54 protein-coding genes and 1 tRNA gene (1 of these 55 cut by a window edge) are annotated in these 56,416 nt (G+C 61.9%); 29 read left to right on the forward strand and 26 right to left on the reverse strand.

Annotated features, from left to right (window positions below; translation table 11 throughout):
- The first annotated feature begins 27 nt into the window (after window positions 1-27).
- A complete protein-coding gene (locus FJ973_RS30780; RefSeq protein WP_181170879.1) occupies window positions 28-192 on the forward strand; it encodes a hypothetical protein in 165 nt (54 codons plus the stop codon).
- An 8-nt stretch (window positions 193-200) separates the two neighbouring features.
- Here the strand turns inward: FJ973_RS30780 and FJ973_RS06555 are convergent, their stop codons facing one another.
- From FJ973_RS06555 to FJ973_RS06565, 4 genes are all read right to left on the reverse strand, one after another.
- Window positions 201-413, reverse strand: a complete 213-nt coding sequence (locus tag FJ973_RS06555) for a hypothetical protein (RefSeq protein ID WP_140555319.1) — start codon at window positions 411-413, stop codon at window positions 201-203.
- Window positions 414-988: 575 nt separating this feature from the next.
- Window positions 989-1,153, reverse strand: a complete 165-nt coding sequence (locus tag FJ973_RS30785) for a hypothetical protein (protein WP_181170880.1) — start codon at window positions 1,151-1,153, stop codon at window positions 989-991.
- A gap of 1,149 nt (window positions 1,154-2,302) precedes the next feature.
- A complete protein-coding gene (locus FJ973_RS06560; protein ID WP_140555321.1) occupies window positions 2,303-2,551 on the reverse strand; it encodes a conjugal transfer protein TraD in 249 nt (82 codons plus the stop codon).
- Between the two features lies 1 nt (window position 2,552).
- Window positions 2,553-2,879 carry a conjugal transfer protein TraD gene (locus FJ973_RS06565; protein ID WP_140555322.1) on the reverse strand — a complete coding sequence of 109 codons (327 nt, stop codon included), beginning with the start codon at window positions 2,877-2,879 and terminating at the stop codon, window positions 2,553-2,555.
- Between the two features lie 172 nt (window positions 2,880-3,051).
- Here FJ973_RS06565 and traA point away from each other — a divergent pair, with 172 nt between their 5' ends.
- From traA to FJ973_RS06590, 5 genes are all read left to right on the forward strand, one after another.
- A complete protein-coding gene (gene traA, locus FJ973_RS06570; protein ID WP_140555324.1) occupies window positions 3,052-6,099 on the forward strand; it encodes a Ti-type conjugative transfer relaxase TraA in 3,048 nt (1,015 codons plus the stop codon).
- 129 nt (window positions 6,100-6,228) lie between these two features.
- Window positions 6,229-6,444 carry an AlpA family phage regulatory protein gene (locus FJ973_RS06575; protein ID WP_140555326.1) on the forward strand — a complete coding sequence of 72 codons (216 nt, stop codon included), beginning with the start codon at window positions 6,229-6,231 and terminating at the stop codon, window positions 6,442-6,444.
- Between the two features lie 208 nt (window positions 6,445-6,652).
- Complete coding sequence (locus tag FJ973_RS06580) at window positions 6,653-8,581, forward strand: ATP-binding protein (protein WP_140555327.1); 1,929 nt, start codon at window positions 6,653-6,655, stop codon at window positions 8,579-8,581.
- Window positions 8,582-8,593: 12 nt separating this feature from the next.
- The gene (locus FJ973_RS06585) at window positions 8,594-10,303 is read left to right on the forward strand and encodes an ATP-binding protein (RefSeq protein ID WP_140555329.1); all 1,710 of its coding nucleotides are present in this window, start codon (window positions 8,594-8,596) and stop codon (window positions 10,301-10,303) included.
- Complete coding sequence (locus tag FJ973_RS06590; protein WP_246675831.1) at window positions 10,303-11,712, forward strand: UvrD-helicase domain-containing protein; 1,410 nt, start codon at window positions 10,303-10,305, stop codon at window positions 11,710-11,712. Before FJ973_RS06585 ends, FJ973_RS06590 begins: the two co-directional genes overlap by 1 nt.
- Before the next feature lie 264 nt (window positions 11,713-11,976).
- Here FJ973_RS06590 and FJ973_RS06595 read toward each other — a convergent pair whose 3' ends face one another.
- From FJ973_RS06595 to FJ973_RS06610, 4 genes are all read right to left on the reverse strand, one after another.
- A complete protein-coding gene (locus FJ973_RS06595) occupies window positions 11,977-13,125 on the reverse strand; it encodes a PIN domain-containing protein (RefSeq protein ID WP_140555330.1) in 1,149 nt (382 codons plus the stop codon).
- A 643-nt stretch (window positions 13,126-13,768) separates the two neighbouring features.
- Entirely contained in the window at window positions 13,769-14,938 is a 1,170-nt protein-coding gene (locus tag FJ973_RS06600) for an IS91 family transposase (protein WP_246675834.1), read from the reverse strand.
- A gap of 30 nt (window positions 14,939-14,968) precedes the next feature.
- The gene (locus FJ973_RS06605) at window positions 14,969-15,874 is read right to left on the reverse strand and encodes a site-specific integrase (protein ID WP_140555333.1); all 906 of its coding nucleotides are present in this window, start codon (window positions 15,872-15,874) and stop codon (window positions 14,969-14,971) included.
- 199 nt (window positions 15,875-16,073) lie between these two features.
- Entirely contained in the window at window positions 16,074-16,325 is a 252-nt protein-coding gene (locus FJ973_RS06610) for a helix-turn-helix transcriptional regulator (RefSeq protein WP_140555335.1), read from the reverse strand.
- A 91-nt stretch (window positions 16,326-16,416) separates the two neighbouring features.
- Between FJ973_RS06610 and FJ973_RS06615 the strand changes: the two genes are divergently transcribed.
- A complete protein-coding gene (locus FJ973_RS06615; RefSeq protein WP_246675832.1) occupies window positions 16,417-17,019 on the forward strand; it encodes a hypothetical protein in 603 nt (200 codons plus the stop codon).
- 51 nt (window positions 17,020-17,070) lie between these two features.
- On the opposite strand, the gene FJ973_RS06620 is transcribed toward FJ973_RS06615, so the two are convergent.
- From FJ973_RS06620 to map, 3 genes are all read right to left on the reverse strand, one after another.
- Entirely contained in the window at window positions 17,071-18,324 is a 1,254-nt protein-coding gene (locus tag FJ973_RS06620; protein ID WP_140555336.1) for a site-specific integrase, read from the reverse strand.
- A gap of 147 nt (window positions 18,325-18,471) precedes the next feature.
- Window positions 18,472-19,158 carry a DNA repair protein RadC gene (radC, locus tag FJ973_RS06625; protein WP_140555338.1) on the reverse strand — a complete coding sequence of 229 codons (687 nt, stop codon included), beginning with the start codon at window positions 19,156-19,158 and terminating at the stop codon, window positions 18,472-18,474.
- Window positions 19,159-19,207: 49 nt separating this feature from the next.
- Window positions 19,208-20,035 carry a type I methionyl aminopeptidase gene (gene map, locus FJ973_RS06630; RefSeq protein WP_140517079.1) on the reverse strand — a complete coding sequence of 276 codons (828 nt, stop codon included), beginning with the start codon at window positions 20,033-20,035 and terminating at the stop codon, window positions 19,208-19,210.
- 209 nt (window positions 20,036-20,244) lie between these two features.
- Here map and FJ973_RS06635 point away from each other — a divergent pair, with 209 nt between their 5' ends.
- The 4 genes from FJ973_RS06635 to FJ973_RS06650 all read left to right on the forward strand — a co-directional run bounded on the left by FJ973_RS06635 (window position 20,245) and on the right by FJ973_RS06650 (window position 21,865).
- Window positions 20,245-20,643 (forward strand): hypothetical protein, encoded by a 399-nt coding sequence (locus FJ973_RS06635; protein WP_140521011.1) that lies wholly within the window; start codon window positions 20,245-20,247, stop codon window positions 20,641-20,643.
- Window positions 20,644-20,751: 108 nt separating this feature from the next.
- Window positions 20,752-20,988 (forward strand): hypothetical protein, encoded by a 237-nt coding sequence (locus FJ973_RS06640; RefSeq protein WP_140547213.1) that lies wholly within the window; start codon window positions 20,752-20,754, stop codon window positions 20,986-20,988.
- A 178-nt stretch (window positions 20,989-21,166) separates the two neighbouring features.
- Window positions 21,167-21,463 (forward strand): DUF982 domain-containing protein, encoded by a 297-nt coding sequence (locus FJ973_RS06645; RefSeq protein WP_140517077.1) that lies wholly within the window; start codon window positions 21,167-21,169, stop codon window positions 21,461-21,463.
- A 138-nt stretch (window positions 21,464-21,601) separates the two neighbouring features.
- Window positions 21,602-21,865: a DUF6074 family protein gene (locus FJ973_RS06650; RefSeq protein ID WP_140495883.1), complete on the forward strand. Its 264-nt coding sequence runs from the start codon at window positions 21,602-21,604 to the stop codon at window positions 21,863-21,865.
- A 40-nt stretch (window positions 21,866-21,905) separates the two neighbouring features.
- Here the strand turns inward: FJ973_RS06650 and FJ973_RS06655 are convergent, their stop codons facing one another.
- The 6 genes from FJ973_RS06655 to phaC form a co-directional block, all read right to left on the reverse strand.
- Complete coding sequence (locus tag FJ973_RS06655) at window positions 21,906-23,048, reverse strand: hypothetical protein (RefSeq protein ID WP_140555339.1); 1,143 nt, start codon at window positions 23,046-23,048, stop codon at window positions 21,906-21,908.
- A gap of 167 nt (window positions 23,049-23,215) precedes the next feature.
- A tRNA-Glu gene (locus tag FJ973_RS06660) sits at window positions 23,216-23,290 on the reverse strand.
- A 98-nt stretch (window positions 23,291-23,388) separates the two neighbouring features.
- Window positions 23,389-23,529, reverse strand: coding sequence for a hypothetical protein (locus FJ973_RS30790; RefSeq protein WP_181170881.1), 141 nt, complete (start codon window positions 23,527-23,529; stop codon window positions 23,389-23,391).
- The gene (locus FJ973_RS06665; protein ID WP_140555341.1) at window positions 23,519-26,251 is read right to left on the reverse strand and encodes an SUMF1/EgtB/PvdO family nonheme iron enzyme; all 2,733 of its coding nucleotides are present in this window, start codon (window positions 26,249-26,251) and stop codon (window positions 23,519-23,521) included. The genes FJ973_RS30790 and FJ973_RS06665 overlap by 11 nt, the downstream gene beginning before the upstream one ends.
- A gap of 294 nt (window positions 26,252-26,545) precedes the next feature.
- The gene (locus FJ973_RS06670) at window positions 26,546-27,793 is read right to left on the reverse strand and encodes a YcbK family protein (RefSeq protein WP_140495817.1); all 1,248 of its coding nucleotides are present in this window, start codon (window positions 27,791-27,793) and stop codon (window positions 26,546-26,548) included.
- Between the two features lie 216 nt (window positions 27,794-28,009).
- Entirely contained in the window at window positions 28,010-29,845 is a 1,836-nt protein-coding gene (gene phaC / locus FJ973_RS06675; RefSeq protein WP_140517069.1) for a class I poly(R)-hydroxyalkanoic acid synthase, read from the reverse strand.
- A 98-nt stretch (window positions 29,846-29,943) separates the two neighbouring features.
- Between phaC and FJ973_RS06680 the strand changes: the two genes are divergently transcribed.
- The 7 genes from FJ973_RS06680 (at window position 29,944) to recJ (ending at window position 36,716) form a co-directional block, all read left to right on the forward strand.
- Window positions 29,944-30,336, forward strand: a complete 393-nt coding sequence (locus FJ973_RS06680) for a hypothetical protein (RefSeq protein ID WP_140495819.1) — start codon at window positions 29,944-29,946, stop codon at window positions 30,334-30,336.
- 74 nt (window positions 30,337-30,410) lie between these two features.
- Window positions 30,411-31,628, forward strand: a complete 1,218-nt coding sequence (locus FJ973_RS06685) for an LL-diaminopimelate aminotransferase (protein WP_140495820.1) — start codon at window positions 30,411-30,413, stop codon at window positions 31,626-31,628.
- A gap of 48 nt (window positions 31,629-31,676) precedes the next feature.
- Window positions 31,677-32,990, forward strand: a complete 1,314-nt coding sequence (locus FJ973_RS06690; protein ID WP_140517067.1) for a homoserine dehydrogenase — start codon at window positions 31,677-31,679, stop codon at window positions 32,988-32,990.
- 128 nt (window positions 32,991-33,118) lie between these two features.
- The gene (locus FJ973_RS06695; protein WP_140517065.1) at window positions 33,119-33,475 is read left to right on the forward strand and encodes a hypothetical protein; all 357 of its coding nucleotides are present in this window, start codon (window positions 33,119-33,121) and stop codon (window positions 33,473-33,475) included.
- Window positions 33,476-33,540: 65 nt separating this feature from the next.
- Window positions 33,541-33,708, forward strand: a complete 168-nt coding sequence (locus FJ973_RS06700; protein ID WP_140495823.1) for a Thivi_2564 family membrane protein — start codon at window positions 33,541-33,543, stop codon at window positions 33,706-33,708.
- Window positions 33,709-33,887: 179 nt separating this feature from the next.
- Window positions 33,888-34,871 carry a class II fructose-bisphosphatase gene (glpX, locus tag FJ973_RS06705; RefSeq protein ID WP_140495884.1) on the forward strand — a complete coding sequence of 328 codons (984 nt, stop codon included), beginning with the start codon at window positions 33,888-33,890 and terminating at the stop codon, window positions 34,869-34,871.
- Between the two features lie 60 nt (window positions 34,872-34,931).
- Window positions 34,932-36,716: a single-stranded-DNA-specific exonuclease RecJ gene (gene recJ / locus FJ973_RS06710; RefSeq protein WP_140555342.1), complete on the forward strand. Its 1,785-nt coding sequence runs from the start codon at window positions 34,932-34,934 to the stop codon at window positions 36,714-36,716.
- A gap of 11 nt (window positions 36,717-36,727) precedes the next feature.
- On the opposite strand, the gene FJ973_RS06715 is transcribed toward recJ, so the two are convergent.
- From FJ973_RS06715 to folE, 3 genes are all read right to left on the reverse strand, one after another.
- Window positions 36,728-37,699: a patatin family protein gene (locus FJ973_RS06715; protein ID WP_140555344.1), complete on the reverse strand. Its 972-nt coding sequence runs from the start codon at window positions 37,697-37,699 to the stop codon at window positions 36,728-36,730.
- Between the two features lie 97 nt (window positions 37,700-37,796).
- Window positions 37,797-38,255 (reverse strand): phosphoribosyl-AMP cyclohydrolase, encoded by a 459-nt coding sequence (gene hisI / locus FJ973_RS06720; RefSeq protein ID WP_140555404.1) that lies wholly within the window; start codon window positions 38,253-38,255, stop codon window positions 37,797-37,799.
- A gap of 89 nt (window positions 38,256-38,344) precedes the next feature.
- Entirely contained in the window at window positions 38,345-38,980 is a 636-nt protein-coding gene (gene folE, locus FJ973_RS06725; protein ID WP_140555345.1) for a GTP cyclohydrolase I FolE, read from the reverse strand.
- Window positions 38,981-39,221: 241 nt separating this feature from the next.
- Between folE and FJ973_RS06730 the strand changes: the two genes are divergently transcribed.
- A complete protein-coding gene (locus FJ973_RS06730; protein ID WP_140495827.1) occupies window positions 39,222-39,668 on the forward strand; it encodes an iron-sulfur cluster assembly scaffold protein in 447 nt (148 codons plus the stop codon).
- A gap of 16 nt (window positions 39,669-39,684) precedes the next feature.
- On the opposite strand, the gene FJ973_RS06735 is transcribed toward FJ973_RS06730, so the two are convergent.
- Complete coding sequence (locus FJ973_RS06735) at window positions 39,685-40,590, reverse strand: LysR substrate-binding domain-containing protein (protein ID WP_140555346.1); 906 nt, start codon at window positions 40,588-40,590, stop codon at window positions 39,685-39,687.
- Window positions 40,591-40,681: 91 nt separating this feature from the next.
- On the opposite strand from FJ973_RS06735, the gene FJ973_RS30795 reads away from it, so the two are divergent.
- The 5 genes from FJ973_RS30795 (at window position 40,682) to FJ973_RS06755 (ending at window position 45,435) form a co-directional block, all read left to right on the forward strand.
- Window positions 40,682-40,840 (forward strand): hypothetical protein, encoded by a 159-nt coding sequence (locus FJ973_RS30795; protein WP_181167410.1) that lies wholly within the window; start codon window positions 40,682-40,684, stop codon window positions 40,838-40,840.
- Between the two features lie 76 nt (window positions 40,841-40,916).
- A complete protein-coding gene (yidD, locus tag FJ973_RS06740) occupies window positions 40,917-41,291 on the forward strand; it encodes a membrane protein insertion efficiency factor YidD (protein ID WP_140555348.1) in 375 nt (124 codons plus the stop codon).
- A 143-nt stretch (window positions 41,292-41,434) separates the two neighbouring features.
- Window positions 41,435-42,253, forward strand: coding sequence for a class D beta-lactamase (blaOXA, locus tag FJ973_RS06745; protein WP_140495830.1), 819 nt, complete (start codon window positions 41,435-41,437; stop codon window positions 42,251-42,253).
- Between the two features lie 147 nt (window positions 42,254-42,400).
- Window positions 42,401-44,377, forward strand: coding sequence for a threonine--tRNA ligase (gene thrS, locus FJ973_RS06750; RefSeq protein ID WP_140555350.1), 1,977 nt, complete (start codon window positions 42,401-42,403; stop codon window positions 44,375-44,377).
- Window positions 44,378-44,496: 119 nt separating this feature from the next.
- Complete coding sequence (locus FJ973_RS06755; protein WP_140555351.1) at window positions 44,497-45,435, forward strand: GNAT family N-acetyltransferase; 939 nt, start codon at window positions 44,497-44,499, stop codon at window positions 45,433-45,435.
- Window positions 45,436-45,490: 55 nt separating this feature from the next.
- On the opposite strand, the gene FJ973_RS06760 is transcribed toward FJ973_RS06755, so the two are convergent.
- The gene (locus FJ973_RS06760) at window positions 45,491-46,453 is read right to left on the reverse strand and encodes a hypothetical protein (protein WP_140495833.1); all 963 of its coding nucleotides are present in this window, start codon (window positions 46,451-46,453) and stop codon (window positions 45,491-45,493) included.
- Window positions 46,454-46,607: 154 nt separating this feature from the next.
- Between FJ973_RS06760 and FJ973_RS06765 the strand changes: the two genes are divergently transcribed.
- The 3 genes from FJ973_RS06765 (at window position 46,608) to FJ973_RS06775 (ending at window position 48,678) form a co-directional block, all read left to right on the forward strand.
- Window positions 46,608-47,192, forward strand: a complete 585-nt coding sequence (locus FJ973_RS06765) for a nitroreductase (protein ID WP_140520997.1) — start codon at window positions 46,608-46,610, stop codon at window positions 47,190-47,192.
- Window positions 47,193-47,801: a flavin reductase family protein gene (locus FJ973_RS06770; protein ID WP_140520996.1), complete on the forward strand. Its 609-nt coding sequence runs from the start codon at window positions 47,193-47,195 to the stop codon at window positions 47,799-47,801.
- A gap of 202 nt (window positions 47,802-48,003) precedes the next feature.
- Window positions 48,004-48,678 carry an isoprenylcysteine carboxylmethyltransferase family protein gene (locus FJ973_RS06775; RefSeq protein WP_140555353.1) on the forward strand — a complete coding sequence of 225 codons (675 nt, stop codon included), beginning with the start codon at window positions 48,004-48,006 and terminating at the stop codon, window positions 48,676-48,678.
- Between the two features lie 3 nt (window positions 48,679-48,681).
- Here the strand turns inward: FJ973_RS06775 and FJ973_RS06780 are convergent, their stop codons facing one another.
- Together FJ973_RS06780 and FJ973_RS06785 are read right to left on the reverse strand one after the other, a co-directional pair.
- The gene (locus FJ973_RS06780; RefSeq protein ID WP_140555354.1) at window positions 48,682-49,563 is read right to left on the reverse strand and encodes a CoA ester lyase; all 882 of its coding nucleotides are present in this window, start codon (window positions 49,561-49,563) and stop codon (window positions 48,682-48,684) included.
- Complete coding sequence (locus tag FJ973_RS06785; RefSeq protein WP_140517043.1) at window positions 49,563-50,015, reverse strand: MaoC family dehydratase; 453 nt, start codon at window positions 50,013-50,015, stop codon at window positions 49,563-49,565. The genes FJ973_RS06780 and FJ973_RS06785 overlap by 1 nt, the downstream gene beginning before the upstream one ends.
- A 151-nt stretch (window positions 50,016-50,166) precedes the next feature.
- Here FJ973_RS06785 and FJ973_RS06790 point away from each other — a divergent pair, with 151 nt between their 5' ends.
- Entirely contained in the window at window positions 50,167-51,291 is a 1,125-nt protein-coding gene (locus FJ973_RS06790) for a DUF2336 domain-containing protein (protein ID WP_140517041.1), read from the forward strand.
- Between the two features lies 1 nt (window position 51,292).
- Here the strand turns inward: FJ973_RS06790 and FJ973_RS06795 are convergent, their stop codons facing one another.
- Entirely contained in the window at window positions 51,293-53,359 is a 2,067-nt protein-coding gene (locus FJ973_RS06795; protein ID WP_140517039.1) for an FUSC family protein, read from the reverse strand.
- 38 nt (window positions 53,360-53,397) lie between these two features.
- Window positions 53,398-55,458 (reverse strand): DNA topoisomerase IV subunit B, encoded by a 2,061-nt coding sequence (parE, locus tag FJ973_RS06800; protein WP_140517037.1) that lies wholly within the window; start codon window positions 55,456-55,458, stop codon window positions 53,398-53,400.
- A 235-nt stretch (window positions 55,459-55,693) separates the two neighbouring features.
- Here parE and cpaB point away from each other — a divergent pair, with 235 nt between their 5' ends.
- Window positions 55,694-56,416 carry the 5' portion of a Flp pilus assembly protein CpaB gene (cpaB, locus tag FJ973_RS06805; protein WP_246671066.1) on the forward strand. It continues 204 nt past the right edge of the window, so 723 of the gene's 927 nt are visible here — the first part of the coding sequence; the start codon lies at window positions 55,694-55,696; the stop codon falls past the right edge of the window.

The following is a 56,416-nucleotide window of genomic DNA, read 5'->3' on the forward strand; positions in this document are numbered from 1 at the left end:
GTTAGGTCTCCGAACAGGAGTTCCAAAATGGCCAAGAATCCCGCTAGGACAGATACCGACCTTTCCGACAAAGAAGCTCAGGAGATGGCCGAAACCACGGACGTCTCACCTCAGCAGGCCAAAGACCTCGCCGCCAAGCACGGTAAGGATGAGGCGAAAAAGAAGGCAAAGAACTACAAGGCGGAGGGCTGAGCAACTGGTCACTGCACCGTGTCGGTCTTCGGCCTCACGCCAGTCATCATGTATTCTACAAACTGAAGGGTTCGCATGAACGTCTGCGCATCGTTCACATAATCGTCGTCGTCTTCAATCGCGTCGCAGATCCTGACTGTATCGCGGGCAAGCTCTGCCGTTTCGGCGGACATGCCATCGAGTTGGCGGATCAGGGCTGCTCTAGCTTCGGCGCGGGTCATGGCGAAGATTCGCCGCGGTTCTTGTCGCCAATATGTCTCCCGCGCTAGGAGCTTGCTGGGCGCCCTTGACGTAGGGCGGAGGCGTTCCCATTTACGGTTTGGCGCACTGCGCGCCGAAATGAGCAAACCGCAAATCGCAAAAACAAATCAGCAAAATCATCTAGCGCACAAATCAGCAAAAACCGATCAAATCAGCAAAATCAAATCCAGCTAAAACCGATCAAAATCAGCAAAATCAGCAAGCGCAAAAAACACAGCACCCAATCAGCGAAAAATCATCAGCTCAGCAAAACTCAAAATCAAAATCAAATTTCAAACGCCGCAACTGACAGTGGCGTGGCCACGCCCACCGGTTGCACCAAAACCTGAATTGGATTTCGAAATCTCGACATTAACCCCCATTGGGTACTGTCGGCGCCTGCAGACCCGGAAATGCCAAGAGAATGGTTATCCGCGTCAACATTGAACTTAAGCTGGAACTAAAGACGGTCCTCAAGATCGTCGTTTTCCTGATCGGCTACTTCGGTAGTTAAATGGAGGGGCACCGCGAGGTGCCCCTTTCCATTTCCACCATGCTACCGATTGCCACGCGGTTTATCGCACCACTCCAGCCCGGCCGGAAGCTTGCCGTTCCACAAGTAGACCTTGTGATGGCCGTGTCCGCTGGCGTTGGGCGCCATGCGGAAGCCCTTAGGGTCGCTGGGATCGGCGCACAGCACGCCGTCCTGCCGCATCCGCATGATGGTCTTGCCGGGCGAGCAGTCGCCATTTTGGCAAGCTCGATCTGAGTGATGTGGCCTTGTCGCACGAGAACCCAGTGCCGCGGGTTTTGCGGGAATTCTGGTGTTTCGTCTGTGGCGGCGCCTTCCCGCCGAACAGAGCGGCGCGCATTATCAGGCCCACCCTAGGGCCAATATCTTGTGCCGTGGGCGTATCTAGCCTTGCGTCATAAGGGCGCTTGCCCCACATCGTGAAGGGCAGGGCGATGAGGTGTTGCCAGCTACTCATGACTTGGGACCTCCCCTGGTGACAAGGCCCGCGCCGCGACAGGCCGTGCAGGGTTTGCTGAGAACTGTATACCCCCCTCTCGCGTTTGGCCCGCAGGTTACCGGCAAACTTGGGAAGGCTCTCTTTCGTGGGGGCGCCAGTGCGCTTGTCGAATGTAGTGCGTTCGGCAGTGCAGATCTCGCCGGAGCCTTGGCACTTCTCGCACAGCCCCAGGGGCGTGCCGCTGGCGTTGACCGTCGGGGTTTCCTTGAACTTCATGGGGTGCGGTTTGCACCCCTCCAGCTCGGGTTGGCGGGTGCTCTTCATCGGCCTGCCTCCCCTTCGAGGCCTTGGCCTTCCGGCACGTCGATTTCGATGCATGCGATCCGCTTCCCGGTCGACGCCCCATCAGCCACTTCCTTGGTTGCCCACACCCCTCCACCCGCTTCGGCAACAGAGTCTATATTAAGCCCGCTAGTGCTATCCTTGTTGATGTTCAGACAGCCCTTGATGCGCTCGACCCATACGCCGACTAGGTCGGCGGGGGAGTCTGTGAAGGTTGTCTGCCGACCATCCCGCGTCCAGGTAACAGCGCCGCACGTCGGAAACGTCGTATGCATACAAACAATCCGACAGCGAGGTGTCGGAATCATTATCAGCGCCCGTGCTTCGAACGAAATCAGGTCGTTGGATGGTGGGCGATGCACGGATTTAATCTGCGACCCCACCCGTGTGAAGGGCGTTCTCACTCGCCCGGCGGCAGTATCGGATGCCCGCGTCAGTGTGAAATACGATTTTCACACTGAGAGGTATCACGATCTAATCCGGAGCAGTGGTCGGTTGCCGCGCGCGATTTATGTAAGTGGGGTGGCTTTGGATAGCCTGCTGTTCGGCGCCTACCGCTATGTACGACGTCCCATCCGCTCTTCACGCGATTCCGCATCAAACGCCAGCTTCCCATTCGCGGCCCATAAGTCGCGCACTTGCTGGCCCTCATCGCTCTGCAGCTTGGCTGCGATCCAAAGCAGCGCGCCGTAGATCGTAGCGCGATCGTCTTTGGTCAGATCAACGATGCCTGCCTTAACGACGAGCCCGCCGAGTTCGATCAAATGCCGGGTGCGCTGGCGACGCTCGACCTGCCAGGTGCGCATGTCATTGCGAGCCCGTGCCGCCTGCCGGCGATTGTGAGCTGCTCGGTTGTGCTGGAGCGCCGCGAGGGTTGTGCTGAGATGCCGGAGCAATTCGCCGTGACCGGCTCTCGAAAAACATCACTCCACGCTTGGCCCATGCCTCACGCTTCGCGGCGTCTTTCGTCTCAGTGATTGCGACCAGCGCGCCGGCCAGTTCGTCGGTGCTGAGCTGATCGGCGCCGGTGGTGATCACCAGCTCGCCAAGTTGCTGGACCTTTCGCGTTTTGAGTTCTCGCGCTTTTTCTTCCAGTGCCTTCAGTTCGGCGTCGAAGTCTCGTGGTTTTCGCATGGCTGTCTCCATTGACTGTCGGTCTCTGGATGATAGTTGAGCGCCTGCCGGAAGGCTTCAGGGTTACCGAGACAGCCCGGGACGGGCTGGTCCATCCCGAGAATTTTTCGAGGGAGGGCGCGCTTATACGTCGTGCCGACGTGGGCTTTGCCGTGCAAATGATCTGGTCGCGATGGCGATCTATCATCTTCACGTCAAGGTCATTGGCCGCAAGGCTGGGAGCAGTGCTGTCGCGTCGGCCGCCTACCGTTCGGCTTCGCGGCTGCGTGACGAGCGGATTGATCGAAGCCATGATTTCTCGGCCAAACGCGGTGTCGTCCATTCCGAGGTGATGCTGCCGGAAGGTGCGCCGGAGGCGTGGCGCGACCGCGAGAGGCTGTGGAACGATGTCGAGGCGTTCGAGGTGCGCAGGGATGCGCAGCTTGCCCGTGAGGTCGAGTTTGCGCTGCCGCGCGAACTCAGCCAGGCGCAAGGCATCGAACTGGCGCGCGACTTTGTACAAGTCGAGTTTGTCAGCAAGGGCATGGTTGCTGATCTCAATGTGCACTGGGACAGGGCAGAGGATGGCAGTCCCAAGCCGCATGCCCATGTCATGCTGACGATGCGGTCCGTGGACGAGACCGGTTTTGGCGCGAAGGTTCGAGACTGGAATGCTACCCAGATGGTCGAGCGCTGGCGCGAGCGGTGGGCGGAGCTGGCCAATGAGCGCCTTGCCGAACTCGACATCGACGCCCGCATCGATCATCGCAGTCTGGAAGCGCAGGGCATTTCACTGGAGCCGCAAACCCAAATTGGTGCGCCGGCGCAACGCATCGAGGGCAATGGCGTTGCCGCTGGCGATAGTGAAGCAGATCGCGCCGAACTGCATCGCGAGATCGCGCGCAACAATGGTGCGCGCATCATTGCCGATCCATCCGTGGCGCTGGATGCCATTACGCATCAGCAATCGACCTTCACCCGAAAGGACATTGCGAAGTTTGCGCATCGGCACAGCGACGGAATGGAGCAGTTCAACGCGGTGGTCGCAGCCATCGGCAACGCATCCGATCTGATTGAACTCGGCAAGGACAGGCGCGGCGAAGATCGCTTCACCACAAGGCAGATGATCGAGACCGAACAGCGCCTTCACCGCGCGGCGGAGCGTATCTATTTGGACGAGCGACACGCAGTGAGTGACGCACATCGCGAGGCAGCGCTGGCGCGGGCTGCGCAACGCGGTCTTGTCCTGACCGGCGAGCAGACCGATGCGCTGGCGCATATCACCGATAGTCGCCGTCTTGGTGTCGTCGTCGGCTTTGCCGGCACCGGCAAGAGCGCCATGCTGGGCGTTGCGCGCCAGGCATGGGCAGCGGCGGGCTACGAGGTTCGCGGCGCGGCCCTCTCCGGCATTGCCGCCGAGAATCTGGAAGGCGGTTCCGGGATTTCTTCGCGCACCATCGCCAGCATGGAGCATAGCTGGGGACAGGGCAGGGATCTGCTCACCGCCCGCGATGTCCTGGTGATCGATGAGGCCGGCATGGTCGGCACGCGCCAGCTGGAGCGCGTGCTTTCCCATGCGGCGGACGTTGGCGCAAAAGTCGTCCTCGTCGGCGATCCGCAGCAGTTGCAGGCAATCGAAGCCGGCGCTGCATTCCGTTCCATCCATGAGCGTCATGGCGGCGTTGAAATCGGCCAGGTGCGTCGGCAGCGCGAGGACTGGCAGCGCGATGCCACGCGCGATCTGGCAACCGGCAGGATCAATGCTGCGATCAGCGCCTATGACGCGCAGGGCATGGTGCATCAGTCTGCAACGCGCGACGAAGCACGAGCTGAACTCGTCGAGCGCTGGGATCGCGACAGGCAGGCGCATCCAGAGGCAAGCCGGATCATCCTCACCCACACAAACGACGAGGTGCGTGCAATCAATCAGGCAGCGCGCGAGCGGCTGCGCGCTTCCGGCGATTTCGGCGACGAAGTGCAAGTGACTGTCGAACGCGGCCCAAGAAACTTCGCCAGCGGCGACCGGGTGATGTTCCTGCGCAACGAGCGGGGGCTTGGCGTCAAGAACGGCACGCTGGGCATCGTGGAGGAAGTCAGCACACAGAGCATGACGGTTCGCGTCGACGATGGCAGGTCGGTGCGGTTCGACTTGAGAGATTACGCGCACATCGACCACGGCTATGCCGCGACCATTCACAAGGCCCAGGGCATGACCGTCGACCGGACCCATGTGCTCGCCACGCCGGGCATGGATGCACATAGCAGCTACGTCGCCCTGTCGCGGCATCGAGACATGATGGACATGCATTACGGTAGCGATGATTTTGCCACACGCGACCGGCTCATCCGCACACTGTCACGAGACCGCGCCAAGGACATGGCGTCGGATTACGAGCAGGTCGACCCGGCGCAGAGCTATGCCGAGCGGCGCGGCATCACGTTCCGCGAGCGCCTGGTCGAGATCGTGCGTCGGATCGTTCCGGAGAAGCTGCGCGACAGGATTGGAGGACTGCTGGACGGGTTGCGCTCGCCCGCAGACGGCGAGCCCATGCAGGTACATGGACCTGGGCCGGGAAGGGAAAGTGTCGGGACGCGGATCGGAGATGCAGGCCGGACGCCGGAAAGAGATCCTGCTGCCAGGGGAGTGCCACGCGACACCAACGTGCCGGTGGACGCGGAAGCGGCGTTGCGCAGCGCTCGTACGAAAGCGCTTGTGCGTCACGCACGCGCTATCGACGCGATCCTCAGTACCGGAAACGCGGACGGGCAGGGCAGTCCCGACCAGATGCACGAACTGAAGGATGCCCGTAGCGCTTTCGAGAAGGTTCGGCCGTATGGCTGGCGCGATGCCGAAGCGGCCTATGTGAAAAATCCCGACCTTGTCCGCGAAGCGGGCGCCGGCCGCGTCAGCCGCGTCGTGCTTGCTCTCCAGCTTGAAACGGAAATTCGCACCGGGATGGACCTCGATCCCGGCCGCCGCGCCGACCGTTTCGTGGAACGTTGGCAAAAGCTCGATCAGACGGGACGGGAGCAATATCAGGCCGGCGACATGTCCGGCTACAAGTCAACGCGCTCGGCCATCTCCGATATGGCCAAGAGCCTCGAACGCGATCCGCAGCTTGAATCCCTGCTATCAAACCGCAAGCGCGACCTTGGGATCAACGTGGATTCGGGTCGTCGCCTGGGCGCGGAACTCGCCCTAAGCCATGGCATCGGAAAGGGGCAGGGCATTGGGATCTAAGTCATGCCGATTTGCCGCCGTTTCCACTCCGCAACCGGCTGAAGCGACAAACCTGATTGCCTCCAGCACTCGGTCCGTCCTGTCTGTCCCAATAGATACCAGCAACAGCCACTGAGAAGCAGGCAAGCTATGCCCGAGCCGGATCGTATCATTCGCCTCAAAACCGTCATCGCCAGGACCGGCCTGTCCCGTTCAACCATCTATCGCAAGATCGCCGAAGGCACGTTCCCCGCTCAGATCAAGATAAGCATCAACGGGGCGGGCTGGCGGGAATCCGATGTCAATCGATGGATTGACGATCCAGTCTCATGGCACACCAGCGCATCACGAAAAAACAGCGACTAGTGGCGATGGAATGGCACGTTGCTGTCAATGTTGAACACTTTTCTCTGGGGCAGGTTCAATGACTGGGAAGGGGCCGCAAGCGGTCAGGCCGCTTCTGGATAACGGTCCAACAAAACAGACTTGCTGAAAAGGCCGATGCTGTATCGCAGGCTGCTTATTTAAGTGGGCTGATGCCGATCCCTCTGCTAAGCAGGTGAAGGGGGTGGCGATGGCATCTGAACAGCAATTTTTGGCATTCGATCAGCGGTTCTTGGACCGTCATGCCGGCCCAATTATTTCGGATCTTTCGGTTGCCTTGGTCGAACTAGTCGCAAATGCTTGGGATGCCTACGCGACACAGGTGGACATAACCTGGCCGACAAACGACGGCGCCCGGAAATTCTCGATCAAAGATAATGGCCGTGGCATGACGGCCGCGCAGTTCGAGCAGCGCTGGGGCGTCTTCGATTATAATCGGGTGATAGCTGAGGGCGAGTATGTTTCCCCACCCGCAGAGCTTATGGAATTGGCCCCACGCCGAGTGTATGGACACAATGGTCGGGGTCGACACGGCGGCTTTGCCTTTTCCAATCCCTACGAGATCGTTATCGAGGCAGCCGACGAGAAAGTCACCTATCGGGTTTCGCGGGGCGGGAAGCGCCCGTTCGATTGGGAAGTCATCAAGCGTGAGCAAGGCACCGGGCACGGCGTAGAAATCCGGGCCGTGGAACCGACGCGACTTCGACTTACCGCGGCCGATGTTCGAGAGGTGCTTGGAACGCGCTTTCTGACAGACCCGAACTTCAAGGTGTCGTTGGACGGCCGCCCCGTCACCTTCGACGACATTCCGCATGATTTCCTGCGGAAGAGCTTCGTCGATATCCTCGATATCGGCCGCGCCACAATTTTCATGATTGACTCTCAGCGCGCCGATCGAACGACGCGGCAGCACGGCATCGCCTGGCACGTCAACAATCGGCTGGTAGGCGATTGCGGCTGGCGCGGGACTGACTACGAACGCGTACTCGATGGGCGGACGAGCGAAGCCAAGCGTTTCACGTTCATCGTCTTTGCCGATTTCCTGGCCGACACCGATGCTATCCTACCGGACTGGTCGGGTTTCCAGCCTACTAATGATGTCTGGAAGAAGACCCAGATGGCCGTGCAGGATAAGATTCGCCAGGAAATTGCCGCGTTCAATTCCGAGCGTCGTTTGGAGACCAAGGAGGCGGTTCGCGAACGCTATGCCTCCACCGTCGTTAGGATCGCGCCGAGCGCGCGCGAACGGTGGAACAACTTTGTCGAGCAAGTTGTCGATACCTGCCCTGGTATATCCTCCGAGCAGATCGATCAGGTCGCTGGCATTCTCGCCAATCTGGAAGCGTCTTCATCACAATACAGCTTGCTCGCACGGCTGCACGGTCTTCATCCGGGGGAGATTGACCAACTGGATGGCATTCTAGCGGATTGGAGTGTCGCAACCGCAAAGCTGGCGCTTGACGAGATTCAAAGCCGGTTAAAGCTGATCAGCGAACTACACGATAAGCTTCGCGATGAGCGCGCCGATGAGGTGCGCGAGCTGCAGCCTCTTATCGAGAGGAGCCTGTGGGTGTTTGGCCCCGAGTTCGAAAGTATCGAGTTCACGTCCAATCGCGGCATGTCGGAGGTCATCAGACGGTTGCTCGGCGGGACGGGACAGGGAAGTCTCAACCGGCCAGACTTCGTCATCCTTCCTGATGGCAGCGTGGGTCTATTTGCTCGCCCCGCCTTTGACGATCAGCATGAGGTGATCGGCGTTGAGCACCTGGTCGTCGTCGAGCTGAAAAGGCCGGGCGTTGCGATCGGAATGGATCAGAAGAACCAAGCGTGGAAATATGTCGTCGAACTGCAGACTCAAGGTCTGATAGACGATGCGACGCGTGTCACCTGCTTCGTCTTGGGATCGAGGTTGACGCCGCGCGAAGGAGTGCGCGAGGAGGGACGCACGAAGATCATCCCGATGGCCTATGAGACATTCATCCGGCGTGCCGAGACTCGGATGCTCAATCTATATGCCCGGCTTTCAGAGGCACCATTCCTGCGCCAAGCCGGCTTGGACGCTGACACATTTGTGGCGAAGCCGATCGCGCGCCAAGGCGGTTTGGGCCTTTCGGCCTGAGAGCGGGGGCTAATGACGCTAATACGAGCGATCGACATTTCAAATTTCAGGTCGATCAAGAAACTGACGTGGCTGCCGTCCTCCGGGATCAACTGCCTGATAGGGCCGGGCGACAGCGGAAAGTCGAGCATCCTCGATGCGATCGATTTATGCCTTGGGGCCCGTCGTTCGGCGACGTTCACCGACAGTGACTTCCACGGGCTCGACGTTACTCAACCGATCCAGATAGCGGTCACTCTCGGCGAACTCGACGAGCCGCTCAAAAGCATCGACACCTACGGCGACTTCCTAGTCGGCTTCAACGCCGCGACCTGTACGGTCGAACCCGAGCCGGGAACGGGGCTCGAACCCGCACTCACCGTGCAATTGACCGTTCAAGCGGACCTCGAGCCGGAGTGGACCCTCGTCTCTCCACGCGCGCAAGCGATGGGGCGATTCCGGAATCTCGCCTGGGCCGACAGGGTGCGTATCGCGCCTGCGCGTTTGGGTGCGACCGGGGACAGTCATCTCAGCTGGCGGCGCGGTTCCGTCGTGAGCAAGCTCACGGATGGAACGGGCAACGCCCAGGCGGAGCTCATGCGCGCCGCGCGGGAACTGCGTCAGAGTTTTGACACGACCAAGCTCAAGGAGCTCGAACCGCCGCTGAAGCTTATTCTGGCTGAGGCCACTGCTCTGGGTCTGCCAGTGGGCAAAGTCATACAGGCCTTGCTTGACTCGGGCTCAGTCACCTTCAACGCGGGCACCATCTCGCTACACGATGAGATCGGCGTTCCACTGCGATCCCTAGGCGTGGGGTCGTCGCGGCTCTTGATCGCAGCCCTTCAGCGCAGGGCTTCCGCCTCGACGATGACCTTCCTCATCGACGAGCTGGAGTACGGCCTCGAACCGCATCGGATCATCCGGTTGCTGTCAACGCTGGGTGCAAAGGAGCAGGTTCCGCCGGTGCAGATTTTCGCCACCAGCCATTCGCCAGTGGTCGTGACCGAGCTCAACGCGACGCAGCTTTTTGTCGTTCGAGGTGGCGCTGCCGGACATACCGTTGTGCGGGCGAGCGACAGCGGTGATGTTCAGGGGGCGATCCGATCCAACCCACACGCGCTGCTCGCCACTAAAATCATCGTTTGCGAAGGAGCAAGCGAAATCGGCATCGTGCGCGGGCTCGACCAGTACTTCAATAAAACTGGTTTCGCCGCGCTCGCGACCCGCGGTGTCGCCCTGGTCAATGGGAATGGAGACGAGACGTTCAACCGCGCGCTGGCGTTCAAGGCGCTGGGGTATCAGGTCGCCATTCTACGCGACAGCGACAAGCCGGCTCCGCCCAACCTGGAAGCGGGGTTCCTGACCGCTGGTGGGCAGGTCTTCGCCTGGACAGCCGGCAGAGCACTTGAGCAAGAGATCTTTGCGGCCGTGCCCGGCGGAGCCGTCAAGGCGCTGCTAGACTTGGCTATCGAAATAAAGGAGGGGGATGCCATCCAGTCCCACATCGAGAACGTTTCGGCAAAGGCCACGAACCTCGCCACCATCGAGGCCGAGCTCGCCACCGGAACGCTGTCGCTGGCAAGCCGCACTGTGCTCGGCAATGCGGCCGCGCGATACGGCTGGCTCAAAACTCAATCAGCGATGGAGACCGTCGGCAACGACATCATCGGGCCGGTCCGTCAGCAATGCCAGCCGAGCCTAACGAACGTCCTCGACGGCCTTTGGGGCTGGGCGTTTGCCTGATGGCGGTAGAAATCGACCTTTTACAGATCGACCACGGCGCGATCGTCGCGCCCGCCGGATGCGGCAAGACTCAGCTCATCACTGACGCTCTTTCACGCCATCAGGGGCCAAAGCCGATCCTGGTGTTAACTCATACCAATGCCGGCGTTGCCGCCCTGCGCGCCCGTCTTGGAAAGGCTGGTGTGGTTCCGGCAACGTATCGACTGGCGACCCTGGACGGGTTCGCGATACGGCTAATCTCAACTTTCCCGCTGCGATCCGGCCACGATCCGAGGATCATCGAGGGCGCCAGGCCGAACTACCCAGCTATCCGATCTGCGGCGACTGGCCTCGTCCAGGCGGGTCACATCACCGACCTGCTTAAAGCTAGCTACGACCGCCTTCTCGTGGACGAATACCAAGATTGTTCGGTCCGCCAGCACCTGATGGTTGCGCATCTGGCCCAATGTATTCGGACCGTGGTAGTTGGGGACCCGTTTCAGGCCATATTCGGCTTCGGCGGCGATGCTCTCCCAGCCTGGAACGACGTTGTCGCATACTTTCCCATACGGGGAGAGCTCAAGACACCATGGCGTTGGATCAACGCCGGATCTCCGGAACTGGGTGCTTGGTTGCTCGGCATGCGAGACAAACTGGCAAGCCACACCCCCATAGATCTTCGCGGCGCACCGGGTATCGAATGGGTGCAACTCGATGGCGTGCACGACGAAGAGCGACGACTTGCCGCCGGATCCGCCGATGCGCCTGGCGAAACCAAGGTCCTTATTATCGGAGAGAGTACGGATCCGTCCGGACAGCGAAGGATCGCCCGTAGGATTAGTGGTGCCGTTACCGTGGAGGCGGTTGACCTTCGGGACCTCACTGATTTTGGGCGAACCCTTGATGTGGGAGACCCTGGCGCCTTGGCGGTGATTGCGGGTTATGCCGAACACCTCATGAGCAATTTCGGTGGCGAGGACCTCGTCCGGTCGGTCGCAGCAGCCAAGGCCAATACCCTGGGTCGTTTGCCGACTGTGATCGAAGCGGCGGCTCTCAACTTCGAAGCTACTCGGTCGCTCTCTGCAGTGTCCGACCTTTTAGTCGCGATCAATCAGACGGGCGGGGTCTACTGCTACCGCCCGGCCGTGCTCGCCGCCACTCAACGTGCCCTGCAGTTGGCATCGCCGGCAGATGGCCCCTCGTTTTTTGAGGCCACCATAATCGTCAGAGAGCAATCGCGCCTAATCGGCCGGCCGCTGGCACGTCGGTCAGTAGGAAGCACGTTGCTATTGAAAGGTTTGGAAGCGGAGGTTTCCGTGATCCTCAACGCGGACACATTAAACGCGCGCAACTTGTACGTGGCTATGACGCGAGGATCGAAGCGGGTACTTGTTTGCGCAACTTCACCACTGCTCAATCCGGAGTGGTGAGCGGCGTTGGATGTGCGCCCTGCCAGATTAGCGTATGCGCCTTTACAGGCTTCTACCGTCAGCTTTTAGGGACAGGCACGGTACCTTCAGTGTCCTACTTGAGGGTGCGAAGCGGAAATGATTTCCGTTGTCGGCCCTTAATGCTCATGAGGCCGTGAGCCATTGGGGCAGAGTGAAATCGTCTTTTCTGCCGCCTCATTTCCCGAAAGCCGCCTGATGCGGGCAACCTGCCGCGAGCACTGAACTCCTCTCCTAGGGAAGCTTTCAGTCGTAGTCGGGCTCTTCCGCCGGGAACGCATCCACATAGCCGAAATCTACGGTAAAAGTTTTCTGACTGACCTCGATCTCATGGAAGACAATCCCGTCAGTCACATCCCGATCGGCGACGATGGTCAAATGAACCGGCACGTCGGTAGTCGTCTCGACATACTCGCCGCCCATTGCGACACTTTCTCGGTCGACACTGTCCCACACCGAAAAGGTGAAGTGAGCCCCGAAACCCGCTTTGATGTCGACCTCAATCGAGAATGTGACCGTCTCATCGTTCGCTGTCAGCACCACGGGGTTGGTCAGCGTGCCCATCAGGATTTCTTTGAGCTGAGCATCCATCGGCTCCGCTTCGAACTCGACTGAGCAGTCAGCATCGACGTCGTAATCGACATATGTGAGCCGTTCGATGATCGCGTCGCGAACCGCTTCCTCGAAGTCCTTTTCTTTTCCTTCGAGCCAGAGCTCGACGATCTTGTCGGCGAGATCAGCGTCCTTGAATGCCTCGCTGTAAATCCCGAGTGCCTCGGTCAGCGGAAAGACCGTGACCAAGTGATCCGACTTCGCGGCGAAGTCCCTCCAGGCCTTGTCTTGGGCGACACATATGACGAGCTTACCCTTCGCCTTCGCGTATTCCTCTAGGCACAGCAATGCTGCGGCGTCAGGGAATTCTTGCTTGCGAGATTCCTTCTGCGCGAAAGGCGTCTGCACCGCAAAGTATCGACGGAACAGTTCCGTCAGGCCGTCCGGCGTATCAGCGACCTTGATCACCTCCGCTCCTACAGCTTTGACAAAATCGTCGAACTCTGACTTTGCGAATTCCGCAGGATCTTTGTCTATGAACAACCCGGTGTGCTCACCTGCCGGGCTCTGTCGAAACCACCTAAGATTGTTGCTTCGAAGTGCCGTCTTCAGCGCCCGCTGGGTGTCTGCAGCCTCGACTTCCAAATGGGAAATCATTTCGTTGGCAATCACATCCGTGATTAGGATGGGTGTGTTTCTGATCCTGATCTGCGAGATCGACCGGAAGTCGGTCCGGCGGAAGTCCTTCTGCTTGCTGTCGAAGACGGTTGTGTCGATCGTTACTGCCGCAATGCGGCCATCGTTGATGGCGTCGATCACCTGCTGTCGAGTCATTGTCGGCATTTTTTCACTCATACTTGAGACGTGTTTGGTTTTATGTTGTAGCCAAGTTGCGATCCAGTCGGCATGGATTCCTGGTTAAGGCAGGCTACCGCGTCGCCTTCCGTTGCCGCCTTGATCGGACGCGAGATCCTGGCCGCGCGTGTAAGGCGCCATCCGCGTGAGGCTACTAAAGCGAGTGAAACCTCAAGCGTCGGCATCCGGCAGTTCGTCAGTCGGGAGCCGTGGCCAGAGACGAGAGACTTAATCTGCTGGCGCGATTACCGCAATGGGCGCAGGAGACATGACGAGGCTCCGAAGCCATGTCCGCTTTCAGGGATGGCAATGACGGCCTCCACGACCGATATGCTGAAGGGTTTCGGGTGCCGTGAGGCGTACGAAAGCCTCTCATGCAGGAACCCGCGGGCCACAGTTGATGGCTATGGGGATTTTAGTTTGCGGCTGATGCCAGCGACGGCGTGACCGCTCCCGTTAGGCGACGCGGTGGACACGGACGGACCGCTCAGCGAAGCCCCCGCACAGCCTTGTAGCCTCTGCGCGCAGGCGGACGGGGCCCTGCGGGCCTCGCTGAGCACCATGGGCGCGCGTGGGTCCGTCGCCGCAGGTTGAGCGCCTGTGGCTGGAGGCTGCATCAGACCATGCCGGGTCATGGAGCGGTCTCCCGGATCGGTGCCGATGCGTTCGGAGGTCCGCGCGGCTGCCTCCTCCACCGTTCGAACACCTCGATGACGATCATGCGTCCGCCACAGCAGGGGCATGGCGGCCGGAAGTCCTCCGGTTCGTCTGGTGTGCCGTCATCGGACGGGGCAGCGATGTCCAGCAGTTTGCGGGCGTGTGCGAGGCTGGCCTTGTGGGCGGAGCAGGCGAGCAGGCCATAATGTCGGATTCGATGGAAGCCGCGCGGCAGGACGTGGAGCAGGAAGCGGCGGATGAACTCGTCGGTCGCGAGCGTCATGACCTGCTGGCGGTCGGCGCCGTCGCGCCGATAGTCCTTATAGCGGAAGGTGACGCCGCTCTCGTCGAAGGCGATCAGCCGGCGGTTTGAGATCGCAACCCGGTGCGTGTAGCGTGACAGGTAGGCGAGCACCGCCTCCGGCCCCGCGAACGGCGCCTTGGCGTAGACCGCCCAGCGCTTGCTGCGAACAGACTTCAGATGACGCAGAAAGGCGCATCGCTCGGTGAGGTGCGCCATCGATCCGAAAAAGGTGAGGCGGCCGGCGGCGTGCAGCGCGACCAGCCGAGAGAGGAACAGGCGGCGGAACAGCTTGCCGAGCACGCGCACCGGCAGCAGGAAGGCCGGGCGCGAGGAGACCCAGCGGGTCCCGTCGAGCGCGATGCCGCCGCCCGGCACGATCATGTGGACATGAGGATGGTGCGTCATCGCCGATCCCCATGTGTGAAGCACGGCCGTGATGCCGATGCGTGCGCCGAGATGCTTGGGATCAGCCGCGATCGTCAGCATCGTCTCCGATGCCGCCTTGAACAGCAGGTCATAGACTAGCGCCTTGTTGTGGAAGGCGATGTCAGCGACCTCGGCCGGCAGCGTGAACACGACGTGGAAGTAGCCGACTGGCAGCAGGTCGGCTTCGCGCTCGGCGAGCCATGTACGCGCGGCAGCGCCCTGGCACTTCGGGCAGTGCCGGTTGCGGCAGGAGTTATAGGCGATCCGCCATTGGCCGCAGTCCTCGCAGGCTTCCACATGACCACCCAATGCAGCGGTGCGGCAGTGTTCGATCGCCGACATGACCTTGAGCTGCTGCAGGCTCAGATGCCCTGCATGGGCGACCCGGTATCCGGGGCCGGCAGCCCGGAAGATGTCGGCGACCTCGACAGAGGTGCGCACGGCTCAGCCGGGCGGCGTCTTGCCTTCCATCAGCGCCATCAGCCGGTCGAGCGGCCCTGCGACCGCATGGATCGTCCGCGTCGAGACCTTGGTGTAGAGCGCGGTCGTATCGAGCTTGCTGTGACCAAGCAGCACCTGGATGACGCGGATGTCGACATCCTGTTCGAGCAGGTGGGTGGCGAAGCTGTGGCGCAGCGTGTGCGGGCTGACGCGTTTGCGGATGCCGGCGACTTCGGCTGCCTCCTGGACCGCGCGGTGCAATTGCCGCGACGAGATCGGCGCCGTGCAGCTGCGCCCCGGGAACAGCCAGCCATGCGGGAGCATCACCCCGCGCCGCCTGCCTTCGCGCCACCACAGCCGCAGCAGCTCAAGCAGTTGCGGCGAGAGCATCGCATTACGGTCCCTACGTCCCTTGCCCTGTTCGACGCGGATCAGCATACGTGTGGAGTCGATGTCGTCGACCTTGAGGTGCGCGACCTCGGACACGCGCAGGCCCGCGCCATAGGCGACGCCGAGTGCGGCCTTGTACTTGATGCCTGGTGCGGCTTCGAGCAGCCGCGCCGCTTCCTCCACGCTCAGCACGTCGGGCAGCTTGCGCTGATACCTCATGATCACCAGCGCACGCGCCAGATCCCGACGCTTCAGCGTCACGAGGAACAGGAACCGCAATGCTGAGACCGCGCCATTGATCGTAGCAGGGCCGACGCCGCTCTCATGCTGATGCAGCTGGAACCTGCGGATGTCCTCAGCCGTCGCAGTGTCGGGCGAGTGGCCAAGGAACACAGCGAAGCGCCGGACGTGACGAACGTAGTCCTGCTGGGTATGGGAGCCCAGGCCACGCATGAGCATGTCGTGCTGCATGCGCTGGCGAAGCGGAGAGATTGGTGCATCGGTCGACAGGGTAGCCATGGCGAGTTCCTCGTTGAAGGGAACTCCATGGTCAGATCGACGCCTCTATCCGCTCAAGTCAACTGCCTGTCGCGCCATCTCAGGTCGAGGCGACCCTCCCGCGAAGCGGGTTCGTGCATGAGGCGCAAAGCCGCCGCTCGCTCGCTACGGCGCTGTTGTGTGGCGCGCTCGCGAGCGGTTGGGACGGTCTCAGCTAGATTCAGTCTGGTTCTGCTGCCAATCTCTTGATGGCTGAAGAAGCGTCGAACCCCAGGATTTTCGCCAGATCGATGAATTCGACTACGTCGACGCGGCGTTGGCCGCTTTCGAGTCGAGCGACAAACGACTGATATTCGCCGAGCTTTTCGGCGAGCTCGGTCTGTGTCAGCCCGCTAGCCTCACGCTTTGCAATCAGCATCGTGATCAATGACTTATGGCGCAGCGTTCCGAGCGTTTTCACCACCGGCCTCATCCAGTTCCAGATGAGGGCTTCAATTATATCTGATTTCCAGTTATCTTAAATTCAGATACGACCCAGCCATGTCGAATTGGAGGAATCCAAGATGGCGCAATCAGCAGCAATGAAACATGACCCAGCACTCGCCCTGTGGGCCGCATGGCATCGTGCCCAACATACATCTCTGGTGCTTTGCAGGGTCCAGCAGCGGTTGGAGACGAGAATTATCTGCAATACCGGAATTCAGGCATTGACCAGAGGCGAAATGAAAAAGCAGCCCGTGCCAGTGATCGCACCGGACGGCGTTCAGTACGCTGTTGCTCGGGAGGCCGAAGTCTTAGCGATGACCGAAGCGCTTAAACTTCAAGATGCGCTTCCAGAGGTTCCAGCTCTGTCGTTAGCTGGCATCTTAGCCAAGTTGGAGGTGATCGTCGGAGCGGACCGTGACATCGGCGATCCGACCGATTTCCCTTGGCCACACATCGCTTCCGTATTGCGCGATCTGAAAGCTATCGCGGGCGATTTGCAGCCGTGCGAGTTGGACCGCTTCGCCACTCGCGCTGATATAACGAGGCATCTACAGCAAGCAGCCCAACTCGTAGACTCAGTCGAGGCGGAACAGGCTGCGGAACATATACGCCAAACTGCGAAATCGTTCGCGGAAACATCAGTTCTTCCAAACCCGGCTGACAAATCGGCTGAATTTTAGAAATCAAGTCGGCCCTGTCCCGTCTCAAACGCCAAAAAAGCAGTCGCTAGCTCATGCAGCTTCTTTAAGGGTGACTTTACGCTTCTTCTTCGTCACGAGCTCGCGGACAAAGTTGTCCCACCGGGCCATGGCAGCACGCTTTTCCGGCATGTAATTCCAGCGATCGTAGCTCTTGGAACTGACGTCCTGCAGAGTGTGGTTCTGCAATCGGTCTCGGATCTCTTTCGAGAGACCTGCCTTGCCGGCAAGCGTCTTCCAGGTTCGCCGGAGATCGCGGTTTGTCACGACGGGAATGACCTCGCGATCGCGCTGTCGCCACATGAACGAATAGAGCGTTCCATGACTGACAGGCTTGGACGGGTCGGTTGCGGATGGGAAAAACCAACCAAATTCATTCGGCTTGATCGACCCGATAAGCTCGGCCGCGATCTTGGGCACGGGGATGGCGTGAGGCTTTCCATTCTTGGTCTTGGACCAGTCGATGATGCACTCAGCGGCATCCCATTGATCGACGTGTAGCCGAGCAATCTCCTCGACGCGTTGGCCGGTCAGCATAAGAATTCTTACTGCACGCGTGTAAGGGGGATGTACCGGCGCATCGGGATATTCGAGCCAGCGATAGAGACGGACAAATTCCTCTTCGTCCAACCAACGCGTTCCAACGTTTTTTGGTTCTGTCGGAATACCAGCAGCCGGATTGTAGATGAGACGAAAGCGACGGACAGAGGTCGAGCGGTAGTCGTGCTCGGATTTCAGCCCCCAACTGTAGGCCGATCGAATATAGCTGCGAACATGATCGGCCATGGACCGTTTGCCTCGCTGATAGATCGGTCGAATGATGTCCCTGATCTCATCGGGCTCGATGTCACGGGCAGGGCGGTTGCGACCGAGCGAATCGGCGATCTTGTTCAATCCCTTTTCGGCCTCCTTCCAGGACGGTTTTCCATCTGCCTTGAGCGACGCGACGTAAGCCTCAAACAGATCGGCGACCGTGCCGGGTCGCGTATCGCCGGCTATCTTGATGCTGCGTCCCTTTTGGATCATGTCGGCGAAGTCGCGTCTGAAAATCTCGCGAGCCTGGCTGAGGCTCATTGACGGATACGACCCGAGCTTTTTCTTGACACGCTTTTGGTCTCGCCACTGCTGGGCCATCCAGTCCGCCGTTATGCGGGTCGGCATTGGCTTTATCACTAGAACGAGGCGGCCGGTTCCATGACCCTCGCCATCGACAAGGTTCTGCTGCTTTCCGGTCTCCTCGACCTGCTTCAAAGCGCGGCGAATCTCTCCATCGGTAAGGCTTGGCACTGGGGTCTCCCGTAGGCTTTCGAGTGGGATCGGCTGACGGGTAGTAGGGGTCTGTGGTTGGGTCCAAACGGGCCTTCGATCCCCCTAAAACCGACCCCAATATGCCACGATATCCGACTCTACGACAAGTCGAAAAAGCGATATGTATCAATGTGCTAAAGCGTGATCGTGCGTGATTGAAAAGGGCCGAGTGGGATGATTGTGCACCAGGATGATTGCCGTCGCCGACAGTTCGAGAGCGCGCTTGACCACCTCACGCGGATAGACGGGCGTATGGTCAACAGTGCCGGTCTGCTGCACCTCGTCGGCAATCAGCGTGTTCTTCTTGTCAAGGAACAGGATGCGGAACTGCTCGCGCGCCTCGAAGGCCATGGCTGACCGGCAATAGTCGAGAAGCTGCTGCCAAGAGGAGAGGATTTCGCGGCCATGGACCTCGCTGCGCGCCATGCGCTGGGCCGTCGCCGCAATGACCTTCAGGTCGAGCGCTACCACCGGGCCCACGCCCTTGACCTCCTGGAGGAGGCCGACGGGCGCGCCAAGCACCTCGGCCAGGGTACCGAAGCGGGAGAGCAGCGCCTTGGCGACCGGCTTGGTGTCGGCGCGCGGGATCAGGCGGAAGAGCAGGAGTTCCAGAAGCTCATAGTCGGGCAGGGCGTCCGAACCTGCCGAGGCGAAGCGTTCGCGCAAACGGTCGCGGTGGCCGAGATAATGCGGCTTCTCCTCGATCCTGCCGGCCTTCGCAGGAGGCCGGGCTGTCCCAGGAGAGTGCATGGTCGCGGAAAGCTGCGCAGGCTTTTCTGCAAAGAAACTGCGCTCGTCGTCGTCACCTGACATCTCGTCTGCCCCCCAGCTCCCCGACCGCGAGCGCCGGGAGAACGAAACATTAGGCTGGCAGGCCGGGGCGGTCGAGCTTTTTGGGGGAGAGCGTGAAGATCTCGCAGCCGGTGTCAGTCACGCCGATCGTGTGTTCGTATTGCGCCGACAGCGAGCGGTCGCGTGTCACCGCGGTCCAGCCGTCCGACAGGACTTTCACATGCGGCCGGCCGAGGTTGATCATCGGCTCGACGGTGAAGATCATGCCGGGCCGCATCTCGACGCCCTCATTGGCGCTGCCATAATGCAGGATATTGGGCGCGTCGTGGAACAACTGGCCGACGCCGTGGCCGCAGAAGTCGCGCACCACCGAGCAGCGCTCGCCCTCGGCATAGCTCTGGATGGCCGCGCCAATGGCGCCGGTGCGGGCGCCAGGCCTGATCGCGGCAATGCCGCGCATCAGGCATTCGTGGGTGACTTCGAGCAGGCGTTCCGCCGCGCGTTTTATGGTGCCGACGGGGTACATGCGCGAGGAATCGCCGTGCCAGCCGTCGAGGATGTAGGTGACGTCGATGTTGACGATGTCGCCATCCTTCAGCGGCTTGTTGTCGGGGATGCCATGGCAGACGACATGATTGATTGAGGTGCAGGAAGACTTGGTGTAGCCGCGGTAGTTGAGCGTCGCCGGCAGCGCGCCATGATCCATGCCGAACTCGAAAACGAAACGATCTATGGTGTCGGTGGTGACGCCGGGCGCAACCATCGGCACCAGTTCGTCGAGGCAGCGCGCCGTGAGGTCGCATGCCTTGCGCATGCCGGCAAAACCTTCCTCGCCATAGAGGCGGATCTGGCCGGTGTTTCTGAGCGGTGCCGTGGCGGCGTCGAGATAAGTGACCATTGGTGTCCGTCTTGCCGGTGTGGCTCTGCAAGGGAGCCGGCGTGAAAATCTCCCCAGATTTGGCACTTGAGGGCAAAAGGTTCAAGGAAGAACTGCCCGGACACCACCAAGCGGCAGGGATATTCGGCGCGCCCCGATGTCCTTGACGCCCTTGTTCCTTCCCTTTCAGTCGACCGTGCGGTAGGGCGAGGGAGGTTTTTGGAGATTTCATGAGCGTCGAGCACGCCAGATTGCCTGAAGCGCCGTTGAAGGCGGCCTGCTCATTGCTGATGAGCCTTGTGCTGCTGGCGATGCTGTCGCTTGGCCGGGCGGAGGTGCCCGTCTTTGCCGGAGCAGCCTCCGGTGTCGCCAGCGCCGGCGTGGAGCGGTCCGGCGAAGCGGCGGCGCTGCTGCGCATCACCGGCAAGGGGCAGGCGCTGGAAGTTCGTTCCGGCCGGCCGGCCCTGGTTAAGTTCGCCGGCGGCCATCCGGCCCTGCCGGCTCGGGACACCGTCTTTTCCTGGTTTGTTTCGGTTCCGCCGGCAGAGGTCGTCGCCGCCGACAGGGACGCCCGCACACCGTGGGCGACTGCCAATCAGCCGCGCGCGCCGCCATCGGTTCCGGCCTGAGCGGTTTCAACCGCTCCTTCACTCAAACCACTTCCTGTTCGCGCCTCGATCCGCGCGGCGGCTTCGGTCGCGCAGCGGTGCGTAGCGCGTCATTTCCGGATTGTTTCCATGCAACGTATCAAGACACTCAAGAGCCTTTCGCGCGCGGCCTGCGCCGCCATTTTCCTTTCCGTCCAGGCGCTCATCTGTATCGGAACCGTCTACTGGGCGCTGACGGAGACGCTCGGCCTTTCGGCGACAGGGGCACTTGTCCTTGGCGGGATTTTCGCTGTGCCGTCTGCTCTCGTGCTGCTTACGGCGGTGCGCATGGCCTTCGATGCGGAGACCGATCCCGCCAACCAGTAGCCGGACCGCCAAGGCGCCCGCGCTCGACAAGGCCGGGCGCCTTGGCGCTTGCTTGCGGCGGCTGCGGCAAAACGTCCATGACCGCGGAGACGCCACATTCCTGCGGTAGCGACCGGCCAGAGCAACTTTTTACGACGGATGGCGTTGCCGCTGGTGACGACAGTTCGGGAGATGGCGGATGGACAGACTGCAATTCGAGGTGCCGGTGCGTATCGCGCCCGGACCCGGCCTGCCTGTCGAGGAGATCTATAGCGTCGAACAGGCCCTTGATTTTCTCCAGGCCTGGCCGCTGCGCCGGCAAGGCCCGATTTACCAGAAGGCCTTCAACGCCTGCTTCGGCGCCACCGTGGACGTGGTCAAGACCGAGGATGCCTGCCGGGCGTTCATGGCGTTCTGCCGGGTGACCGGGCTGATGGCCCGGGACATGATGGCGCCGCGCAAGCGCGGTGGCCAGGCGAGAGGGCTGCAAGCCTGAGGTACGCTGCGCTCTTCGTTCTCCTGGCCGAACGAAGCATCGATGCCGATGCCATTAAGCTTCCGTTTCTACTTTCGCGGCTACGCCATGCTTGTTCGGCAATGGTTGATTCGTTGCGTCAGTCTCGTGGTTCGGAAGATGTCCCCAGAAAAAATCCGTGCATTCCCGATCGACCGTCAGGCATTCCTGGTTCGGGAGGTGGCTGCCAGGCTCGACAGTTTGCATGGCGACAGCGCCACCTCGTTCTGGAGGGCCAAGGCGACGGAGTTGTTCGATCTCGTCGTCAGGTCAGGCAGGGACAGGGCGGCGGCCAGCGACGAGGTGCGCAGGTTCTTCTTCGCCGTGCAAAAAGAGATATCGGCCGGCGCGGCCACTGAGCCGATGCCAATTCTTTCCGCCTGAAGTACTCCGCAAGGCGTCCCACAGCCGGTCCATGCCACCGCTAGCGGAACAGATATTTTGAAACTTCGGGGTTGCCGCGTCGCCACATGACGTTGTCAAGGAAGTAGTGGTGCACGTTGATGAAGATCAGCACTATGAAGAAGAACAGCGACGAACCCAGGACTTCCTTGTCGTAAGGGATCAAGGCAGTCAGTGCCGCCGGGATCAGCCAGAAACCGAGACCGCCGAGGACCCCGCCGGCGACGACGAACCCCAGGACTCGCGTCCTGTAGATCGGACCAAGAACGGACAGGATTCTGGAGTCCGGAACCTTTTGTGCATCGGGACCGTCCCGCTCGACATTGCTTTGATAGCGCCAGACCACGGCCAGGTACTGCAGCGAATGGAGAGCCGGCACCACGAGCAGCCAGAGCGGGTTTATTCTCACGACCAGGATCCAAAGATATAGGGATGCGATATAAGCGACGACGCCGTTATACGGCAGGCTGCCGCCATTTTTACTCCAGCGATTGATCAGCATCACGACGGTGGCGGCCGTGGAAGCGGCCGCGGCCGACAGCGCAATCGTGTTGAGCCACGCAGGCGTGGCAAACGTATAGTATTCCAAGCCGTAATATTTTGCTTGGCTGACCGCCGTGTTCGTCTGAAGCCATGCGAACAGCCATACGGCATAGCTGTTGACCAGCAAGATTTTCTTGTCCGGATTGGTGAAGAACCTGCGCTTCAACACGGCGTCCACCATCAACATGCCGTAGCCTTGCTTGACGTAGTGCCAGCCCACGAAAAAGAACATCGCGTTGGCTGCGTTTCCGAGCAGCCGGGCGTTCGCCGTTATCGAGCCGTAAGCAAAAAACCCGACCATGAGCAGGGGAACGACAATGCCGGCGAAAATGTAGCGGATCTGGAGGCCCCTGTCGTATCCCTCGCCGCGCACCTTGCTTCCAAAATTGCGATAGAAGAGTTGGTAAGAGTGGGCGAAATGCGGATAGTTTATCAAGTAGGCCAGGAAAAACATCGCCGCCGCAACAAGGCTGTCGTATTTGGTAGGCACGAAGTACAGGGCCGGCAAAATCAGGAATGCGCTGCCGCCAAGCATGAGAAAGTCGGCCAGCGGGCCAAAGAGATATCTTTGTGGCGGCGTCGCCGCAGGAGCTCGAGCATCCGCCGAAAGGTGAACTGCCATATTAGCATCCCCCTGGGAAAGCCGATTTAACCATCGAGCCTTGCCCTCGACAAGGTCGAGGCGGCGGAATGGTCAACACGTAAAATGACGTTCCGGAAGGGGGTGTTACCCTGTCCGGCGCAATAGCTCTTGACGCCGAAAGGAGCGGAGGGGACATCGAGTGAAGCTGGTACGCCCAAGGGGAATCGAACCCCTGTTACCGCCGTGAAAGGGCGGTGTCCTGACCGCTAGACGATGGGCGCGCTCAGATGAAAGCGGCTTATACTGGCGTTGTGCGCAACCGGCAACCCGTCAGGTGCCGGCTTGGACAACTTTTTTCCTGCCTGCCGAAGCGAGTGATTCACGCAGCGCCAGCGGCAATTTTTCTGGCGGCCGTCACCAGCCGCTGCGTGGATTTCCGGGCACTTTTCAGACGATTGCGGAAGCGGCCCGATGCAAATGCATGTCGCTCAAAAGTGACATCGGTTTGTTCACCAGACATCGTGTTTCGTAAAGCGCTTGTATTTGCCGCCATTCACCGGGGATCCGTTTCTGGTTATGTATACCGTCTCCGCGCGATCATAGACGAAGAGCTTCTTGCCCTTCGGGGAATAGGCAACCGTCTGTTTGACCAAAGGTCCATCTCGTTCAACAACGAACTTGATAACGAAACGCCCGTTCGCATTCAGGTGCGACACCGCCAGTCCGCCCTCGGCATCGTACGCGTTCTCCCAGACAAGCTGGTCTCCGCTTTTGAGTTTCGCCTCTTCGTGTGCCAGATGGCCGTGGTCGTATTTTCCGAAATTTGTCACCGTGTCGCACGTGTCGACAATGCATGTAGACCTGCGGGACAGGGTATTCCCGAACTCGTCATATTCGTACTTCGTTGTCTCGAATTTCAGGTCACCGTCATACTTGTCGTGCACCGGATAAAGGCCCGTTTTCGGATCGTAGTGATAGTCATACCAAAACCTCGGATAGTACCAGTATGCTCGGGCAAGGGCTCCGCTGTCATCGAACCATTCACGTGCATGCCATAGTGATGCGCCGCTTTTCACCTCCGTAATGTTCAGATCGACGAAGTCATCGCGATAGCTGAAGAGGCCGACCTTTTCGGCTACGCCATCTGCATTCAGGACCTCGATTCTAGCGGGCTGCATCTTTGCATTGCGCGCAATCACGCTGGTATCGAGCACATTTCCGTCCGGACCTTTCGCGACTTGCCGCGCCACATGGTTCGACTGACCGTCGTATTCCACGGCCGTCAGACCGGTCTTCTTGCCGAACTCGTAGCGGGTAAAGATCGAGGGCCTCCCAGCCGCATCGCATTCCACGTCGTACCAGGAGGCAGCGTCACCCTTTGCCTCGAGCATTTGTCGATCCACCTTCGGGCCGAGCAGAGGATCGTACAGGAACGTGACCAATTGCACGAAGACATATGAGCCGCCGCAATTCTCTGTGGTCGAAGGTGCGGTGTCCGTCCCTATCTGGCCGCCGGTGACGCGCGACGTCGCCGCATGTTGGGCCTTTCGCCAAATCCAGCCCTGGTTTTCATAGTGGATCACGACATCGCAGCTGTCGCTGGACATGAATTTGGCGTTCGGAGGGGGACCACAATGCGGGTCGCCCGCATAGATTGTCGCTGAAATCGAACTCAGCTTTTTGTCCTCGCCGATGTCGAAGGTGTCGTCGTACAGATGCTCGTGGAAGATTTCCCTCCAACCGCCGTTCCCTTCGACCATGACCACCACATCGCACCCGCGATTGCTGCAATTCGCGCCCGGGTAATGGCCGGAGCATAAGGTTTCATTCTCGATGAGAAGGGCTGGCGTGCCGTCGACAAGCGAAATCGGTCGGACGCCCGACATCTTGTTGGCAGGGATGCCGCTCGCGTCATAGTCCTTGCAGCTGTTGCGGATATCCTCGACGTAGGTTTTGACCGCGGCGGGGAGGTGGTCATATTGCGGACCACTGTCTGTTGTGGTCGGTGATGCAGCGGCCGCAACCTTCACTTCTGCCAGTTTTTCGGGCGCAGCAGCTCGCGCGGTCTTGTCCCAGCTCTTATCGTCGAGCGACAAGGCCACACGGAAACCCATGACGTTGAAGCGTTCATCGGATCCTTCATCCCGGTTCCACATGCCGTCATCGGTATCGTCGGTGTATCCGAACAGCAACCGCTCTGAGCCACGCATGGAGAACTGCGTCAACTCATAGTCGCCGCTGCGCGCCGCGAAGAGAACGCAGTCCGGCTCCGTCCAAGGCGAACCATCAGCGGGCGCCCCTTGGTAGCTCTTGTGAAAGCAGTCCTCGACGGCTTCCTGGGCGTTACCGCCCATGTCGTAAAGACCCCATGAGTTGGGCTTGTAGGAACCGACCTCGGCGGTCCAGTCAGGATGTATTTTCTCCGAACAGGAGGCAGCCATGCCTGCCTGATAGCCGGACTTGCGGTCTGCGAAGTTCGCGTAATCGCATGTCTGCTTGAAGTCATCGCCCCAATAATTGAACGAATCCGTTCCCGCCCGATAAGCGTATTCCCACTCCGCTTCTGTCGGCAGCCGGTAGTGTTTGTTCGCCATCATGGAGAGCCAGTCGAGATAGTCTTTCATGTCGTTGCGGGAAACGCATACGGCCGGTTGCCGTCCTGTCACAGGTAATCCCGGCTGCGCGTAGGAGCCGTCGCTGATATAGATGGCGTATGGCGCGGATTCAGTCTTGTCGCCGCCGGGGACGGGTGTGCCGCTATATTTGAATTTGTTCGGGCCGCTTTCGATCGTACGTATACCGCACTTGCCGCCGACCCCAGCACCGGTTTCCTTCACATAGGCGTCAAACTCATCAACGGTGATCTCGAAGCGACCGATGGCGAACGGATAGCCGATCGTTACCTCATGTTGAGGCGTCGCCCATTGCACATATCTGAGCCGCTTCATCTCCTTCTGGCTTGCGCCCATCATGAAGCTGCCCGGAGGCAGCGGGACCATTTCAGGGCAATGTTCGCAATCGCGAAATGGCGTTCCGGCCCGGGCGTCCGATGAAGCGGCAGCAGCCTGGGCGTCGAGCTCATAGCAGTTATCGACAGGCGCGAGGCCGCTCTGAACGGCCGTGTCCTTGTCTGGAAATCCGATTTCCGTGCAGCGTTGCTGAGCGAAGGATGGCGATATCGAACCCATGTCCGCCACCAACGCAAGCACAAGCACAGCAATCGCCGCGACGACCTTGTGCATTCCAATCCCCGAGCATGATTAACAAATCCTGAGTGGAAAGCTCCCCCTCAAGGATATCACTGTCAACCTGAAGAAAAGAGGTAAGCGGGGACGTGCGAAACCCGGCTTCTTGCTGCTGGGATCAAAAACTACCGCGCCATAATTAAGCCAAGTCTCAAGAAGGAGATGACTAAGCCTTAAGAACAGATTGAATGTGCCCGTGCCAAACCCAGAACTCACCTCGCTCTTTGCGAAGGAGAGCAATCGCGGAGGTTTGGACCACGGTATTAGCGCGTCCAGCCGAACCGGCCCTGGTCAGCCTTCGCCACCGCTGCGCCGGCGGCAGCGCCAGTTCCAGTCGCGCTCGGGGCCGACGTCGACGTGGACCGATTCGGTGTGGCAGTAGGTGCCGACGCCGCCGCGGCCGGGCATCGTCCTGACGTAGCTCGCCAGCTCCCATTTCGAGACGCCCGGCACCTGGATGTCGGCGGCGGCGCAATACATGTGCAGCGAATTCTTGGCGCCGTTGGCACGGCGGTTGCGGGCGGGGTCGCGATAGCCGGAGGTGACGACCATCTTGCGGCCGTAGTGGCCTTCGATCGTCTTGAGCACGCGCACCAGCGAGGGCTTGAGGCACGCCACGTCGACACTCTCGTTCTGCTTCAAGAGCCCGTTGGGCGCCAGGCGCGCCATGCCGGCGGCGGAAGCTACCTGGTAGAGGCCGCCCGAACCTTCATCCTCGTTGAGGTCGACGTCGCTTTCGTCGTCGAGGCCGGATTTGCGCTTGATCTCGAACAGCGCCGTCTGGCGGACGCCCGGCAGGGCATCGCTGCCGGTGATGTGACCTGAGTCGTCGCCGAGCGAAGCCAGCTGCACCGGTTTCGCCGTGGAATCGGCCGAGGCCAGTGTAATGATCGGCTTTGCCGCCGCCGGGGCGGGCTTGGCCTGCACAGCCGGCTGTTCGCCTGCGCGCGTGTTGACCAGTGGAGCGGGCTTCGCCGAAGCCGGCGTGGCGCCAAACATCGAGGCCAGGAAACCCCTTTTCTTCGGCGCCTCCGCTTGCTGCGCCTCGCCAGCGGTCACATAGACCGGATTGTTCATCGCCGGTGTGGCGGCCTGCTTCGGCGCCGTCACGGCCGCGTCGGCGGCGGCGATCTTCTGCGCCGCCGCATCGGTCTGCTGCGCCGTCTGCGGCTGCTGCTCCAGCGATTGCGGCGTGTTTCCGGCAATCGTTTCAGCTTCAGCCGGCGCGGTGAGCGGGAAGGCCGCCTGCGGCTTGGTAATCGGCACGTAGGCGACCGTCTCGGGCAGCGCTGTGTCGCCTTCCGCCATCACGGTGGTCTGCGTGGTCGCCGTCTGCGACGACGAATCGCCGGCCACGATCGGCTTGTTTGTCGAGGCTGCATTGATGTCCGACGCGGAGGCATTGTAGCCGGGCATGCCAACCGACATTGTGGGGTCGCCGGCCGAGGTGCAGGAGGCCAGGAGCACGGAGCAGAGCGCCGCCGCAATGGTGCGGCGTTCTCCCTTCGCGAGGCTCCACCCTGCTGATTTCAAAGTCAAATTCCCCCTCGATATCCGATCGGTATATCCTTGGCGCGGCGTCCGAACGGCTGCGTCGAGGTGCCCCTTGTCTCCGATCCGGAAACGAGACCTGTGTCAAATCAGCAAGCCTGGAAGTATTTTTGCGGCAATTGCCGAATTTAGGCGGCAAGATGGTTGACGACACCATTTCGCCCGCTTTTACGGGTCCGTCAACTCACCAGACATTACAGTCGGTTACACACGCACCTTGACATAGGTGCCGGGGGCATCACCAAAAGTTTTCATATGCTTGCCTGCTTTGCGGGCGGGCACGCGATTATTGTCCTTAGCCTCTATCCAGCTCTGCCAGTGCGGCCACCAGGAGCCAGGATGGTCGGTGGCCCTTGCGATCCACTCGCCGAAGTCGCCCTCCGGCTTGCCGCCGGTCCAGTACTGGTACTTGCCCGATGCGGGCGGGTTGACGACGCCGGCGATATGACCGGAGCCCGCCATCACGTATTCGACCTCGCCACCGAAATATTTCGAGCCGAGGAAGACGGACAGCGCGGGAGCGATGTGGTCTTCCCTGGAGGCGAGGTTGTAGACGGGGATCTTGATGTCGGCGAGCGAAACGGTGCGTCCGGCAAGTTCCATCCTGCCGCGCGAGAGGTTGTTCTCGAGATAGCAGTTGCGCAAATAGAAGGAGTGGTTGGCCGCCGCCATGCGTGTCGAATCGGCATTCCAGTAAAGCAGGTCGAAGGGCAGGGGATCCTTGCCGCGCATGTAGTTGTTGACGACATAGGGCCAGATCAGGTCGCCCGAGCGCAGCATGTTGAAGGCGGTCGCCATCTTGGTGCCGTCGAGATAGCCCTTTTCGTTCATCGCCTTTTCCACCGCCGCGACCTGTTCCTCGTCGACGAACACCTTGAGGTCGCCGGCATAGGTGAAATCGACCTGGGTGGTGAAGAAGGTCGCCGATTTGATGCGATCGTCACCCTCCTGCGCCAGCAGGGCAAGCGCCGCCGCCAGCAACGTGCCGCCGACGCAGTAGCCGATAGCGTTGACCTCTTTCTCGCCTGTGGCCTTCTCGATAGTGTCGAGGCCGTATTGCAGCCCCTCTCTTGTATAAGCCTCCCAGTTCTTCATGCCGTGGCGTTCATCAGGGTTGATCCAGGAGATGACGAACACGGTGTGGCCCTGTTCGATCGCCCAGCGGATGAAGGATTTCTGCGGGTTGAGGTCGAGTATGTAGAACTTGTTGATCCAGGGCGGGCAGATCAGCAGCGGCCGTTTCAGCACCGTCTCGGTGGCGGGATCGTATTGAATGATCTCGGCGACGTCGCTGCGGCCGACCACCTTGCCGGGGGTGGTGGCGATGTTGCGGCCGATCTCGAAGGGCGAGTAGTCGGCCTGACGCAGCTTCAGGTCGCCCTTGCCGGCCGCGATGTCCTCGGCCAGCATCTTCATGCCGCGCACAAGATTTTCGCCGTTCGAGGCGATGGTTTCGCGAAACAGTTCCGGATTGGTCAGGATGAAATTCGACGGCGAGATGGCGTTGGACACCTGCTTGACGTAGAAGCTCGCCTTGTGGCGGGTGTGGTCATCCAGGCCTTCGGCGTGCTCGACAAGATCAGCCGCCCAGCGCGAGGTGACGAGATAGGCCTGTTTCAAGAAATCGAAGAAGGCGTTGCGGCCCCATTCCGGATCCTGGAAACGCTTGTCGCCGCGCTCCGGCTTGACCGCGTCCTCGGTTCGCTCGGCATCGGCGCTGACGCGCTGGATGGCGTTCGCCCAAACCGTCATATAGCCGGCGAACAGCCGCGTCTGCGCTTCGAGCGCGCGTTGTGGGTCGGCAAGCCAGTATTCGCTGAGCTTGGAGAAGGTCTTCACCATGTCGACGACCGGTTCGGCGACATGGTCGCGCACTTCGCCCTTCTCGCGCGGCTCGGCCCAGGCGGAAGCCGCCTTGCCGGCCTGCTCGATCATGCGCGCCATGTTCAGGGCGAAGCGTTCCGGGTCCTTCACCAGATATTGCTCGACCGTCGAAGGTCCGCCATCTTCCGCTTTGCCCGAATCGGGTGTTTTGGACATGGTGCGCGGGGTTCCTCCCGAAGCGTTTTCTTGACATATTACCATGGGACATCCGACTGGGTCCAACCTCGCTCTACCCCGGCTGCCAAGGAAACAATATGACGATTAACATTGGCGAGACTGTTTTTTTCGGCGCCGGTCGTTTTTGCCGCATCGGTGCGGCAATTGCCCTGCTGTGCCTTGGGGCCTGCTCGAGCACCAATACCAGCGGCCCGGTGCCCATCGCCACATCAGCGGGACCGAAGGATACCGGCACCTTTCCGAACCTGAACATCCCGCCGAAAGTAGCGGCCAAACAGTTCACCGATGCCGAGAGGAATGCCAGGCTCGCGGAATTGAAGGGAGACGAAAGCGCGCAGGCAGCCAATGGCGGCGCCCCCAACGTCACCAATCAGGCGGCGCTGACGGACCTGGCCAGCAAGCATGGCGCGCAGACGCTGAAGCAGATCGAAGGCAAATGCGACCCCACCCTCGACCCTACCTGCAAATAAGTATATAGCGCGCGCCCAAGGCACTTGCCGACACGGCGCGCCTTGCCAAACGCCAAGTGATGTCTGGAACTGCCATGGAAGAGTTTCACAAGGTCCGCCGGCTTCCGCCCTATGTCTTCGAGCAGGTCAACCGGCTCAAGGCCAGCGCCCGCTCGCGCGGCGCCGACATCATCGACCTCGGCATGGGCAATCCGGACCTGCCGACGCCCAAGGCAATCGTCGACAAGTTGTGCGAAGTGGTGCGCGATCCGCGCACCCATCGCTATTCCTCCTCGCGCGGCATTCCGGGCCTGCGCCGCGCCCAGGCCGCTTACTATCAGCGCCGCTTCGGCGTGAAGCTTGATCCCGATACGCAAGTGGTGGCAACGCTGGGTTCGAAAGAGGGCTTCGCCAACATGGCGCAGGCGATCACCGCCCCTGGCGACGTGATCCTGTGCCCGAATCCAACCTACCCGATCCATGCTTTCGGCTTCATCATGTCGGGCGGCGTCATCCGGTCGCTGCAGGTGGAACCCGATGACGGTTTCATCCCGGCGGTCGAGCGCGGCATCCGCCATTCGATTCCGAAGCCGCTGGCGCTGATCCTCAACTACCCGTCGAACCCGACGGCGCTGGTCGCCTCGCTCGATTTTTACAAGGACGTGGTGGCGTTCGCGAAGAAGAACGACATCATCATCCTGTCGGACCTTGCCTATTCGGAGATCTATTTCGACGGCAATCCGCCGCCTTCGGTGCTGCAGGTGCCGGGCGCGATCGACGTTTGCGTCGAGTTCACCTCCATGTCGAAGACCTTCTCCATGCCCGGCTGGCGCATGGGCTTTGCGGTCGGCAACGAGCGGCTTATCTCGGCGCTGACCCGGGTGAAATCCTATCTCGATTACGGTGCGTTCACCCCGATCCAGGTGGCGGCCGCACACGCCCTCAACGGCGATGGCGCCGACATCGCCGAAGTGCGCGACATCTACCACAAGCGGCGCGACGTGATGGTGGATGCCTTCGGCCGCGCGGGCTGGACCATTCCGGCTCCGGCTGCGTCCATGTTCGCCTGGGCGCCGATTCCCGAGCCGTTCCGCCATCTCGGCTCGCTCGAATTCTCCAAGCTGCTCATCGAACATGCCGACGTTGCGGTGGCGCCAGGCGTCGGCTTCGGCGAACACGGCGATGATTTCGTGCGTGTCGCGCTGGTCGAGAACGAGCACCGGATCCGGCAGGCGGCGCGCAACATCAAGCGCTTCCTGGCGACCAGTGCCAAGCAACCCAACAATGTCGTGCCGCTTTCCGCCCATCGGTAAGCTTTCCGCACACAATTTCGTTTGATCTTTCGGGGGACATCGCCGGCCATGGCTGAAGCTCTGCGTGTTGGAATTGCCGGCCTCGGCACGGTCGGCGCCTCGGTGGCGCGCGTGCTGCGCAACAAGGCGGCGGAGCTGACACGGCAGTGTGGGCGCGACATCGTCGTATCGGCGGTTTCGGCGCGTGATCCCAAGCGCGACCGCGGCGTCGATCTCAATGCCGCCAAATGGTTCGACGATCCGGTCAAGATGGCGCAGGCCGCCGAGATCGACGTTTTCGTCGAGCTGATCGGCGGCGACGAGGGGCCGGCGTTCGCGGCGGTCAGGGCGGCGCTCGAAGCCGGCCGCCATGTCGTTACCGCGAACAAGGCGCTGCTGGCCAAACATGGCGTCGCGCTCGCCGAGATCGCCGAGAAGAAGGGCGTGCTGCTCAACTACGAGGCCGCGGTGGCGGGCGGCATTCCCGTTATCAAGACGATGCGCGAGGCGATGGCCGGCAACTCGGTCACCCGTGTCTTCGGTATTCTCAACGGTACCTGCAACTATATCCTGACCCGGATGGAGGCCGAAGGCATCTCGTTCGACGCCTGCCTCAAGGACGCGCAGCGGCTGGGCTATGCCGAGGCCGACCCGACCTTCGACATCGAAGGCCATGACACCGCGCACAAGCTGTCGATCCTGACCAGCCTGGCCTTCGGCACCAAGATCGCCGCCAACGACATCTACATGGAAGGCATCTCGAACATCACCCAGGCCGATATCCGTGCGGCCGGCGATCTCGGCTACCGGATCAAGCTGCTTGGCGTCGCCCAGCGCACCGAGAGCGGCATCGAGCAGCGCGTGCATCCGACCATGGTGCCGACGGCCTCGGTGATCGCGCAGGTCCACGGCGTCATCAATGCGGTGGCGATCGAGACCGACATCCTCGGCGAACTGCTGCTCTCCGGCCCCGGCGCCGGCGGCAATGCCACCGCCTCGGCCGTCATCGGCGACATCGCCGATATAGCAAAGAGCCGTCCCGGCTTCCAGCACGGCCCGGTCTTCGGCAGGCCGGCGAGGGAATTGAAGCCTTACAAGAAGGCGCAGATGCGCAGCCATGCCGGCGGCTATTTCATCCGGCTGACCGTGCATGACCGCATTGGCGTGTTCGCGGCCATCGCCAAGCGCATGGCCGACAACGATATCTCGCTGGAATCGATCGTCCAGCACGCGATCAGCGGCGAAGCGGCGGCGCAAAAGACGGTGATCCTCGTCACCCACGAGACCACCGAAGCCGCGGTGCGCAAGGCCGTGGACGGTATCACCAAGGATGGCCACCTGACCGACAAGCCGCAGGTCATCCGGATCGAACGGGCAGGATAGATATTTCCTTCCGTCGTGTACCACTGGATTGCTGCGACGATACTGTTGCGGCCGATGCCGCTGCCTGGCTCGCCGGAACCAATCCCGGCCAGCGCCGTTCTCCCGAGGTGCAAACCGAGGGAATGCCAATGGCCGAAACATCGAAATCCGACACCCCCCAGATCGACGACATCCAAAAGACGCTCGAAAAGCAGATCGCCGATCTGCGCAAGGAGATCACCAGGATCAACAAGAGCCTTTCGGAGCGAGGTGCGGAACTGGTTGACGAGGCCTCGGCTCAGGCATCCGATGTCTACGACAGCGCGGCGAGCCGTGCGTCGCGAACGGCTCAGCAGTTGCGCAGCCAGGCGCAGGCGGTCTCGGAGGTCGCGCGGGAAAATCCGGGCACGACGACGGCTGTGGTCGGCGTCATCGGGCTGCTGGGTTTTCTGGCCGGCCTCGCCGTTGGCCAATCGATGAATGACACCCAGCGCCGCTGGTATTGATCCGGTAACGACCGAACCGGGTTTGCCGGCTTACCTGTCCATCGAGCAATTTCCAGGGGAGCACCATGGCTTCTTCCGTCCTGATCGGTATTCTGATCACGTTCCTCGTGATCATTCTGGTGCTTTATCTCATTCAGCGATTGCCGCTGGATGCCAGGATGCGGCAGATCGCGCAGATCATCGTCATCATCATCGGCATCGTTTCGCTATTGAAATATCTGGCCGTGTTTTAGATCTCGATACCTACTTGGAAAGCGGCCCAAGTTCGCCGGAATCGTGCTATCCATAGTTTAATCGATTGATATTGCAGGCTTTTCGAGAAAACCTTCGAGAGGTCTTGCCGTTGTCATGCTCGTTTGACACAAGAGGCGCGCCTCCGGCGGGAGGTGGCATGCGAACGAGGATCGACCTGATGAACGTGGCCCACAACATTATCGCCGGACTTGACCGGATACTCACCATGGAACTGGTGCGCGTCACCGAACGCGCCGCCGTCGCGGCCGCCAGGCTGCGCGGACGCGGTGACGAAAAGGCCGCCGACCAGGTCGCGGTGGACGCCATGCGCCAGGAGCTCAATCGCCTCGCCATCAAGGGCACGGTGGTGATCGGCGAAGGCGAGCGGGACGAGGCGCCGATGCTCTATATCGGAGAGGAGGTCGGCACCGGCAAAGGCCCGGCGGTCGACATTGCGCTCGACCCGCTGGAAGGCACCACGATCTGCGCGAAGAACCTGCCCAACGCGCTGGCCGTGATCGCCATCGCCGAGAAGGGCAGCCTGCTGTTCGCGCCCGACGTCTACATGGACAAGATCGCCATCGGCCCGGGCTATGCCGAGGGCGTCATCGACATCGATGCCTCGCCGGCCGAAAACATAGCCAGCCTGGCAAAGGCCAAGGGCGTCGCGGTGTCCGACGTTACCGCTTGCATCCTCGACCGTCCGCGCCATGGCAAGCTGATCGACGCCGTGCGCGCCACCGGGGCGGCAATCCGGCTGATCGGCGATGGCGACGTCGCCGGTGTCATCCACACCACCGATCCCGAGGAAACCGGCATCGACATCTATCTCGGCATTGGCGGCGCGCCGGAGGGCGTGCTGGCCGCGGCGGCGCTGCGCTGCACGGGTGGCCAGATGCAGGGCCGCTTGATCCTCGACACGCCCGAAAAGGTCGCCCGCGCCGGCAAGATGGGTATTGCCGACCCGAAGCGGGTCTACCGGGCCGAGGACATGGCGCGCGGCGATGTGTTGTTCGCGGCCACCGGCGTCACCGACGGCAACATGCTGGCAGGCGTCAAGTTCGGCCGCAACTACATCACAACGCACACGATCGTGCTGCGCTCGTCGTCGCGCACCGTGCGCGAGATCAAGGCCCGGCATCAGGACCTGGAAAAGTTTTGATGCATTCCTGACTGGCCGTCGCATATTGTGGGCAATGATCATCCGCAAACGTCGCCTCGCATGACGGGCGAGAGACGCCTTTTTCTCGATGTCCGACAGTCGGCCACCGGTGTTTCCTGGGAACATCGGCTGACCGAGCGGCAGGACATGGTCGCGCTTGCCATCGCACAGGGGCAAGGCGTGCCCGATATCGTCGCGCGCGTGCTTGCCGGACGTGGCGTGACGGCGGAACAGGCGGAGCGCTTTCTCGACCCGACGATCCGCGACCTGCTGCCGGACCCGGCTTCGCTGACCGACATGGACAAGGCGGCCATTCGAATAGCCGCCGCGGTGATGGCCCGGGAGAAGGTGGCGATCTTCGGCGACTACGATGTCGATGGCGCCGCCTCGTCGGCCTTGCTCAAACGCTTCCTCGCGCATTTCTCGATATCGTCGGAAATCTACATTCCCGATCGTATCTTCGAGGGTTACGGTCCCAATCCCGAAGCCATGCGCGAGCTCGTCTCGCGCGGCGCGACGCTGATCGTCACCGTCGATTGCGGCACCAACAGCGCGGCTTCCATCGACGCGGCCAATGCCGCCGGTGCCGATGTCGTGGTGCTCGACCATCACCAGGTCGGCGGCGCCTTGCCAGCGGCACACGCAGTGGTCAACCCCAACCGCGACGACGACCTTTCCGGGCAGGGCCATCTCTGCGCCGCCGGAGTGGTTTTTCTCGCGCTGGTGCAGACGGCCAAGGTCCTGCGCGGCCGGCTGGCCGACGCCACGCCGCCGGACCTGCTCTCGCTGCTCGATCTCGTGGCGCTGGCCACGGTCTGCGATGTGGTGCCGCTCACCGGCGTCAACCGTGCCTTCGTCGTCAAGGGCTTGCAAGTGGCGCGCCAGCAGAAGAACGAGGGAATGTCTGCGCTGGCGCGGGTCTCGCGCGTCGGCGAGCCGCTCAGCACCTTCCATCTGGCCTACCTGATCGGACCGCGCATAAACGCCGGCGGGCGCATCGGCGACGCCGCCCTCGGCAGCCGGCTGCTTGCGACCGACGATCCGGTCGAGGCCCGCACCATCGCCGAGACGCTCGATCGGCTCAACCAGGAGCGGCAGCTGATGGAACACGAGATGCTGGCCGCGGCGCGTGCCGAGGCCGATGCCGAGCTTGCCGGCGGCAGCGGGCCGGCCATCGTCGTTACCGCTAGCACCAACTGGCATCCCGGCATCGTCGGCCTGCTTGCCTCCAGGCTCAAGGACCATGCCCGACGGCCGGCCTTCGCCATCGCCTTCAACGCCACCGGCACCGGCACCGGTTCAGGTCGCTCGGTGTCGGGCTTCGATCTCGGCCGGCTGGTGCGCGAAGCCGCAGATGCCGGGCTGATCGTCAAGGGCGGCGGCCATGGCATGGCAGCCGGCATTACCGTCGAGCGCACGCGGCTCGGCGAGCTCAGGGCATTTTTCGAGGAGCGCGCAGCAGCCGACGTGTTCCGATTGCAAGACGAGGAAAGCCTGACGATCGACGGCGCGCTTGCCGCCGAGGGTGCGACGCTGGCCTTGCTGGATGCGCTGGAAAAGGCCGGCCCGTTCGGTGCAGGGCATGTCGCGCCTGTTTTCGCGCTGCCTCGCCATCGGCTGGCCGACGCCCGGCTGGTCGGCACCAATCACATCCGCGCCGACCTCCAGTCGGGCAGTGGCGGTCGCATCCAGGCGATCGCCTTTCGTGCCGTCGACACGGTGCTCGGCGACTTCCTGTTCAAGAACCGCGGTAAGACGATCCACGTCGCCGGCTCATTGTCGGGCAATTACTGGAACGGCAATCGCAGCGTGCAGTTCCGCATCGTCGACGCGGCACGCGCCTGATGCGTCTTTGATCAGGCGAGAACCGTCTGAAGCCGGGTCAGTTCGCCGATCTGTGCCATCGTCGCCCTATAGCCGATCTGGATCGCCTCGTCGGCGCGGTGGAATTCGGTCAGGCCGATGTGGCTGAGCTTGGGCTGCAGCGACATGTCGGGCGGATCGCCGGCAAGCCTGGCGCGCGAGATTCGATCCTGGATGATGTTGAAGGCCTCGACCATGACGCCGGTGATGCCAAGCCGCGTCTGATGCGCCCGGTGCTCAGGGTCGAATTGGCCACTGCGCGGCGCATCGTTCTCGACGACCAGTTCGCCGGCGCTATGCTTGATGACGGCGGCACGGCCGAACAGGTCGTAATGAAGGTTGACCGCGACAACCAGCGGCTGCTCATAGGCACGGCAGACCGACACCGGCACCGGATTGACCAAAGCTCCGTCGACCAGCACGCGACCATTGCAAGTCACCGGCTCGAACACGCCGGGCAAGGCATAGGAAGCGCGCATGGCTGTTATCAGCGAACCGTTCGACAGCCAAATCTCATGGCCGGTGCGGATTTCGGAAGCGACCGCGACGAACGGCTTGGACAAATCCTCAAAACGAATGCCGGCCACATGCTCACGCAGGCGAGCATCCAGCTTCATGCCGCCGAACAGACCGCTGCCGCGCAGGTTTAGATCGAGCAGGCCGAAGATGCGCCGCCTGGTCAGGCTGCGGGCGAACTCTTCCAACTCGTCCAGTTTTCCGGCGAGGTAACAGCCGCCGACCAGCGCGCCGATCGAGGTGCCGGCAATCATCGAAACCTCGATGCCGGCTTCATCGAGCGCGCGCAGCACGCCGATATGCGCCCAGCCTCTTGCGCAACCGCCGCCCAGTGCAAGCGAAATGCCGGTTTTCTTTGGTGATGTTGTGTCGGACGCGCCGCCGGACGAAGCGGGACCATTCGCCTCTCGTACGTCCGCTCTGTTACGCAATGACGCCCACTCGAGCATCATGATCTCCCTTGTCCCACAGCTAATATATAGGCGGGCCGTATCGAAATGGTGAATCTATGTGGTTGGCTGCGGGCAAAAGGTTCAAGCTGGTCATTCACGGGAGCTTCCGATACGTTTTTTCCGCATCGAACAAGGGCTCGCTGCCATCGTCGGCAAGCATCGCCTTGCCGTCGATCAGCCCCACCGTCCGATAGAAGCAGGAACGCCGGCCTGTGTGACAAGTTGCGTCGTGGCCTAGCACATTGACGCGCAACCATATGGCGTCCTGGTCACAATCCGTGAGCACCTCGATGACATGCTGGAGATTGCCTGACGTTTCGCCCTTCTTCCACAGCGCATTGCGCGAACGCGACCAGTAATGGGCGATACCTGTTTCAAGCGTCAACGCCAGAGCCTGCGCATTCATGTGCGCGACCATCAAAAGCATGCCGTCTGCCGCATCGGTGACGACGACGGTGACCAGGCCGGCGGCATCGAAGCGCGGTGAAAACACCGCGCCTTCTTCCAGCGCTTTCTTGTCTGAGGGAGCCTTCGGAAATTCCAGTGCCGACATCGCCGGGCTATCTTCCTGTTTGACCATGATTATCCGAAAACCGGTAGCCACTTTCGGAATCATGGTCCGGCGATGCCGGGCGAGGCGGCTTACACCCCACCGCCACGCACCATGGTGACGAAACGAACCTGTTCTTCGGGAGTATCCTTGAACACGCCGGTGAAGGTCGAGGTCAGCGTCGTGGAGCCCTGCTTGCGGATGCCGCGCATGGCCATGCACATGTGCTCGGCCTCGATCATCACGGCAACGCCGCGCGGATTGAGCACATCCTGAATGACGCCGGCGATCTGCGCGGTCATGGCTTCCTGGGTCTGCAGGCGATGGGCGAAGATATCGACCACGCGCGCGATCTTGGACAGGCCGACGACCTTGCCGTCCGGCAGATAGCCGACATGGGCCTTGCCGATGATCGGCACCATGTGATGTTCGCAATGCGAATGGAACTGGATGTCCTTGACGATGACAAGGTCGTCGTAACCAGCCACTTCCTCGAAGGTGCGGCCAAGCTCTTCGGCCGGGCACATGTCATAGCCGCCGAACATTTCCCGATAGGCCTTGGCTACCCGCTTGGGCGTGTCGACCAGCCCTTCGCGATCGGGGTTGTCGCCGGTCCAGCGCAAAAGCGTGCGTACCGCAGCGTCGACCTCGGCCTCGCTCGGCCGGTCGGTGACGGGCTTTTCCATGTAGGCCGACTGGGGCATGAACTTCTTGATAACGGCATCCATAAAGGCGTCTCCCGTAGTCCCTCTCTCAGGAGGAACGAGTTGAACGGACCACGACCTTTCGGCGTCGGAAACTCGCCCGGTTTCCAGCCCCGTAAGCGGCGTGAGCAAACTGCGGCAAAGACGTGGGCTTTCGTCGCCTTGTCGATACCGGACTGCCACCATTATATATGGTCATGACGAGCGAAAGAAAGACGCGTCAGCGGCAAACGCTGTTCGCTTGGCGGCGACGGACTGGAAAATAATGATCAACGACGTCTACAATGCGAAAATTCTCGGTTTTGCCGGAAATATCACACGGATCGGCCGGCTCGATCATCCCGACGCCAGCGCGAGGGCACATTCCAAATTGTGCGGCTCTACCGTTACCGTCGATCTCAATATGGCAGACGGCGTGGTTACCGATTTCGCACATGACGTGAAGGCCTGCGCGCTCGGCCAGGCCTCGTCCTCCATCATGGCGCAGCATGTGGTTGGCGCTACGGCCGACGAATTGCGCGCGGTGCGCGAGACCATGCTGAAAATGCTGAAAGAGAACGGAGCGCCGCCGGAAGGCCGCTTCGCCGATCTCAAATATCTGGAACCGGTGCGCGACTACAAGGCGCGCCATGCCTCGACCATGTTGACCTTCGACGCGGTGGTCGACGCGATCGGTCAGATCGAGAAGAAGCGCGCCGAAGAAGCCGCCTGATAGCCCACTTGGCGGCCTATCGGGGCCGTCTGCTTTCGGCGAATTCGCTTCTCACCCAGTCGGCGAAGGCGGCGGCTGGCTCGGGGAGATCGCGCAGGCTTCTGGCCACCAGCCAATAGGCGCCGGACGCGACGTCGATGTCGAACGGCTTGACCAACGTGCCGGAGGCGAGCTCTTCGCCGATCTGCAGGAGATCGCCCAGCGCCACGCCGTGTCCGAGCAGGGCGGCCTGCTTCGAAAGCGATGCATCCGCCAGCATGGGACCGCGCGCGGGCACGGCGTCGGCAGGCACACCAGCCGCCTCGAACCAGCGCGCCCAACCCTGTCGGTTTTCCTCATGCAACAGCGTATAGCGGCCAAGGTCGGCCGGCTTGTCGAGGGGAGGCCCCGCGGCAAGCAGCGCCGGCGACAGAACCGGTGAATCAACCGTCGAGGCAAGCTGCTCGGCCTCGCTGCGCGGCCACGACACAGCATGCGCACTGAAGCGTAACGCAAGTTCAGGCTGGTCGCCGCGAAACTCAATCAGCCTTGGATCGACTTCGAGCGCGACGTCGATGTCGGGCCGCAATTCGCGAAAACGGTTGAGCCGCGGCACCAGCCATACCGATGCCAGAGACGGCTCGACGCTGACGCGAACCACTGTCTGCGCGGGAGCCGCCACCAACTCGGAAAGCAGGGCGTCGATGGCGTCGAAACTCCTGACCAGCTGACTGAGCAGCCGGCGGCCCGCATCGGTCAGTTCGACGCGGCGATGGTGACGTTCGAACAGGGGCCGGCGCAGAAAGATCTCGAGCTCGCGGATCTGTCGGCTGATCGCCGCCTGCGAGACGAAGAGCTCCTCGGCCGCCCTGCTGAAGCTCAGGTGCCGCCCGGCTGCTTCAAAGCTCCTCAAGGCCGTCAGCGGCAGTCGCCCACGCTTCATTCGCATAACCCAGGATTATCCGAAGTGGAAATTATACTCGTTTGAAGGCGAAGGCCAGCGGCGGTCTACTCGTCGTCAAGGAGATACGGCCATGATCCAGTTGCTGGAGATTTTTGGCGATGTGATGCGGATTGCAACCTATCAGTGGCGTGACGAAAGAACCCGTCGGAAGCACCACGAAGAGCAGTCTAGCCCCCGCCGATGGGCACTGCCGGCTGATCGGCAGCCACTTCGCCGCTTCCGCCCGTGAAAGCTCAGCAAGCAGGGGCGGGATTGCGTTCTCCCGATGTAGCCCACATCTATCGTGTGGAAAGACGGAGATCGCAGTGGGCGACCAGCATGGGCATGCACATACAGCCGGGCCGCCGCGGCAAGGCCGCAACTGGTCCGGCCCGTGGCGCAAGACCCCCGGCCGGGTGTTGGGCACGTCGCTGGTGCGCCTCTATCAACTGACGCTGTCCAGCTTCATCGGCAATTCCTGCCGTCACCTGCCGACCTGCTCGGAATACGCGCATGAGGCGATCGCCCGCCATGGCCTTTGGGCCGGCGGCTGGATGGGATTTTTCAGGGTTCTGCGCTGCGGACCATTCGGCACCCATGGCGTCGACCTTGTTCCGGAGGTTCTGGCGGATCGGTATGTCTGGTTTACGCCGTGGCGATATTGGCGGATCGGCGGCAACCACGACGAGGCGCGAAGCTGACTGCCGGTCAGTTCTTCAAGGCAACCGTTTACGATCTGGTAGGGTTAACGGCAGCCTGCACAACAACTGCGAATTTGAGACAAAATCGAGACAAGAGACCTCGCTAAGCCGCTCGCCAAACCCCCCTCTGGAGCGAGCATCCAATGCGCAATGTCGACCGTCTTCCCTTCATCCTTGCCGGAGTCCTGTTCCTGCTTGCCTGGCTTCTGGGATTTCCGATGCGCGCGCAGTCGGCGCCGCTCGGGGATGTGCAATGCACGCTAATCGCCGATGCGCAGAGCGGCAAGACGCTTTACCAAAACGGCGTCTGCGATCAGCGGTTCAGCCCGGCCTCGACGTTCAAGGTGCCGCTGTCGCTGATCGGTTACGATGCCGGCATACTAAGCGACGAGCACACGCCGAGCTGGGACTACAAACCTGAATTCAAGGCGGTCAAGCGGGACCACAAGACCGTCGATCCGATGATCTGGGAGCGGGACTCGGTGCTGTGGTATTCACGCGAGATCACCCGCCGGCTTGGACCGGAGAGCTTTGCCGGCTACGTCTCGAAGTTCGGCTATGGCAATGCGGACGTTTCCGGCGATCCCGGCAAGAATGACGGCCTGACTCATTCCTGGGTGAACTCCTCGCTCAAGATCACGCCGGTCGAGCAGGTCGATTTCCTGCGTAAGCTCCTCGCCGGCAAGATGCCGGTCTCGGCCAAGGCTCACGACATGACGAAAGCCATCCTACCCAGCTTCAAGGCCGGCGACTGGACCGTCCAGGGCAAGACGGGCAGCACCAGGGTCGGCGAGGGCGGCAAGGACAGGCGTTCACTCGGCTGGTTCGTCGGCTGGGCGCAGAAAAACGGCCGCCAGATCGTGTTTGCCCGGCTCGTCGTCGATACGAAGCGGAGCGATATGCCGAAGGGGCTCGCGACGCGCGCGGCCTTCCTGAAGGACCTGCCGCTGCTGATTAAATAGCCGAGGCTTTACGGCGGCGGCGTCTGCCCATAAAAGACTGCCGCCGCCGGACGCCTCCGGCTATCTGGCAGGCCGCAGCCTCGAACGGCTGACGACCTGCATTTCACCACCCGCGCTCGTTTGCGGGACTGGATAGGAGAATACCTGATGCTGAATGCCGTTTCCCTGACATTTCCCGATGGCTCCGTGCGCGACTACGATGCGGCGATGACCGGTGCAGGCCTTGCCGAATCGATCTCCAAGTCGCTGGCCAAGAAGGCCGTGGCCTATGCCATCGACGGTACCGTGCGCGATCTCTCCGATCCGCTCGGCAAGTCCGGCAAGATCGAGATCATCACCCGCGACGATCCGCGCGCGCTGGAACTCATCCGCCATGACGCGGCACATGTGCTGGCGGAGGCCGTGCAGGAGATATGGCCGGGAACGCAGGTGACCATCGGGCCGGTGATCGAGAACGGATTCTACTACGACTTCGCCCGCAACGAGCCGTTCACTCCGGACGACTTCCCGGTGATCGAGAAGAAGATGCGCGAGATCATTGCGCGCAACAAGCCGTTCACGAAGGAAGTCTGGTCGCGCGACAAGGCCAAAAAGGTCTTTGCCGACAAGGGCGAGCGCTACAAGCTGGAACTGATCGACGCCATTCCTGACGATCAGGATCTCAAGATCTACGCGCAAGGCGACTGGTTCGACCTTTGCCGCGGTCCACATATGGCCTCGACCGGGCAGATCGGCAATGCCTTCAAGCTGATGAAGGTGGCGGGCGCCTATTGGCGCGGAGATTCGAATAACCCGATGCTGACGCGCATCTACGGCACAGCGTGGGCTGATCAGGCGCAGCTCGACGCCTACCAGACAATGCTGGAGGAAGCCGAAAAGCGCGACCACAGGAAGCTCGGCCGCGAGATGGATTTGTTCCATTTCCAGGAAGAGGGGCCCGGTGTCGTCTTCTGGCATGCCAAGGGCTGGAAGATGTTCCAGAACCTGGTCAACTACATGCGCCGCCGCCTCGACGAGCAGGGCTACCAGGAGGTCAACGCACCGCAGGTGCTCGACAAGAGCCTGTGGGAGACGTCGGGCCATTGGGGCTGGTACCGCGACGCCATGTTCAAGGTCACGGTTGCCGGCGACGACACCGATGACGACCGCGTGTTCGCGCTGAAGCCGATGAACTGTCCTGGCCATGTGCAGATATTCAAGCACGGGTTGAAATCCTATCGCGACCTGCCGGTAAAGCTTGCGGAATTCGGCAATGTGCATCGCTATGAGCCGTCGGGCGCGCTACACGGGCTGATGCGCGTGCGCGGCTTCACGCAGGATGACGCGCATATTTTCTGCACCGAGGAGCAACTGGCGTCGGAGTGCCTGCGTATCAACGATCTGATTCTGTCGACCTACGCTGATTTCGGCTTCGACGAAATCAGCGTGAAGCTGTCGACCCGGCCGGACAAGCGCGTCGGCACCGACGAAGCCTGGGATCACGCCGAAGCGATCATGAGCGGCGTGCTGGAGACGATCAGAACGCGATCGGGCAACCGCATCAAGACCTCGATCAATCCTGGCGAGGGCGCCTTCTACGGGCCGAAGTTCGAATATGTGCTGAAGGATGCCATCGGCCGCGAATGGCAATGCGGCACCACGCAGGTCGACTTCAACCTGCCGGAGCGTTTCGGTGCCTTCTACATCGGCTCGGATTCCGAGAAGAAACAGCCTGTCATGGTGCACCGTGCCATCTGCGGCTCGATGGAGCGCTTCCTCGGCATCCTGATCGAGAACTATTCCGGCCATTTCCCGCTGTGGTTCGCGCCGCTGCAGGTAGTGGTGGCGACGATCACTTCGGACGCCGACGGCTATGCGAACGAAGTGGTGGCGAAGCTGAAAGCCGCGGGCTTGTCCGCCGAGGCGGATCTGCGCAACGAGAAGATCAACTATAAGGTCCGCGAGCACAGCCTAGCCAAGGTTCCGGTCATCCTCGTCTGCGGCAAGCGCGAGGCGGAAGAGCAGACGGTCAACATGCGCCGCCTCGGATCGCGCGACCAGGAGTCGCTGGGTCTCGCCCAAGCGGTCGCGCAGCTGACCGAAGAAGCGATCACGCCCGATCGCCGGCGCCAACGCGCCGCCTGATCAGACAGTATTTGAAGCCGAAATGGCGGTGGAGCAGTCCACCGCCATTTTTATACCCCGCCGTTCTCACATCCCGCCGTTTTCACATCCTTGTCACGGCAGTCTTGTAACAAGCCCTCATGCTCAAGCTGAAAATGCGCGAAAAACCGTTTCCCGAGCTTTCCTATGCCAATCCACGACAGCCGGTCCTGACGCGGTGGGTCATCCATTCCATCGAAGGCCTGTCCGGACGCGATCGGTTTGCAGCGCTTTATGATTTTTGGCGCCGCCAGGTGGTCCCGACCGGCGAGCGCGTGTTCAGTCGCATGCTCGAATTGATCGACGTGCGGGTGCAAACCCCCGACCAATGGCCCCCGAAGAACCTGCCCGACACGCCGCTGGTGATCGTCGCCAATCATCCCTTTGGCATCGGCGACGGCATTGCCGCGCTGTCGCTGGCCGAGCAGCTTGGGCGGCCGTTCCGGGTCATGATCCACAAGGATCTGCTCAAGATCAGCGAGATGGAGCCCTACTCGCTGCCGATCGACTTTTCCGAGACCAAGGACGCTCTGAAGAACAACATGGCGGTGCGTCACGAGGCTGTGCGGCTCTTGAAAGAACGTGTCACCATCGTGGTGTTTCCGGCCGGCGGCGTCGCCACCGCGCCGAAAGGTTTTGGCCAGGCACGCGATCTGCCATGGAAGATGTTTCCGGCCCGTCTCGTGCAGGATGCCAAGGCTTCCGTAGTGCCGATGCATTTCTCCGGCCAGAACGGCAGGCTGTTCCATCTGGTCAGCGGCCCCATGAACATGGCCGAGCGCGACGGGCGCGTGGCGAAGTTCGTCGGCAAGGCATCGCTGACGCTGCGCATTTCGTTGCTTATCCACGAGTTCGCCCGGCTTTCCGGCAAGTCGATCGACGTGCGTGTCGGCGATGTGCTGAACTGGAACGAACTGGAGCCCGTGCGCGACCGCAAGGCGCTGCTCGAGCGCCTCTATAAAGGCGTCTTCGATCTGGCGCCGCCGGTGCCTCGCCGCCGGATTCCATTCCTGCCGGCACGGGCCAAGCTGGCGGCCTAGGTCCATTTCGTCGACGATCCGAAGGGAACCGCCTCAGGCTTACCCGGGGTTTTGACTAATCCGCGCCTTCTTCCGGATCCATCGCGGCGGCTTCCGTCGCGAGAACCTCGATTTCCTGGTTCTGTCCGGCCACGACAGTGAAATCCTTCTGGTAGATCCGGTCGCGGTTCTTGGCGATGATCGTGTAGTCGCCTTCGGCCAGCACCATGGAGGCGAAGGCGCCGACGGTTTCCTTGATCGGATCGCCGGATTCGTTGAGCAGCGACCACGACGTGTCGGCGATCGCTTCGCCGCCCGCTTCACGCACCAGCTTCAAGGTAATCTCGGCGGCGTGATGCTCGACGGTGGCTTCGGTCAGCTTGCCGGCCTCGACGCGGATGTCGGAGCGGATGACGGCATTGACCGCGCCATAGGTCGAGACCACGTGGTAGATGCCGGCATTGAGACGCACGACGCTGTTGGGCTCGACGTCGGGAATGATCAGCGCGCGATCGCCATTGGGTTCGGCATTGCCCTCATAGATCGAGAAGCGCAGCTTCTTTGGCGGGATGCGCGCCCCTCCCGAAAGGACGGCATCGAGCTTCAGGCCGCCGGCATCGAGCACGAGGCTCTCGCGCTTGGCGTCCTTGCCGACGGTGATGCGCTTGGTGGCACCGGCCCGGCCGTAGGAAGCGTGAACCAGATAGCTGCCGGGTTCGAGCTGGAAGACCGCCGTGCCGCCATGGGCGGAAGCCACCATCGGCAATTTGCCGTTGACGGCCTCCGGCTTGAAGACGCGCCAGACGATACCGCGAGTGATATCGCCTCCCTTGTCGGTCAATTGCGCGGACAAGGTGATGGCGCCGCCGCCACCAAGCGCCAGCGATGTCTCGCCTTTCGGCGTCGCGTAGCTCGAAATTCCGGGAAGCTTCAGGTCGCTGACGCCATCCACATTCTGCGCCACGGCAAAGGAAACCGGCGCCATGAGCAGCAGGGTGCAGACCCAGATCAGGAAAAGACGCAAAGTCCCCTCAAACATGCCTTGCGTTGAAGCCCATGGCGGTGGCAATTTCAAGGCTTAAGAGTCCGACCGATACGACTCTCCAGCCTGGCGCGCCCGCGTCGATGCCCGAGCCGCCCCGCATTCCCATGGCGCGCTTCAGCTCAAAATCGAACTTAGGAGACTTGCGCCCATGGCGTCCCCGATCATCGACTTCCTGCTGACCCGCAATTCAGCGCCGATACCGGAGTTGAAGGAGCCCGCGCCCGGCGACGCCGAGATCGCCACGATGATCGCCGCCGCCACGCGCGTGCCCGATCATGGCCGGCTCGAGCCCTGGCGCTTCATTCTTTATCGCGGCGATGCCCGCATCGAGATCGGCAGGAAGCTGGCGGCCCTTGCCGAACAGCGGGAGGGACCTTTACCGGATGGCCGCCGCAACCAGGAGCTGGCGCGCTTCTCGCGCGCGCCGCTGGTGATCGGCGTCGTGTCGGTGCCGAAGGAAAATCCAAAAATCCCGCAATGGGAGATGTTCCTGTCCGGCGGCATGGCGGCGATGAACCTGATGATTGCCGCCAACGCACTGGGCTATGGCACCAACATGATCAGCAACTGGTATTCGGACGTGCCGGAGGGCAGGGCGATCTTGGGGCTGGCGCCGCAAGAGCGCGTAATCGGCTTCGTCCATATCGGCTCCTATGGCGGCCCGGCGCCGGAGCGGCCGCGCCCCGATCCGGCAAAGCTTTATGCGGACTATGCCGGGCCCTGGGCGGGCTAAGTGTTCTACGAGCCGTCAAAGGGGCACGGACTGCCGCACGATCCGTCGAAGGCGATCGTGGCGCCGCGCCCGATCGGCTGGATCTCGACCCTGAACGGGGCCGGCGAGATCAACCTCGCGCCCTATTCCTTCTTCAATGCCGTTTCGACAAGGCCCTTCATCGTCTGGTTTTCCTCCGAGGGCGAGAAGGACAGCGCCTCCTTCGCCCAGGAGACCAGCGAGTTCGTCGCCAATCTGGTCGGCCGCGATCTCGCCGAGAAGATGAACCGGACGTCGGTCGACGCGCCGCGCGGCGTCAACGAGTTCGTTTATGCCGATCTCGCCATGGCGCCGTCGCGTCTTGTCGCGCCGCCGCGCGTGGCGGCCGCACCCGCCGCACTCGAATGCAAGGTGACCGAAGTGTTCCGGCCAAAGGCCCTGGACGGAACGCCGACCAGCGCCGTCGTCGTGGCCGGCGAAGTGATCGGCGTGCATATTGACGATGCCTACCTGAAAGACGGCCTGTTCGATATCAGCAAGGCCGGCAATGTCGCTCGCCTCGGCTACATGGATTATGCCAGCGTCAACGAAGTGTTTTCGATGCGCCGGCCGCGTTGGGGCAAGGATTAGCCCGCAAGGGGGCCCAGTCACTGTGCTTTCCTGACGGCGAGCCGTCATCACGACGCGCCCTGAGCTTGATGACGCGGCATGACGAAACCTTCTGCACACCAGGACCGTTTCGTCCAGGCGCGGGATGGGCGATAGTCCGCTGAGGGTCGGCGGTAGTCTGTTGCTGGTAAATGCCGACGGCAAATATCATGGAAGGTTGATCATGGTCTCGAGATTGATCCTCCAGACGTTCGTGTGGTTCGGCGCAATGGGCGCGCTGCTTTTCCTGACAGCGGGTACGCTGACCTGGCCGGGAGCCTGGGTATATCTGGCGGTGATGACCGGGCTGAGCCTGACCCTTGGCGTGACGCTGGCCCGGCGCGATCCCGGGCTGATGAACGAACGGCTGAGCTCTCCCATCCAGAAGGACCAGACCGCGGCCGACAAGGTTCTGTTGAGCATACTCCTGCTCGGCATATTTGCCTGGCTGGCCTTCATGGGTTTCGACTACCGCTTCGGCTGGTCCGTCGTTCCGGTCTGGGTACAGGCGATCGGTGCGCTGGTTCTGCTGGTCGGACTATGGATCAGCTATCTGACGATGCTGGAGAATAGCTTCGCGGCGCCCGTCGTGAAGATCCAGGCGGAGCGCGGACAGCAAGTGATCACAACGGGTCCCTATAGCTATGTGCGCCATCCCATGTATGCCGGCGCCATCCTCTTCTTTGCCGGCACGGCTCTCCTGCTCGGCTCCTGGTGGGGGCTGGCACTGGTCGTCGTGTTCATCGTTCTCTTGGCCATCCGCACATTCATCGAGGAAAAAACGCTTCGCACCGGCCTGCGCGGCTATGACGACTATGCGACCCATGTCCGCTACCGCCTGATCCCGTTGGTCTGGTAGCGGTCAGGCGGAGATTCCGGCTGCCCGGGCGCGTGCCAGAAGCCGCTCGGCCAGCCGCAGATGCGGCCGGTCATACATCTTGCCGTCGATGCCGACGACGCCGGGATTTCCCGCCGCCTGGAATGCCGCGACAATTGCCGCCGATTTTTGCACCGCTTCCACCGAGGGCGTGAAGGCGGCGTTTATGACCGGCACCTGATCAGGGTGGATCGCCATCTTGCCGGTGAAGCCGTCACGTTCGGCCTCCCTGCATTCGGCCTCGAAGGCCGCCATATCGCGGAAATTCGGGAAGACGGTGTCGATCGCCGCGACTTCCGCCGCGCCGGCGGCGAGAATGGTCATGGCGCGAGCGAAGCGGAATATTTCGGTGTAACGGCCATGCTGGTCGCGGGTGGTGCGCGCGCCGATCGCCGCAGACAGGTCTTCCGCGCCCCAGGTCAGCCCGGCAAGCCGCGCGCTTGCCCCGGCGTAGCTCGCCGCCGCCAGCACGGCCGCCGGTGTTTCGGTAATGATCGGCAGAATTTTTGTCGCGCCGTCGGCCAGGCCGTTCTCCGCTTCGCGCAGCCTGAGCTTTGCCGAGAGGTGCTGGACATCCTGGCCGCCAGCCGATTTGGGCAGTATGACGCCGTCGGGCGTTGCCGGAATGAGCGCCGCAAGGTCGTCGTCCGTCAGTCCGGTCGACAGGTCGTTGACCCTGACGTAGATCGCCGATCGTGTTTGCGCCCGGTGGTTGACGATGAAGCGCGCCGCGATCTTTCGCGCCGATGCCTTGTTGTGGGGCGCCACTGAATCCTCGAGATCGACAATGACCACGTCGGCGCCGGCGCCAAAGCCCTTCTCCAGCTTCCTCTCGGAATCGCCGGGAACGAACAGCAGCGAACGCATCAGGCTATCTTCTTCAGCATCATGGCGTGTCTCGTGCATTTGGCGACGAGGTCGCCGTTCTGGTTATAGGCCCGATGTTCGAACTCGACGATGCCGCGATCGGGCTTCGACCTGGATTCGCGCACCGAGACGACAGTGGTCTCGACGCGGATGGTGTCGCCATGGAAGACCGGATGCGGAAACACCGTTTCCTTCATGCCGAGATTGGCGACAGTCGTACCGACGGTGATGTCGTTGACCGAAATGCCGATCATCAGGCCGAGCGTGAACAGCGAGTTGACCAGCGGCTTGCCCCATTCGCTCCTGGCGGCGAAATCGAAGTCGATATGCAGCGGCTGCGGGTTCAGCGTCATCACCGAGAACATCATGTTGTCGCTCTCGGTGACGGTCTTGCGCAGCGTGTGCTGGAAGACATGGCCGACGACGAACTCCTCGAGATAAAGCCCAGCCATTTCATTCTCCTCCGCTGCTGGACGGTTGATAGGCGCTGCATCCAGCGCTCGCAAGCCAGTTAACGAACATGGTGAACGCTTCATAAACCAATTCGGCCTAACGTCCGGCACGGGGTCGGAAACCTTCCGGCAAGGGGCGTAAGCAGGCGGTATGGTTGTTGTCTCGCATTTCCTGAAATGGATCTACACGGCCAGGGTATCGGAGCGCGCCGCGGCGGCAAGCGCGCTCGCCCGCGCCTATGTCGACGCGGAATTGCCGTTCGAGGATCGCTGCGCCGCCGAGGCGGCGCTGACCTTGCTGCTCGACGACGCATCGTCGAAGGTACGGCTGGCGATGGCCGAGGCGCTGTCCATGAGCCATCACGCACCGCCCCAGATCATCAGCGCGCTTGCTTCCGACCAGCCGGAAGTCGCCGGCGTCGTGCTGACGCGATCGCCACTGCTTACCGACGCAGACCTGATCAATCGCGTGGCTTCAGGTCCGAAGGCGACGCAAAAACTGATCGCCGATCGGCCATTGGTCTCGATGGCGCTGTCGGCGGCTATCGCAGAGATCGGCGAGGCGGAGGCCTGCGCCGTGCTTTTGGCCAACAGCGGCGCCGATATCGCTTCGTTGAGTTTCCGCCGCATGGCCGAGCGCCACGGCCATCTGCCGCTGGTGCGCGAGGCGCTTATATCGGATGCACGCCTGCCTGCCGACTGCCGGCATATGCTGCTCGTCAAGCTCGGTGAGATGCTCAAGACCTCGCCGCTGGTCATGGCCTTGATGGGAGCCGCCCGGGCCGACCGCGTCATGCGCGACGCCTGCGTCAAGGCCTGCGTGACGCTGATCGAGGGCACGCGCCAGGAAGAACATGCAGCACTGATCGAGCATCTCAGGCTACGCGGCGATCTCACCGCGAGCTTCCTCATTCGCACCATCGCGCATGGCAAGGTCGACTTCTTCGGCTCGGCGCTGGTCGCGCTCAGCCAGCAGTCCGCCCAAAGAGTGAGGGCGCTGCTGGCCGGCGGACACGACGTGGCCTTGCAGGCGCTGTTCCGCAGTGCCGGCCTGGCTGCCGCCACGCACGCGGTCATCTTGCGCGCGCTGAAAATCTGGCGAGAGGTCGCCAACGGCAAGCGCGTCGCCGGCGTGCAGGAAGTCAGCTGGCTGATGCTGAAGGAATTGGGCGGACAGTCCGCGGAAGGCGATCTCGCCGCGCTGATCAAGTCGATCCATCTCGCTGCGTTGCGTGAAAATGCGCGCGGCCATGCGCTGGCGATCGCAGCCGCTTAACTTAGCCTTTATCCCTGGCAAAAAAATCCGGAAAATCCTCCATCGCCGCCGCGATAATCCGTAGTGACGCCGCGATCTGGAGCATTTCACCAGTGGCGTTTCGCTGGGCGATGCCGGCGGCATACTGCCGGGCGACGGCAATGGTGGATGTCTGCGGATCGCCCGGGGCGCGGAAGAGCAGTTCGCGTGCCAGTCCACGCAGGAAGTTGGCGATCGAAAGCGTCGTCTCGGCCGGAACGGCGTGCGCCTGCTGTGCGCCACGCAGCCGCAGGATCTCCAGACCGACGGTGACGGCGGCGACACTGCCGCCCAGAACCGCTTCACCCTTCCTGCCGCTGGTCTGCACCAGCGGCATCAATTGGTTGATGCGGTCATAGGCGAGGCTCTCGAAGGCCGAACGCCTCGGCACGCGCTCGTGCAGGCAAAGCCGCGCCAGATCCTCGCGCATGGCCCGCACGATGCGGTGCGCCGCGAGCCATGGGTCGGCGGGCAGCACGATGATGAAGACGCCGATTGCCAAAAGGATGCCGACCAGGATCGAGGCCGAGCCGGCGAAGAACGGGCCCGGGTCGTAGGTCATCGCCTGGTGCGGGCTGAGGAAAGCAAGAAAATTGATGGCGAAGGCCGTCGCCACGCCGACATAGCGGGGATTGGCCATGGCGAGCGCCGCCGGCACCAGGATCGGTACGACGAACAGCATGAACCAGCCGAAACCAGGAAAAACGGGAAGCGCGATCTGGCCGACGAGAAAGGCAAAGGGCAGAGCCAACAGCGTTCCCTGGAAGAACCCCCAGGCTACCCGCACCGGATCGGGGCGGGCGGCAAACAAGCTCGACACGACGGCAACCAGAATGACCGTGCCGGCGGCTTCCGACCATCTCGTCGTCAGCCAGAAAGCGGCGACCAGCAGCGTTGCAAGCGCGGCGCGAAGCGCGTTGCGGCTCGCCCCGTGATAATCGCGATGTACCACCAGCGCCGGGGGCCTGCGTTCGCGTGAAGGCCGCGCGACGGGCGCACGCAAGGCATCGAGGCCGCGCAGCGCCTGTTTCAGCGCTTCGGCAAAATCGGCGGCGATGGTGAGCCGGGTGACGGTGCCGACCCTGTCGTCGTCCTGGTCAGCCAAGGCCTCGGGCATTTGCGTCGCTTTGGCGCCGATCGCGTCGAGCCGTGCCAGCCAGGGCGCCGTGTCGTCGAGCGCGCCCGGCGTCGCCGCCATTTCAGTGACGAGGGCTTGCAGCTCCGAGCGCACCGGAATGAGCGCCGCGTTCTTCGGTGCGGCGTGTGAATGCAGCGCGCGGGCCGCGGACAGGGCTGAAAGCAGTTGTCCGATGGTGCGCCGGACCGGATGGGCGCGCGGCGCGAAGCTCGGGGCCTCCAGCCTGGCATAGGCGCGCATCTCGGCGAGCGTCTGGGTGTCAGCGACCAGCTTCCGGTGCAGGCCGGAAAGCATTGCCGTGTCGCCACCGGAAAAGGCGCCGCCGGCATAGGTGGCAAGGTCGAGAATGCTGCGCTTCAGCCGCGAGATGATGGCCTCGCTGGCCAATTTGGGCAGGATCAGCCGACTGGTCAGGCCGGCGCAGACAATGCCGAGTACGATCTCGGCACAGCGCGCGACCGCGAGGTCGACGACGAGATGCGGCTGGCCAAACGCCGGCAAGCCGATGATCATCGCGGTGTAGCCGGCCAGCGCCGCTCCGTAAGCTTCCGGGTTGCGCAGCAGCGACGACACGAAAGTGCAAATGCCGATCCATAGGGCAAGCACCGTCACCAGCACCCAGGGATTCGTGCCGAAGACAGTGGTGATGGCAATTGCGGCAGCACCGCCCGCCAGCGTGCCGAGCAACCGATAAAAGCCTTTCGCCAACACCATGCCGGCGACCGGCTGGGCAACGATGAACACCGTCATCATCGCCCATTGCGGGTGATCGAGCTTGAGGGCGTAGGCGGCCATAAGCGCGATCAGGCCGGCCGAGACCGTGCGCAAGGCGAAGATCCAGTCCGACCGGGTCGGCTGTGTCAGCCCGGCAAGAGCCGCTTCGAAATAGTCTTTCAGCCGTTGCCAGCTCACACGCGCGTCTCCGCAAGCCTTGATCGACCGGCCTGCGCTCAGATATCCAGCACTTCCGTTTCCGCGAATTCGGCGCGTTCCTGGATGAACCGGAAACGAGCCTCCGGCTTGGTGCCCATCAGCGCATCGATCGCGTCCTTGGTGGCGGCCTCGGCATCGATCACATCGACCCGGAGCAGCGTACGCTTCCTCGGGTCCATTGTGGTCTCCTTGAGCTGCGCGGCCATCATTTCGCCCAGGCCCTTGAAGCGACCGATCTCGACCTTGCCGCGCCCGGTGAACTCGGTGCGCAGCAATTCGTCCTTGTGCGCGTCGTCACGCGCATAAGCGACCTTGCCGCCCTGCCGGATCGAGTAGAGCGGCGGCACCGCCAGATAGAGATGTCCGCCGCGAACCAGGTTCGGCATCTCCTGGTAGAAGAAGGTGATCAGCAGCGAGGCGATGTGAGCGCCGTCGACGTCGGCGTCGGTCATGATGATGACGCGGTCGTAGCGAAGATCCTCGTCGCGGTATTTCGACCGCGTGCCGCAACCAAGCGCCTGGATCAGATCGGAAATCTGCTGGTTGGCGGCCAGCTTGTCGTTGCCGGCGCTGGCGACGTTGAGAATCTTGCCGCGCAGCGGCAGCACCGCCTGGCTGGCGCGGTCGCGCGCCTGCTTGGCAGAGCCGCCGGCCGAATCGCCTTCGACGATGAAGAGTTCGGCGCCGGCGGCCGCATTCTGCGTGCAATCGGCAAGCTTGCCCGGCAGGCGCAGCTTGCGCACCGCACTCTTGCGCGACACTTCCTTTTCCTGGCGGCGTCGTACCCGCTCGTCGGCGCGTGCGATAACCCATTCGAGCAGCTTCGACGCTTCCTGCGGATTGTCGGCCAGCCAATGGTCGAACGGGTCGCGGATCGCCGTCTCGACTATGCGGATCGCCTCGATCGTCGCCAGCCTGTCCTTGGTCTGGCCGACGAATTCAGGCTCGCGGATGAACACCGACAGCATGCCCGCCGCCGAGATCATGACATCTTCCGACGTGACGATCGAGGCGCGCTTGTTGCCGACGAGGTCGGCATAGGCGCGCAGGCCGCGCGTCAAGACGTTGCGGAAGCCGGCCTCGTGGGTGCCACCTTCGCCGGTCGGGATGGTGTTGCAGTAGGAGTTGATGAAGCCGTCGCCGCCGAACCAGGTCACTGCCCATTCCAGCGAGCCATGGCCGCCTTGCCTGTCGCTCTTGCCGGCGAAGATTTCGCGCGTCACCTGGAATTCGTCGCCAAGCGACGCTTTCAGATAGTCCTTGAGGCCGCCGGGAAAATGGAATTCGGCCTTGGCCGGAGTGGTGTCCTTTTCCTTGATCAGGGAGGGATCGCAGGTCCAGCGGATTTCGACGCCGCCGAACAGATAGGCTTTCGAGCGCGTCATGCGGTAGAGCCGCGCCGGTTCGAACGCGGCGCCCTTGCCGAAGATCTGCTCGTCGGGGTGGAAACGGGTCCTGGTGCCGCGCCGGTTGTGAACTTCGCCAAGATGCTCGAGGCCGCTGACCGGAATGCCGCGCGAGAAGCGCTGCCGGTAAAGTTGCCGTCCGCGCGCGACTTCGACTTCGAGATGATCCGACAGTGCGTTGACCACGGAGACGCCGACGCCGTGCAGGCCGCCCGAGGTTTCATAGACCTTGCTATCGAACTTGCCGCCCGAATGCAGTGTCGTCATGATCACTTCGAGCGCCGGCTTCTTGAACTTCGGATGCGGATCGACGGGAATGCCGCGGCCATTGTCGGTGACGGTGAGAAAGCCGTCAGCCGAAAGCTCGACATCGATGAATGTGGCATGGCCGGCAACCGCCTCGTCCATCGAGTTGTCGATAACCTCGGCGAACAGATGGTGCATGGCCTTGTCGTCGGTGCCGCCAATATACATGCCCGGACGGCGCCGCACGGGCTCCAGGCCTTCGAGTACCTCGATATCGGCGGCGCTGTAGCCCTCTGAGCCGTCACGAGACGCCGCCGCCGGACGCTTGGCTGCCGCCTGCACCAGCGGATCGGCCGGACGCGCCGGTGTGCGAACCGGTTGCGGCTGCTTCTCCAGATTGCCGAAAAGATCGTTGTTGTCGTCCATGCCTGCCATAGAGCCCAAGCTGCGAATCACCCGCCGATACTGCCACGCTTTTCAGCGCCAAGCGACGGAGGTTCCTGTTACGTTCGGGGATTAACCCCCTCTTATCCTAAAACCATTCGATAACCAAGCCGGCGGAAATCAGGCGGATAGCCAGCGAGAAGATTCCTGATTCTTTAACAATGCCGCCTAGCGTGAGCCAACATAACAAGAAACTACGGGCATCAGGGGTTTGGGCGTGAGGGGCAAGGCCATAACGATGATCGGCATCGCCGCCGTTTTCGGCGCAATCTCGATCTTTGCCGCGGATTTCTGGGTCAAGCGCCAGGCCAGGGCCGACGCCGAGGAGAAAACCGCGTCGATCGCGGCGCCCGCCGCGCCGACGGTCGAATTCAAGACCATCGTGGTGGCGAATGCACCGTTGCGGTACGGCATGGATCTCGACCGCGCGAAACTCAGCGAAATTCCATGGCCGCAGGATTCGCTGCCGCAGGGCGCCTTCGCCACCATCGATGGACTGCTCGGGGACGGCAACCGCGTGGTGCTGTCGCCGATCGAGGTCAACGAACCGGTGCTGCTTACAAAGCTGTCCGGCCCGAATGGCCGCGCCACGCTCTCCAACATGCTGACGCCCGGCATGCGGGCCGTCACCATCCGCACCGACGAGATCGCGGGCGTCGGCGGCTTCGTCACGCCGGGCGATCGGGTCGATGTCGTGCTGACGCGCGATGCCGGCGAAATCCAGGAAGTGGCCAAGAATGCGCAAGGCGCCGCCGGTTCGACCATCACCTCAGAGATCGTCGTTGCCGACGCGAAGGTGCTGAGCGTCGGGCAGGGCGCCGACGAGCGCCAAACGACGCCGCAGGTGGCCAATTCCATAACCATCGAGGTGACCACCGAAGGCGCGCAGAAAGTGGCGCTGGCCCGCACTGTCGGCACGCTGTCGCTGTCGCTTCGCTCC

It is taken from the genome of Mesorhizobium sp. B2-1-3 (assembly GCF_006442495.1).
Lineage (GTDB): Bacteria > Pseudomonadota > Alphaproteobacteria > Rhizobiales > Rhizobiaceae > Mesorhizobium.

Coding starts and splice junctions, on each gene's coding strand:
- FJ973_RS30780 (WP_181170879.1), top strand. CDS start 28: ATGGCCAAGAATCCCGCTAGGACAGATACCGACCTTTCCGACAAAGAA.
- hisI (WP_140555404.1), bottom strand. CDS start 38,255: ATGTCGGCACTGGAATTTCCGAAGGCTCCCTCAGACAAGAAAGCGCTG.
- FJ973_RS06760 (WP_140495833.1), bottom strand. CDS start 46,453: ATGTTTGAGGGGACTTTGCGTCTTTTCCTGATCTGGGTCTGCACCCTG.
- FJ973_RS06560 (WP_140555321.1), bottom strand. CDS start 2,551: ATGCGCACCTGGCAGGTCGAGCGTCGCCAGCGCACCCGGCATTTGATC.
- FJ973_RS06780 (WP_140555354.1), bottom strand. CDS start 49,563: ATGCGTTCGCTGCTGTTCGTTCCCGGCGATTCCGAGAGGAAGCTGGAG.
- FJ973_RS06735 (WP_140555346.1), bottom strand. CDS start 40,590: ATGAAGCGTGGGCGACTGCCGCTGACGGCCTTGAGGAGCTTTGAAGCA.
- FJ973_RS06655 (WP_140555339.1), bottom strand. CDS start 23,048: ATGGCAGTTCACCTTTCGGCGGATGCTCGAGCTCCTGCGGCGACGCCG.
- FJ973_RS06615 (WP_246675832.1), top strand. CDS start 16,417: ATGGCGCAATCAGCAGCAATGAAACATGACCCAGCACTCGCCCTGTGG.
- FJ973_RS06575 (WP_140555326.1), top strand. CDS start 6,229: ATGCCCGAGCCGGATCGTATCATTCGCCTCAAAACCGTCATCGCCAGG.
- FJ973_RS06765 (WP_140520997.1), top strand. CDS start 46,608: ATGGCGTCCCCGATCATCGACTTCCTGCTGACCCGCAATTCAGCGCCG.
- FJ973_RS06775 (WP_140555353.1), top strand. CDS start 48,004: ATGGTCTCGAGATTGATCCTCCAGACGTTCGTGTGGTTCGGCGCAATG.
- thrS (WP_140555350.1), top strand. CDS start 42,401: ATGCTGAATGCCGTTTCCCTGACATTTCCCGATGGCTCCGTGCGCGAC.
- FJ973_RS06580 (WP_140555327.1), top strand. CDS start 6,653: ATGGCATCTGAACAGCAATTTTTGGCATTCGATCAGCGGTTCTTGGAC.
- FJ973_RS30785 (WP_181170880.1), bottom strand. CDS start 1,153: ATGCGGATGCGGCAGGACGGCGTGCTGTGCGCCGATCCCAGCGACCCT.
- FJ973_RS06785 (WP_140517043.1), bottom strand. CDS start 50,015: ATGGCTGGGCTTTATCTCGAGGAGTTCGTCGTCGGCCATGTCTTCCAG.
- FJ973_RS06605 (WP_140555333.1), bottom strand. CDS start 15,874: ATGGCTACCCTGTCGACCGATGCACCAATCTCTCCGCTTCGCCAGCGC.
- folE (WP_140555345.1), bottom strand. CDS start 38,980: ATGGATGCCGTTATCAAGAAGTTCATGCCCCAGTCGGCCTACATGGAA.
- FJ973_RS30790 (WP_181170881.1), bottom strand. CDS start 23,529: ATGTCTGGTGAACAAACCGATGTCACTTTTGAGCGACATGCATTTGCA.
- FJ973_RS30795 (WP_181167410.1), top strand. CDS start 40,682: ATGATCCAGTTGCTGGAGATTTTTGGCGATGTGATGCGGATTGCAACC.
- map (WP_140517079.1), bottom strand. CDS start 20,035: ATGGTCACTTATCTCGACGCCGCCACGGCACCGCTCAGAAACACCGGC.
- parE (WP_140517037.1), bottom strand. CDS start 55,458: ATGGACGACAACAACGATCTTTTCGGCAATCTGGAGAAGCAGCCGCAA.
- radC (WP_140555338.1), bottom strand. CDS start 19,158: ATGTCAGGTGACGACGACGAGCGCAGTTTCTTTGCAGAAAAGCCTGCG.
- FJ973_RS06730 (WP_140495827.1), top strand. CDS start 39,222: ATGATCAACGACGTCTACAATGCGAAAATTCTCGGTTTTGCCGGAAAT.
- phaC (WP_140517069.1), bottom strand. CDS start 29,845: ATGTCCAAAACACCCGATTCGGGCAAAGCGGAAGATGGCGGACCTTCG.
- blaOXA (WP_140495830.1), top strand. CDS start 41,435: ATGCGCAATGTCGACCGTCTTCCCTTCATCCTTGCCGGAGTCCTGTTC.
- FJ973_RS06690 (WP_140517067.1), top strand. CDS start 31,677: ATGGCTGAAGCTCTGCGTGTTGGAATTGCCGGCCTCGGCACGGTCGGC.
- FJ973_RS06555 (WP_140555319.1), bottom strand. CDS start 413: ATGACCCGCGCCGAAGCTAGAGCAGCCCTGATCCGCCAACTCGATGGC.
- FJ973_RS06680 (WP_140495819.1), top strand. CDS start 29,944: ATGACGATTAACATTGGCGAGACTGTTTTTTTCGGCGCCGGTCGTTTT.
- FJ973_RS06610 (WP_140555335.1), bottom strand. CDS start 16,325: ATGAGGCCGGTGGTGAAAACGCTCGGAACGCTGCGCCATAAGTCATTG.
- FJ973_RS06650 (WP_140495883.1), top strand. CDS start 21,602: ATGTCCCCAGAAAAAATCCGTGCATTCCCGATCGACCGTCAGGCATTC.
- FJ973_RS06565 (WP_140555322.1), bottom strand. CDS start 2,879: ATGCGAAAACCACGAGACTTCGACGCCGAACTGAAGGCACTGGAAGAA.
- FJ973_RS06595 (WP_140555330.1), bottom strand. CDS start 13,125: ATGCCGACAATGACTCGACAGCAGGTGATCGACGCCATCAACGATGGC.
- FJ973_RS06640 (WP_140547213.1), top strand. CDS start 20,752: ATGCAACGTATCAAGACACTCAAGAGCCTTTCGCGCGCGGCCTGCGCC.
- FJ973_RS06700 (WP_140495823.1), top strand. CDS start 33,541: ATGGCTTCTTCCGTCCTGATCGGTATTCTGATCACGTTCCTCGTGATC.
- FJ973_RS06695 (WP_140517065.1), top strand. CDS start 33,119: ATGGCCGAAACATCGAAATCCGACACCCCCCAGATCGACGACATCCAA.
- glpX (WP_140495884.1), top strand. CDS start 33,888: ATGAACGTGGCCCACAACATTATCGCCGGACTTGACCGGATACTCACC.
- recJ (WP_140555342.1), top strand. CDS start 34,932: ATGACGGGCGAGAGACGCCTTTTTCTCGATGTCCGACAGTCGGCCACC.
- FJ973_RS06790 (WP_140517041.1), top strand. CDS start 50,167: ATGGTTGTTGTCTCGCATTTCCTGAAATGGATCTACACGGCCAGGGTA.
- FJ973_RS06665 (WP_140555341.1), bottom strand. CDS start 26,251: ATGCACAAGGTCGTCGCGGCGATTGCTGTGCTTGTGCTTGCGTTGGTG.
- FJ973_RS06590 (WP_246675831.1), top strand. CDS start 10,303: ATGGCGGTAGAAATCGACCTTTTACAGATCGACCACGGCGCGATCGTC.
- FJ973_RS06635 (WP_140521011.1), top strand. CDS start 20,245: ATGAGCGTCGAGCACGCCAGATTGCCTGAAGCGCCGTTGAAGGCGGCC.
- FJ973_RS06685 (WP_140495820.1), top strand. CDS start 30,411: ATGGAAGAGTTTCACAAGGTCCGCCGGCTTCCGCCCTATGTCTTCGAG.
- FJ973_RS06585 (WP_140555329.1), top strand. CDS start 8,594: ATGACGCTAATACGAGCGATCGACATTTCAAATTTCAGGTCGATCAAG.
- traA (WP_140555324.1), top strand. CDS start 3,052: ATGGCGATCTATCATCTTCACGTCAAGGTCATTGGCCGCAAGGCTGGG.
- FJ973_RS06755 (WP_140555351.1), top strand. CDS start 44,497: ATGCTCAAGCTGAAAATGCGCGAAAAACCGTTTCCCGAGCTTTCCTAT.
- FJ973_RS06645 (WP_140517077.1), top strand. CDS start 21,167: ATGGACAGACTGCAATTCGAGGTGCCGGTGCGTATCGCGCCCGGACCC.
- FJ973_RS06715 (WP_140555344.1), bottom strand. CDS start 37,699: ATGCTCGAGTGGGCGTCATTGCGTAACAGAGCGGACGTACGAGAGGCG.